Raw genomic sequence first — 56,441 nt, 5'->3', positions numbered from 1 at the left:
GAATCACCGTCGACGTGGCCTGTTTGAAAAGCAAATCTGCTAATAGTTCGAGGTAAAATGACGAATTTGCCGATTTATCTGGTCGGGTGAGCGCCATTTATTCGCGAGCGCGCGATCATTTTTAGGCGTATCTAAAATGTTTTGACGAATTCGATAGCCGCTGAAAGGCAACCGATTCACATCGGACGGACAAGCTTCATCGAGGCGCTACTCCAGTCGCCATGCAGCGTGCCTGACGACGAAGATCGTGTTACATGGCAAGGCTTCTTGCGAACTCGACTCCGCTCAGCGCTTGAATGCCGGCCGCTCGCCCATTGCCTCGCGCCAGCGCTTCAGGTTCGGCAGGTCTTCCGCGGGCTTGAGCCGGATCACGCGCGCGAAGTCCACGGTCACGACCGCCGTGATGTCGGCGATGCTGAACTGGTCGGCGGCAATGAAGTCGCGTCCGGCGAGGCGCTCGTCCAGTGCGGTGAAGAATTGCCGGGCACGGGCCAGTCCGCGCTCGTGCAGTTCGGGAATCTGCGGATAATTCGCCGGGCCGGGCAAGGCGCGGTTCACCATCGCCGGACTGCTGTTGCGGAAAGCGTCCGCCACCGCCATCAAGCCTTCGAACTCGATGCGCCACTGCCAGCTTGCGATGTCCGCCTTGTCCTGGGGCGTGCGGCCCATGAGCGGCGGCTCGGGATAACGGGCTTCGAGGTAGGCGGCGATTGCTGCATTGTCGGTGAGCAGCGCGCCCTCTTCCGTGCGCAGCGCGGGCACGGTGCATTGCGGATTGATCCGGCGGTAGGCTTCCCCCATCTGCTCGCCCGAGCGAAGGTCGATCTCGACGGTCTCGTGGGGCACGCCCTTTTCGGCGAGGAAGAGACGGGCCCGTCGCGGGCTGGGCGCGGTAGCGCAATCGTAGAGCGTGATCATGCCTTGTCTCCGGAGGACGGGTCCAGCTTGTCATGTGTCCGCAGCGCGAAGTCGCTCGCGTCGTGGCGCTCGTGAAGCTGGCTGGACGGCTCGCCCCATGCCCGGTTGACCTTGCGTCCGCGCTGCACCGCGGGACGCTGCGCGATCTCGTTGGTCCAGCGCAGCACATGCTTGTACTCATGCACGCCGAGGAACTCGCCGGCTTCGTAGAGCTGGCCCTTGACCAGCGTGCCGTACCAGGGCCACACCGCCATGTCGGCGATGGTGTACTCGTCGCCGGCCAGGAACTGGTGCGTCGACAACTGGCGGTCCAGGACGTCGAGCTGCCGCTTGACTTCCATGGCGTAGCGATTGATCGGGTACTCGAACTTCTCGGGCGCGTAGGCATAGAAGTGGCCGAAGCCGCCGCCGAGGAAAGGCGCGCTGCCCATCTGCCAGAACAGCCAGGACAGGCATTCCGCGCGCGCCGCCACGCTGTGCGGCAGGAAGGCATCGAACTTCTCGGCCAGGTACATCAGGATGGCGCCCGACTCGAACACCCGCACCGGGGTATCGCCGCTGCGATCCATCAGGGCCGGAATCTTCGAGTTCGGATTGACTTCGACGAAGCCGCTGCCGAACTGGTCGCCCTCGTTGATGCGGATCAGCCAGGCATCGTACTCGGCGCCGGCATGTCCCAGGGCCAGCAGTTCCTCGAGCATGACCGTGACCTTGACGCCGTTGGGCGTGGCGAGCGAATACAACTGCAGCGGGTGGCGTCCGACGGGTAGTTGCTTGTCATGCGTGGCGCCGGCCACCGGCCGGTTGATGCTGGCGAACTTGCCGCCGCTTTCCTTATCCCAGGTCCAGACCTTGGGCGGGGTGTAGGTATTGTTGCTGCTCATCTGTTTGTCTCCGTCAAGTCGCAGGGTTGTCGATTGAAAGATGATCATTCAGGCAGGGAGGCAAACCGGGACCACATGATTTCGATTGCATCATTGCCGCCATCTCCGCGCAGGCGGAAACCACCTACTCAACCAAGTATTGCGAAACAAGTATTTGCTTCCGCTTGCGCGATCCGAGCCGCAAGCAGCCTTTCTCCAGCTTCGCAGGAATTGCCAAGTATACGTTTTCGGCATGAATTGCATCTGCAAGCCCTTTCATACGATCCAGGTCTGAAATGATATGCCGCGCCCAACGCCGACGCGCGTCCCCGAAACTTCAAATTTACCGCTCTTTGTAATTCTGAGGCGGATGCAGAGCGAATCATGGGCCAGACGTGCCAATGCAGGGTATCAGCACGGTGGTACATGTCTTGCGTTACGTGCCAGTCCTGAATGAACGCCAAGGCGTCATTGTTTCGTCACGAAAGGACGGCCATGTTTTCTCATAACAAGCGACTGCAGTACACCGTGCGGGTCAGCGAATGCAACCCTGCCCTTGCCAACCTCATGCTCGAGCAATTCGGAGGACCGCAAGGCGAGTTGGCGGCGGCATGCCGATATTTCACCCAAGCCCTTGCCGAGGATGATCCGGGACGCAAGGATCTCCTCATGGACATCGCCACCGAAGAGCTAAGCCACCTGGAAGTCATCGGCACGATCGTCGCCATGCTGAACAAGGGCGCGAAGGGCCGCCTCGCGGAAGGCGTGGATGCGGAAGCCGATGCTTTCCGTTCCATCACCGGCGCCGGCAACGACAGCCATGTCACACAAGTGTTGTATGGCGGCGGCGCGCCGCTGGTCAACTCCGCAGGCGTCCCCTGGACCGCAGCGTACATCGACACCATCGGCGAACCGACCGCCGACTTGCGATCGAACATCGCCGCGGAAGCACGCGCGAAGATCATCTACGAGCGGCTGATCAATTGCACCGACGACCCCGGCGTCAAGGAAGCATTGGGCTTCCTGATGACGCGCGAGATCGCACACCAGAAGTCATTCGAGAAAGCCTTGTATTCGATCACTCCCAATTTCCCTCCGGGCAAACTCGAAGGCGATGCGCGATTTACCAATGTCTACTTCAACATGTCGCAAGGCGACGGCGACATGCGCGGCTCGTGGAACCAGGGGCAGCAATGGCAATTCGTGTCCGACCGCAACGAGCAGTCCGCGGTGGATGGCGGCGACGGCATGCCGAGCGTGAACCTCACCACCGAGGAAGAAGCCGCCTTGAATGCGATGGCGCTGCGCACCCAATCTGAGCCTTCCGAGGATCCTGTCACCGGCGCCGAGCTTAAGGCCGGGACCCAGGGCGGCGATCCGATGAACCGCACTCCCATCAAGCCGATGTAATTCAACCGCCGCCCGCGCGGGCGGCGCACGGACCATACTTATGCCACCGCCAGCCTTCATCGATACGGCGCTCGCCCGGCCGAACCTGCCGCCAGGAGATTTCCCCGATTCTGTTCCTGTTCGCGAGCATGGTTCCTGGCTGCGCCGCCTTCTCGGCTTCATGGGTCCGGGATACCTGGTCGCAGTGGGATACATGGACCCCGGAAACTGGGCAACCGACATCGCAGGCGGCTCGCGGTTCGGATATGGACTGCTGTGGGTGATAATGCTGTCCAACCTGATGGCCATCCTGCTGCAGATCCTGGCATCGCGCCTGGGCATCGTGACCGGCATGGACCTCGCGCAGGCCTGCCGCGCGCACTACTCGCGCCGTTCGGTCTGGATGCAATGGCTGCTGTGCGAAATCGCCATCTGCGCGACCGACCTCGCCGAAGTGATCGGCACCGCGATCGCCCTTAACCTGCTGTTCGGCTTGCCGCTGGCGTGGGGAGTGGTATTGACCGCATTCGACGTGCTGGTGGTGCTCTGGCTGCAGCAACATGGCTTCCGGTATTTCGAAGCCACGATCATGACCCTGCTGAGCGTGATATTCGTCTGCATCGGCACCAACCTGTTGATGTCGCGGCCTGACTGGTCCGGCATCGCAACGGGCTTCCTGCCAACCCGCGAGTCGGTCGTCAATCCGGAAAGCCTGTATCTCGCCATCGGAATCATCGGCGCTACCGTCATGCCGCACAATCTCTACCTGCATTCCTCCACAGTGCAGACCCGGCGCTTCAGCGCCACCGACGCCGGGAGGCGCAATGCCCTGCGCTTTACCGCCATCGACGTGTTGATTGCCCTGATTTTTGCGTTCATCGTCAATGCCGCGATCCTGGCGACTGCGGCGGCGGCTTTCCATGCGAACGGACACCAGGAAATCGCGGAGATCAAGGACGCCTATCACTTGCTCGGCCCCGCACTCGGCACGACGGCGGCAAGCATGCTGTTCGCATTCGCGCTGCTGGCTTCCGGGCAAAGCTCGACGCTGACGGCCACGCTCGCGGGACAGGTCGTGATGGAGGGCTACCTGCAACTGCGCATGCCGCCCTGGCTGCGGCGGCTGTCGACGCGGCTGATGGCCATCGTGCCTGCACTGGCCACCACGCTCTGGGCAGGCGAACGGGGAACGACGCAATTGCTGGTGCTGAGCCAGGTGATCCTCAGTCTTCAGCTGCCGTTTGCGGTCATTCCGTTGATCCGGTTCACCAGCGATGCACGCCTCATGGGAAAGTTCGTCAATCCGCTGTGGCTGAAAATCGCCGCCTGGCTCATCGCCGTCCTCATCCTTGCCTTGAATGCCGCGATGCTGGCGAGCGCGATGACGTGACTCAGGCGAAAGGCCTTGACCCGACCGACAGGCGCTATCGGAAACGATTATCGAGCTTGGCCGGCCGCGTCGCCCAAAGGATGATTGCCAGCAGTACGACCTGGAAGACGAGCCGCCATCCCAGGAGCGCCTGCGGTATCGCCGGAAACAGCTCATGGTGCTTCCACATGTAGACGTTGGCGGGAGTCACGGCAAGCGTCAATGCCGCAAGGCCGTAGCCCGCCCAGCGCCGCAGTCGTACCGACCATAACGCGCTGGCGCCGAGCAGTTCGAAGACACCGCTGATATAGACCGCTTCCAGGCGCAGCGGCAGCGAGGGTGGAACGATCTTCAGAAAATATTCCGGCGCCACGAAATGGGCGATCCCGCCAACGGAGAACCAGAGAAACACAAATGCCAGAGCGGCGGTCTTTCCCCGCACAAGTGCTGCGGCGAAGAACGATGTCTTCGAGGCTTTCATTTTCGCCTCGCCTCAACGTGGAACGCCGAGCGCCTCGCGCGGCCCATGAACGAAGGCATCGATCACATCGAGCGTGGGCGCGAGAAACTGCAGGGGCGCGGAAAGAGATGCCACCAGCGTCTCGTGGCTCACCCGGTCGAAGCTCTTTTCCGTGACGCTGGCGCCCTGCTCCCGCAGGCGTGCGGCCAGGGCGCCGGTATTGGTCGACGGATTCACCAGTTCGTCGCGGCTGGCCGCTACCAGGAGCGCGGGCGGCGCGGCATGGCTGGCATGCCGGATCGGCTGCGAATCCTGCGGGGTATCGGGATAGAGGAAGACCGGACGGGTGTAGGGATTTTCGATCGGCAGGAAATTGTATGGGCCTGCCAGTCCGATCCAGCCGCGCAGCATGGCAGGCGTCATGCCGAAACGCCCAAGCCATCTGCCATCGAGCGCCACCATCGCCGCGTTGTACGCGCCGGCGCTGTGGCCCATCACGAAGATGCGATCCGGGTCGCCGCCATATGGCGCAATGTTGCGCCGGGTCCAGGCCACCGATTGCGCCGCGTCCAGCAGGAAGTCGGGATAGCGCACCTCCGGGTAAAGCCGGTAATCCGCCACGACCACGACCATGCCGCGCCGGGCAAGCATCCGGCCGACGAAGGCATAATCCGTCCGGCTTCCGCTCTGCCAGTTGCCGCCGTAAAAGAAAACCACGACCGGCAGCGGGCCGGACGCGTTAGGCGGCGCATACACATCCAGTCGTTGCCGCGGCAGGCTGCCGTAGGCCAGGTCCGTGAAGGCGCGCGCGCCGCCGGGCGTGAGGCCGTTGATGATGCCAAGCGGAGAGCAGGCGCCGAGCAAGGCAATGACGCTTCCCGCCAGCGTCAGCCGGGCCAGCCATGTTCTCCAGGTCCTTCGGGTCTTGTGTTCGGGCAGACTCATCATCACTCGCCGGGAAAAGTTCATGCTGGATATACGCCGGGCCGGTCCGTTCGGATTCGCCATGGATCCGGTCGTTGCCATGGAGTATGACACCAAAGCAGGCCGGCCCGCGCGCCGGCCGGGCGCTTGAGCGCGCGTCAACCAAGCCGCCGCCGATATGCAATACTGGCCCTTCGGTATTTCACGGGGAATGACAGCATGAGCGAGTCCTATGACCTGATCGCCATCGGCGGCGGCTCCGGCGGCGTTGCGGCCGCGCGCCGCGCCGCTGCGCACGGCGCCCGCGTCGCCATCATCGAGCAGGCCAACCTGGGAGGCACCTGCGTGCACCGCGGCTGCATTCCAAAGAAGCTGCTGATGTACGCAAGCCAGTTCCGCGCCTCCTTCGATCTGGCGGCCGCCTATGGCTGGTCCGCGGGCCAACCCGAGTTCAGCATGGCGCACTGGCAGGATGCAAAGACGCGCGAGCTCGAGCGCCTCGAAACCGTCTACGAGAACATGCTGCGGCAAGCCGATGTCACGGTCATCCGGGGCACGGCGACGATCATGGGCGCGGGTGAAGTCCGCGTCGGCGACCGGACAATGGCTTGCAAGAACCTGCTGATCGCGACCGGCGGCCGGCCGTCGACGGCGCCGATACCCGGGCTCGACACCGCGCTCACCTCCGACGACATCCTCCAGTTGCGGACAGTGCCCGAACGGCTCGCAGTGGTCGGCGGCGGCTACATCGGGATGGAATTCGCCAGCATGTTCGCGCGGCTGGGAAGCAAGGTCAGCGTCTTCTTCCGGGCGAACGCGCCCTTGAGCGGATTCGACGAGGAATTGCGGGAACGCTTGCGGCAGGCGATGGAGCACGCCGGCATCGCCGTCTTTCCGCAGACGCTGCCACGCTCGCTCGCCCGCGATGGCAGCGGCTATCGCATGGTCTTGCAGGACGGCCAGGAAATGCGCTTCGACGCGGTTCTCAACGCGACCGGCCGCGTGCCGAATACCGCCGGCCTGGGACTGGACGCCATCGGACTCGAACTGACGGCCGCCGGCGCGATCCCGGTCGACAGCTACAGCAAGACCAGGATTCCCGGCGTCCATGCGATCGGCGACGTCACCAACCGCGTCAACCTGACGCCGGTGGCGATCGCCGAAGGACGCGCCTTCGCCGACACGGTGTTCGGCGGCCAGGATACGCCCTTCTTCCACGACCAGGTGGCGACCGCCGTGTTCACCGATCCGCCGATCGGCACCATCGGCCTCGGCGAAACGCAGGCCAACGCGCGCGGGCCGACCACCGTCTATGAAACCCAGTTCAAGCCGATGCAGACCGCGTTCGCGGGGCGCGACAACCGCAGCTACATGAAGCTGGTCACCGATAGCGAGACCGCCAAGGTGATCGGCATTCACATGATCGGGCCGGATGCGCCGGAAATCATCCAGAGCCTGGCCGTGGCCATGCGCGCCGGGGCGACCAAGCGCGAATTCGACCGGACGATCGCGGTGCATCCGACTGCCGCCGAGGAATTCATGCTGATGCGCGAACCGGTCAGGACCTACGCCGCGGCGACATGACAAGGAGCCGCCAAGGTCCGCAAAGCTTCCCGGAACAGGCGTTTTAGGATTAACTCGCAATCGGGTATCTCGGTTGTGACCGGACTGCCGATAGTGCGCCAAGCGTACCCCGGTAAATGATTGATTTCTCCCGAAGTGATGAACCATTGTTCGACCGCGGCGGATATACCGCTTAAACGGACCCGGTTCAGGGAGCTTCTCAATCGACGATGGGGTGTCAAGATGGAACTTGAAAGGATGAAGCGCCTGCTCAACGCTGTCGCTGTATTCGCCATCCTGAGCGGATGCGGTGGCGGTGGCGGCGGCGATGGCGCACCGGCAGCAAGCGGTACAAGTGGCACGAGCGGAACAAGCGATACAAGCGGCACCAGCGCGGCCGCGGCGCCGTCTGCCCCGGCGAGTACGGCCACCCCGGTTTCAGCGCCGGCGCCGGCCTCAACGCCAACGCCAAGCCCGGCAGCGCCTGTATCGATCAACATGAGTTTATCGGGTGCGCAGGAAGTTCCGCCGAATCAAAGCGGCGCTGGCGGAACGGGGACCCTGACCCTGGATACCGCAACGCGCCAGTACAGCGCGACCGTGACGACCACCGGCATTGCCGGTACGGCAGCCCATATTCACAACGGAGCACCAGGCGTCGCCGGCCCCATACTTTTCCCGATGACGCAGAGTCCCGCGGGCAGCGGCACGTGGGTGGTATCCGGCCAGTTGACGGCGGACCAGATGAACGCGCTGCTTGCCGGCCAATACTATGTGAACGTGCATAGCGCCGCCTTGCCCAATGGTGAAATTCGCGCGCAAATCGTCCCGGCGCAGGCAACGACGACCGCTACGGCAGATCCAAACAGCGCCCCGCGCGATGTCACTTACTGAATCGGGCCGGGCAACCGGCTTCCGCGCCGAACTCAGAACGAGCGGGTGACGCTGAGCACGAAGCGGCGCGCCTCGGTGCCATAAAACGCCTGGCTTCTGCCATAGGAGTAGGGAGTGTAGTCGGCGCGGATAGCCCCGGCCCGGTTGGCGGCGAGTTCAAGGCTCCAGTCGCCGGCGGCCAGGGTCAAGCCGATGCGCGCATCCCATGCGGGCGCGGCCTGCAAGGCGGACGATTGGCGTTGTCGCCCAAGATGCGCGAAAACCTGCACGCGGTCGGCGAGCGCATGGGCGGCATTTGCTTCCGCATACAAGCTGGATGCGCCCTGACCGAAATAGTCGGGCGAATAATGCAACCGCATGCTGACGTCATTGGATGCCAGGCCTGCATGGACGCCCGCGTAGACGCTTGCATAGTTGTAGCGTACCTGGCCGGGAAAGGCCGCGAACATCAGGCCGGCGTCCCAGCTTGCCTGCACGCCCCGCGGCATCCTCGTCGTCCAGGGCAGCGACAGGCCGGTATAGGCGGCAAACTGCATTCCGGCCGCGTCCGGGTCGAGCGCCACGCGGGACGCGAACGCCCCGGCATACCAGCCGTTGCGGCCCTCGTACTGCAAGCTCGCCTGGGGAGCGGACTTCCCGTCGCTCAGGCTGACGCCCCGCAGGATGTAATCCGACACGAGGGCGATCCTGCCGCTCCATTGCGCCTGCGCTGCGCCGCAGGCGCAAAGCGGCAGCAGCAGCATCGCTGCCTTGAAGACATTGGCGCCATTGACGATCCTGGCACGCATTGCCGTGGCGCACCGCTGCAAGGCGTCACCAGGCTGCATGCGTGATGCCTGCCTGTGCCGGTTCGCAAGAGCAGGTACAGGTGCCGCCGGCCCAGCTGATGACCGCGCAGGCATCCATGCGGCTGCTGTTTGCGGCATCGGCGACCGGGGTGGCGGCGGCGCCCCGCAGCCTTGCCCAAAGTTCCTGCTGCGGCACCGCCGGCCGCAGTTGCCGGACCAGGGCCACCATGCCGGACAAATGCGCCGCGGCGAAGGACGATCCCGACACCAGCTTCCATTGCGCGCCTGGTGCCGTTGCCGGCACGTCCCGGCCCGGCGCATGGAAGGGAGCGGCGGGCGCATCGCGTTCTGCCGCGGTAGCGAAGACGAACGGGTTGGACGCCGGAAAGCCTCCAGCATCGCGGCGTTCGTCGAAGGCGGCCACCACCGTGATGCCGCGCGACGCCGCCAGATCGACGTACATGCCAAGCAAGCGGTCGGACGGCCCGCTCAGGCTCATGTTGATGATCTCCGCCCGGTGCTGGATGGCAAAGTCCAGCGCCTTGGCCAGGCTGAGGCTGTCGCACAGTGTTGCCCTGTCGGCGGTTTCGCGGCAGGCGCGCAATGCCAGGAGGCGGGCCTGCGGCGCGATGCCGGCGATGCCGATGCCGTTGTCGGCCACGGCGGCGATGATGCCTGCCACCGCGGTGCCGTGCTGCTCGGCGGGATACGTCGTGTTCTCGATGAAGTTTCGGCTGTGCGCGATCTGGCCGCGCAGGTCGGGATGCTCGGTATCCACGCCGCTGTCGATCACCGCCACCGTCACCTGCCGGCCGGTTGTCACCAGGTGCAGCCGGTCGAGCTGCCAGGCGTGCGCCGCCGGCTGCGCCGGAAACATGGGATCGTTGTGCCCCAGTCCATCGAAGTAATGCATGACCTGCGCCCATTCGACGCGGGGATCGCTGGACAATTGCCGCGCCATGGCCTCGGGATCATGGTCGCCCGGCACGCGCATCACGTAGCAGTCCAGGCCAAGCGCGGGCATGGGCCAGTCGCGAGTCAGTTCGAGGCCATTCTTCTCGGCGAGTTGCTGCGCTATCTGGCGCCGCGCAGCATGGGAGGCGTTGTCATACCCTCCCGCGTAGCTTGCGTCCGGCCGGAAATGCGGCGCGGGCAGGTGCAGCATGACCAGGACCTCGGCAGGCCTCTCCGCGTCAGGGGGTGCAGCCGGTACTGCGGCCGGTGCCGCATCAACCGCTCCAACGGCCAGGAGCATGCAGGCCAGAAGGGGAATGATCCGGTGCATCAAGGCCCCGCCCATCAAGGCTCCTCTTTCGCCAAGGGCTCGGCCAGCATGACCACGCCGCTTGCGCGCAGCTCGGCCGCGACTTCGGCGGCGCGCCGGCCCGGGGCCTCCAGCGTGTAGGCGCCGGACGCCGTCGGTCCATCGGCGATTCGCGCACCGCTATCCTGCAAGGCCTTGCGCAATTCCGGCTCCGTCGCCTGCGGCGAGAACATGACGAGGATGTTTCCCTGCCGCTCGACGCCGGAACCGAGCGCGCGAAATTCATGGCTGGAGTTTGGTTGTGCGGCAAGCAGCGTTCCCAGCACCAGAATGACCGCGGCTTGTCCGGCCAGCGCCCATGCTGTCCAGTTCATGCGCGTTGGGGCTGGCAGGCCCAGGGGTAGACGTTCGACAATGCGCCGCCACCACGGCTTGCTGCGGGATTCGAGCTGCTGCTGCATCTGACGCCAGGCTGCATCGACGTCCGGCACGGGTGTTTCCATCGGCTCGATGGCACGCAACTGCGCTTGCCAGGCCACATCGGCTCGGCACTGGGTGCAGGTCTGGAGGTGCTCATGCACAAGGGAAAGTTCGCTGCCGGCGAGCTGGCCGTTGACATACCAGGGCAACAGTTCCTGCACCGTGCGGTGCGTCGAGAGATTCAAGTTGACGATCTGGCTCTTCATGACAATTCGCTTTCAAGTCCGGCCAGCAAGCGCTTGAGCCGGCGGCGCGCGTGGAACATCCGCGTTTTCACCGTATTGGCGGGACAGTCCATGATCCTGGCGATCTCGTCGTAGCCCATGTCGTGGAAGTACGCCAGGTGGACGACGGTGCGCTGCTCCATCGGCAGGGCATCGATCGCCTGCCCGACGATACGGCGCTGTTCGCTCCTGGTCAGGGCGGCGTCCGGAGTGAGCGCGTTGTCGTCCGCCTCGTCGTCGGCCTCCTGTTCCACCGGCAGGTCAAGTCTGGCCAGAGCCTTGAGCGCGCGCCGGTATGCAATGCCGAAGATCCAGGTGGAGACTTTGGAACTGCCGTCGAAACTGCCTGCCTTGTTCCACACCAGGAGCATGGTTTCGTTGATCACTTCCTCGACCGAGGCTGCGTGGTGTAGCTTCGGGTCCAGGAAACGCGCCAGGCGGCCGAAATACAGCCGGTACAGGCTTTCGAACGCGCGCCTGTCCCTGCCGGCGACTTCCGCCACCAGCCTGGCCTCGTTCGGGTCCGACTCCGCGGTTCGGACCGCACGCATGTCCATACTGCTGCCCAATGGGATCCCCAAGGTCAGATTACCTGCGTATATCCCCTTCACCCTGCGATCGGTTCAATCCGGGTCGCCGCGGCAAGCGATGATGCCGGCCTTCAATCCCATTGCACCGCCATTGCCACTCATTCATCTTTGGCCGCGGGCGGCAGATCGTGTTTGCTTTTCATCAAACCAACGTTGCGCGATTATTTGAGGCAAGCCGTAACCGGCGGCATGCACCCGGCAAACCTCTGGCGGAAAACCGCGATGTATCGGAGACGTGGACGAGGTTTGAACCTCGCACCGCTGGCACAGGATATACGCAGCATGCATGCGCGCCTGAGAAGTCAGCCTTTCCCAGGCGCGCCTCCGCAGAACCCGACGAGACACCTGCCCAAGGAGGACTGCCATGCGCATTTTCCGGATCGAAGCCACGCTGGGAGTATCGGCCATCGTGATATCCGCAATGCTTGGAGGATGCGGCGGCGGCGGCGATTCGGCGCCGGTCGCGGCAGCGACGGTACCCGATTCGGTTCCTGCGCCTGCTCCGGTACCAGCACCTGAACCAGCGGCGCCCGCTCCCGCACCGGCGCCAGCTGCACCCTCACCTGTGCCCACGCCAGCGCCAGCGGTCCGTTTCGCGGAGGTCAACACCATCATCCAGGCGCGCTGCCTGCTTTGCCACTCCGCCGTCAGCGGCAACCGGACGGGCTTCAACGCGAGCGGCCTCGCATTTGACACGCCGGCGCAAATCAGCAGCTTTGCCGTATTGATGAATTCGGCGATCCAGTCGCGAACGATGCCGCTTGATAACGCCACCGGCATGACCGATGCGGAACGCGCCGCCTTCGCCCAGTGGTTCGCGCAGGGAGCCAATGTCAATGAATAAGCCGGGAGACACATGCCTCAGCCTCCGGCGATGCCTCCGAACCGCGCTGCTGGCGGGGTTGGCCGGAGGGGTCTTCGCGCCGGCTTCAGCCGCTGAGCCAGGATCCATGGCCGCGCCCTTCGACGTGCCGGGATCTGGCGGACAGGTCAGGCTGGCGGACTTTCGCGGCAAGCTGGTCTATCTCGATTTCTGGGCTTCGTGGTGCGGGCCGTGCCGCCGTTCCTTCCCATGGATGAGCCAGATGCAGGCGCGCTATGGCGCGAGAGGCTTGCGGATCCTTGCGCTCAACGTCGATGCCAGGCGGGACGCCGCGCTTGCCTTCATGTCGGACGTGCCCGCGCAGTTCACGATCGGCTTCGACCCCGCGGGGAAGGTGGCGGCAGCCTACGGCATCAAGGGCATGCCCACCAGCGTGCTGATCAGCCCGGACGGCAAGGTCATGGCGATGCATGCCGGATTCAGCGACGCGGATAAAACCGAGATGGAAGAACTGTTTCGACGCCACCTGCCGGACACGGACGGGAGCAAATGATGCTCCCGCCGCCGCAGACGATCTTGGTGCTGGCTGGCCTGGGCTTACTGGTGTCCTGCCGTCCGATCGAACCCGTCCAGCCGTGGCAGAAAGGAACATTGGCCAGGGAGGAAATGACGATGGAAGGCGGCGATGTCCTTGGTGCACGATCCCTCGATCATGTGTATGACAGCCGCGAGGCGGCTTCTGGCGGCGGCAGGGTCGGTGGTGGGGGCTGCGGATGCAACTGACGCAATTGACCCCAACAAGCGCCGCGTGGCCGTTGCGGGAACAAGCCCCGGACAAAACGGAAGATGCATGTGCGCCGGCGGCGGGCTTCTCGGGCAGCGCCCTGCTCATGGCCGCGCTGGCATTGCCAGGCATGATAGGCGCGGCGCATGCGGAGTCCGCTCCCGAGCGCGGCCAGGTCGAGCTCAATTACCTCGACTACCGCGACCGCCAGCCAGGCCTCGACCGCGTGAACGTCCATACGCCCTCGATCCGCGTGCTGGCGCCGATCGCCGGCATGTGGGCGATCGAAGGGTCGCTTACTTCCGACAGCATCTCCGGCGCCACGCCGCGCTACCACTCCGCGATCTCCGGCGCATCCACGATGAGCGACCGGCGCACTGCCCAGGCATTTTCGGTGACCCGCTATTTTCCGGACTCCACCGTCAGCGCCGGGTTCGCGCATTCCGGCGAAAACGATTACCAGTCGCGCGCCTATTCGCTCGACCTTACCCGTTCCACCGAAGACAAGAACACCGTCTTCAATGCCGGCATCGGCGTGGCCAATGATGTCATCAATCCCGTCAACGGACTCGTGACCGATGCCAAGAAGCATGTGCTTGAACTCAAGGCAGGAATCACCCGGGTGCTGACCCAGCGCGACCTCATCCAGGCCGATATCTCGCACGTCGTCCAGCACGGCTACCTGAACGATCCCTACAAGGTTTTCGACAAGCGGCCCGACTCGCGAAGCGCGAACATCTTGCTGCTGCGCTGGAACCACCATCTCGACGCGGACGATGGCACGAGCCGGCTCGGCTACCGCTACTATTCGGACAGTTTCGGCATCCGCGCCCATACCCTGAGCGCGGAGTACGTGCAGCCACTGCCCAGTGACTGGACGCTCACGCCTTCGCTGCGCCTGTATTCGCAGACTGCCGCCTCGTTCTATGTCGGCCCCGTTTATTCGCCGGTCCTCGGTGAACCCGTTCCCGCCGGCTACGACCCTTCAGGCGGCGCGAACGTCTCCGAGGATTACCGCCTGTCCGCTTTCGGCGCGGCCACCCTGGCGATGAAGGTGGAGAAGCGGATCGGCCGCGATGCCAGCGTAAGGATGCAGCTGGGATTCTACGAGCAGCGCAGCGGCTGGGCCTTGTCGGGAAACGGCGGACCTGGCCTCGCGACATTGCGCGCGCAGATGATCAGCGTCGGCATCACCAGGCAGTTCTGACCGCGACGGAATACCTTCCATATGCCAGGCGCCCCACCGGTATTCAGCATCCGCTTCACAGCGATGGCAAGTCCGTGCGAGATCTGCCTTGCCGCCGGCGACAAGGCCCGCGCGCGGCTGATGGCTCGGCAAGCGATCGATGAAGTGACCCGCATCGAGTGCAAGTATTCGCGTTACCGCCAAGACAGCGTGGTGGGGCGCATCAATGCCGCAGCCGGGAAGGAATGGGTCGATCTCGATGAAGAAAGCCTCGCGCTGTTCACCTATGCCGATGAACTGTTTCGCGCCAGCGACGGTTTGTTCGACATCACCTCGGGTGTTCTGCGCCGGGCATGGAATTTTCGTGTCCCCGAATTGCCCGCGCCGGAGGTCTTGCAGTCGATATTGCCACTCATCGGCTGGCAAATGCTGGATTGGCGCGCCAGCGCGCCGTTGCGGCGCATTCGGCTGCCCCGTGCCGGGATGGAAATCGACCTTGGCGGATTCGGCAAGGAATACGCCGTCGACCGGGCCGCCGCCATTCTCGCGATGCAAGGGGTCAGGCACGGCTATGTCAATCTCGGCGGCGACATGCGTGCCGTCGGCCCTCGTCCGGACGGCAGCGCGTGGTCCATCGGCATCCAGTCCCCTCGCAACGCGGGTGAGACCATTGCCTCCATTTCGCTCGAAAGCGGTGCGCTCGCCACCAGCGGCGACTACGAGCGGTTCTTCGAATGCAACGGCCGGCGCTATTGCCACATCCTGGATCCGCGCACCGGGCAACCGGTGGAAGGATTGAGATCGGTGAGCGTGCTGGCTCCCCTCGTCACCGTCGCCGGCAGCCACAGTACGATTGCAATGCTCAAGGGGGATGCCGGTCTTTCCTTCCTGCACGAATCCGGCCTGGCTTTTCTCGCGATCGACCAATCAGGGAACGTTCATCTGCGGCATCAGCCGCGGGGCGGCAAAGTAATCCCGACGCACGACATGCGTCATTTCGACTGAGCTGCCTTGCGCCACGGTTCGCACAACTTGGGCACTGGTACTAAACATGCTGGCAATTCCGCTAGAATGCACACTTTTGACCCTCCCAACACCACGAAACGAGAACTGATGCTCCTGGAAGCAATCAACGGCTTCCGGCGGCTGATGGACGCGGGACATGATTACCGCGAGGGAATCCCGAAACGCGGCAATTCCTCGGAGCCGCTTAGGTAAAATTTTATGGCAATGACCTACGAAGCATACCTCGATGAAGTAACCACGCTCATTACCGAGATGTACGACGTGAGCGAGGAAGCGGCCATCAAGCAGGTGATGCGCGCGCAGGCAGCGGACTTCTTTACCTTGCACGATGACATTCCGGCGATGCGTACGCAGGAGCGTGCGGTACAGGACGCGAAGACGATGTACCAGCAAATCCAGCAGGCGCGGACCGCAGCGGCATTGAAGCAGAAGAAGCCGTCTCAACAACCGCGGCAGCCGAAACAATCACGGGCCAACACGCGCAAAAAGTAAGCGCAATCCAATAGGCAGCAGAAAACCCCATGGACGATAGTTTGACGAAGGATGGATACGAAGCGCTTGCGCAGATCAGAAAGGCGCGCAAGGGAGAACGGCCAAGCGCTTGCGTTGCCCGAAATGCGAAGGCATTGATCGGCCTGAAATACGTCACGCGCGGGAAGGATGGCGCATTCATGCTGACCGAGAAGGGACAGCAGGCACTGTTCGTCAAGCGTTGCATCGACGGCTTGCGCACGGTAGCGGCCAGTGCCGTTGCTACCGTCGTCCCCGCGAAACTGGAGGGCGACGTCGCGGCCTTCCTCAGCAGGAAGGGATTGATCGCGCCGCATGCAGAGGGGGAAGGTTTCGAATTGACGGAACGCGGACGCGAATCGCTGGCGGGTATCGACTCGCAAGACAGCAAGCCATGAGCAAAGGGCCGGCAAGGCCCGCTTCCTGATCCGGCTCATTCTTGCCTTGTTCCTGCTGCCTTGCCGAGCCGGAAAACCCTACTCCATGCTATTGGCCCAGCCAATTCCGCAGCGCCGTTTCACCCTCGATGCTAAAGGCAAGCACACGCGAATCCGGCACGCGATGTGCCCACCCCAGCTCCTGAAATCGTTCCAGCAAGGCCGTGCCGAGCCTGCCAGCAAGATGATCGCGGCGCTCGCTCCAGTCGAGGCAGGTGCGGCACAATGGCCGACGCGTTGAGGTAGATTTTTCCAGAACGACGCCAAGGGCATCTATGCGCTCACGGCCAGCCATCGTGAGTGTGATGCCCGTGGCGTCTACGGCGAAGGCGTGGTGACGTGCGAGGCTCGCATACAGCAGCACGCCAAGCTCCCCGGCCAGATGGTCGTAGCACACCCGCGCCTTTCGCAGCGCCGGCTCGCGCGGGCTCGAGCGCACGCGCACGGCCCCGGTCCCGAAAGCCACGCCCATCAGCGATTCCAGCAGTTGGGCAACCTCGGCGCCAGCGATACGGAAATACCGGTGCCGCCCCTGGGCCACGACAGAAAGCAGGCCAGCGTCTAACAGTTTGGCCAGGTGGCCACTGATGGTTTGGCGCGTGACGCCAGCGCCGTCGGCCAGCTCGGTTGCGGTGAGCGCCATGCCGCCCATGAGCAGGCCAAGCACTTCGGCGCGTGCATGGTCGCCGATCAGCGCGGCGATATTCGTAATGTTTGGACCGTCCCTCATGCTTCGATCTTAGCCGAAGCATCGGCGTTGAGCAAAAGCTTACATTGGCCTCTCCCACACAAGGAGTACCCATGACCGCCATCACCTGCTTTATCCGTTACGAACTGGACCCGTCTCAGCGCGAGCAGTTTCGCCAGTATGCCGCGAACTGGGGCCGCATCATCCCGCGCCTGGGCGGCCGCCTCCTCGGATATTTCCTGCCGCACGAGGGCACGAACTACGAGGCCTGGGGCTTGGTTGGCTTCGACAGCCTTGCCGCGTATGAAACCTACCGCGCTCGCCTGAAAGAGGACGCGGAAGCGCGTGCCAACTTCGATTTCGCCCGCGAACGGCGTTTCATCCTGCGCGAAGAGCGCACCTTTACCGAGCTGGTGGAGGGCACTTTCCAGATGGAAGCGTTGTGACGAATACGGTGATCTTCGAGGTCGACCCATTTCGGTCACTCATCCTGCCCAAAAGCGGACGGCGCGACATTGCGGTAGTGGGCGCACTCATGCGTCCATGGGTGCGCATGTCGACTAGTCGACAATAAATAGCGTTGCCCCCGACTCAGTGTACGAACGGTGTGCTTCAGCATTATCCGCAACCTGATAACTCATGCCGGGCTTGAGGACATACTTCCTGCCATCCTCAAGCTCTGTATTCAGTTCGCCCTGCAAGCAAAATAATATGTGTCCCTTGGAGCACCAGTGATCAGCCAGGTAGCCGGGGGTGTATTCAACCATACGGACACGGATCTGGCCAAACGTACGCGTACGCCAGTATGCTGTCCCGGTCTTCCCGTGGTGCTCCGTACGTTCAACGGTTGACCAATCCGTCGTGCCAAAAGGAATTTCGCTCATCTGCATCTGCCCGCTCCCTATTCATTAATCTGGTTTTCCATCAGCCATGCATTTCGATGGCCGCATCGGACCATCGCATAAACATTCTAACCGCCTGCTCCTTGCCGGCAGGTCCGGGTGTGCATCAGCGATGAAACGGCCGGTCTGTTCGCCACATCCATGGGATGGCCGTACCGCTACGCGCAAGTTATGATCGATGACTCCGTCTGGCCCACCGCCGGCGGATCATTCAACAGGATCGGTCATGCGTGCATTTTCGCCGTCTTTGAAGCTTGTTCTTGTGTGCTCATGCCTCATTTTGCTGACCGCCTGTGCGGGAACGCCTGGCGTGACCAGGGAACACACAGGCAATGAAAACGCCGCCGTGGCAATCCGCAGTGCGGCAGACCCGTGCACACTCCCGACGGCTGATAGTTCCTGGGAAGTGGCGCCGCCGGCGTCACTGGGTTTTTCGCCGGATAAGCTCTGCAACACCTTGCGGGACGTTGCCGGCGGCTCCGACAATGTGCATGGCTTGTTGGTGGAACGCCATGGCAAACTGCTGGCCGAAATTTATCGCAACGGTACGGACACGCCGATCAATTCTTCCCTGATCGCTCAGCTTCTACCTGGCACGGCTGCCTCATTTTCCGCTGATACATTACATGACGTGCGGTCGGTAAGCAAAAGCGTGATAGGCCTGCTGACCGGCATCACGATCGGGCGCGGACAGCTGCATGCAAGCGACAAGGTGCTCGACCATTACCCTGAGTTGGGGAGTCTCCGTACTGAGGGACGCGAAGAGATCACGGTGCAACATCTGCTGACCATGAGCGCAGGGCTGGAGTGGCAAGAGATGTCACATGGTTGGTTGACCAGCAGCGAAACGCCGTTGCTTTGGCGACGACAAGCGGTGTCGTATTACCTCAATCGCACCTTGGTAACCAGGCCGGGCGAGGTGTTCAATTATGCCGGTGGGGCGACCATGGTACTAGCGGACCTGCTAGTGCGTGTCAACGGCAGGCCGCTCGAACAGCTCGTGCAGGAAGACCTGTTCGGTCCGCTCGGGATTACGCGCTGGGAATGGGTACCCAACCTGCGAGGCGTCCCGATGGCCTATGCCGGCCTGCGCCTTCTGCCACGCGACATGCTCAAATTAGGCCGGTTGGCGAACGCCCAGGGTCGCTGGCAGGGTCGGCAGGTCGTGCCGCAGACCTGGATTGCCGACATGCAACGACAGCATGTACCGGCCAGACTTGCTTTCATGGGCATGAAAGGCGGCGACGTCGGCTACGGCTACCAATGGTGGAACGGCACCGTGGATTGGCACGGCAAGACACTGCGCTGGAGCGCGGCAATCGGCAACGGCGGGCAGCGCATAGCCGTTGTGCCCGCGCTGGACTTGACCGTCGTCGTCACCGCCGGCGAGTATGGCTCGCCGGCGATACAGAAAGCGGTTGGCCGCATTGTCGCCGCAGTGCTGGATGATATGGAATCTTGACGTTGGCTGCATGCCTTGTCGGTAGTGGCCGTGAACTGGCGTCCGTTCCTGAATGCCGCAGCCAGGGCATGCAGGGATCTCAGTGTCAGATGCCAAGTCGACGATAGCCACGGGTATTGCCCAGACCTGCTGGTGGATTGCTTCGTGACCATGCCGGCGTTTTAGTTTTCACCACGGTCAATGGCGATGCCCGCCGTGGCAACCGGCTTACATGGCGCATAGCAGCGCAATCGCGCTTGTCCACAAGATGGCACCCGTTGCCAATAGGGTTAGCGCAACGCTGTAGCCTGCACCGCCGAACAGTATGTATAGCGCTGCCACCAATACCAGCCCTGTCCCAGTAACGTTATAGCCTCGATAGCGCAAGAGCTTCGCAAGCGGAAAAAAATGAAACCCCGTGATCAGGATTACAGAGGGCATGATCCAGGCCGCATGATCGGTCAACGCCAGAACCAGGACCACGATACCGATACACGACCACTGCACTATGTTCACAACTGCGAATCCTCGTCGGACGCGAGCGCCTGCTGTCCTGTCAGTGACGCCGGAAAACAAGCGGCGGCGCGACCGGAAGGTAAGGATCGCCCACATGGTCATCAACAGGCAAAGAATCGCGACGGTGGCAAACATCGGCAAATTGGCTCCAGCATATGCAAAGCAGGCTGCAGCCAACCACGCGGCACCAAAAAGGGACAGGAAAACGCCGCCCAGCGCAAGACTGGGATGGTATGAACTTGCTGTTGCCATGGATAAGTCTGTATTCATGAAGTCGAGCGGAAAGTCGTTGGTACTCTGCGAGCTGAAACCATGCCAAATGCCTGGGCTGGGGTGCGATCGGTTCACATGCCAAGCATTTTGCAGGATGCTTTCACAAATAGATTGCCGAATCAATAGCAGTTGAACAAAGAGCCGAATGAATGCAGATGGCGACGGGTCGCCCAATGACGACGCTGGGTCAGGTTATCAATGGGACCATGACGATTTTTCGGAATGCCGGGCGTTCGGCCAAGCGCTGAAACCATCGCTCCAAGTTGGCCAGCGGTGCGCGCGCAATTGGCAGTGCAAACCATCGCCAGGCTGCGCAACCAACGGCGATATCACCCATGCTAAACACAGAACCACCGACGTACGGTTGGCCAGCCAGGTGACCGTCAAGGATAGACATTGTGCTTTGCGCTTGGATTACATGCTGTTCGATTCGCCCGTAATCGCGCTGGTCATGAGGCGTACGCATGTACGCACGAAAGAGCGGCAGCAGACTCGGCCATAAGGTGGAATTCGCCCAGTCCATCCAGCGGTCAGCATCGGCCCGCTGCCGGGCTTCATGCGGCCACAGTTGGCCGCTTGAGTATTTCGCAGCGAGATACCTGACAATGGCGTTCGACTCCCACACGACATAGCCGGCATCTTCGATCGTGGGTACGAGTCCATTCGGATTCAAGCGGCGGAATTCCGCTGTGTCGACGACGCCAAAATGACGGCCGGCGTCGATCCGTCGATACGCGATCTCAGCTTCTTCACAACACCAAAGCACCTTTTGTACGTTGACTGAATCGGCGTTGCCGTAGATCGTGATCATCGTTTGATTTGCCGGTGAACGTTATTGCACGGTATGCGGTGACGTCAGAACGTTGCCTGAATCCGCATGCTGAAGGTCTTGGCCGGCGAGGCGCGCACCTTGCCGATGAAATAGGCAAACTCGTATTTCCAAGCATGCTTCCCTGCCGGCGCCTCTCCCGCGAATACCGGGCCGATACGATGCGACTGCAAGCGTTGTGGATCCCAATCATTCCATTTGCCCAGTTCGCCGAATCCTTGCAAACCGAATTGCGCGGCCTGGCTGAACCGGTATCGTGCCTGCCACTGGTATTGCATCTCCAACGGCTCGGGTTGCGGCACGGAGTAGGAACGCGAAAACAGCACGTTCGCGTTGATCTGCGTGCGTCCGTATTCCGTCTGGAGCACCGGCCCGAATTCGATTTCATTCCCGTTCGCGCCGTCTCTGAAATGGGTAAGGTCGGTATGGATGGCGAGGTCGAAGGGATACTGCCCATGGGTCAGCAGAAAATCGTTTTGCAGTCCGATCCCCAGGAACTGGTTGCCCGAGAACGAGGTGTGCAAGCCGATGGCCCGCACGTTGGCGTACCACTCCCGGGTGGGACTCCAGGAAACGCCCAGTTCCGGCGACGAGATTGTGGCCCCGCTAGCCGTATGCACCGACCAGAAACGAAAGTCGACCGCGCGCTCGCCTTCCTGTTCATAGACCGTGACGAGATAATAGCCGGTACCAGCCTGCGCCGCGCCCGCGGCACATAGCAGGGCCAGCGCGAAAGAGGCCAGGAAAGTACGCATGTTCAGGCAGGGATGTGTTGCGGATGACGATTGCAGCTTACTGGACTTGTTCCATTCAGGCAACTATATGGAGCGTTCCATTCAGTCCGTGCAAGATCGGCTTGTCTGCACCCGCTGATTTACCTGCACGCCTCTGGCGCCAGCCACAATTCCCTTTGCGCCCGACGGAGAGCCTAGCGAGACACGTCGACGCCCCGCCAGAATGCGATGTGCCCGGCGATCTCCCCGGCTTCGGGCAACGGGTTCCGGTAGACCCACGCCGCATCCCGGTTGATTTTCCCATCGACGCTCACGTGGTAGTAGCTTGCCGTTCCTTTCCAGTGGCAGCGGGTCTGCGTATCGCTGAGAACCAGGTGCGACTGGTCGACGGCGTCGGGTGGAAAGTAGACGTTGTTTTCGACGATCTTGACGGCGTCCTGCGGCGCCTCGGCGATCACGGTGTCGTTCCACACGGCAGTTGGCATGGCGGTTCCTTTCTTGCTCGGTCAAAGACGGTTTCGGGAGATGCCTGAAGGCTTATTCTAAGCGAGGCCTTGCGGTCCCTGCTGGGGCCGTGGACGATTACCCGATGGCAATGACGCGGGTCAGGATGGCACCCGGTCGGGCGCGGGCTTCCGTCCTCCAAGATACGCTGCCCTGACCTCCTCATTGCTCAACAGCTCGCTCGCCCTGCCGCTGACCGTCAGGGTGCCGGTTTCCAGCACATAGCCGCGATCCGCCACGGCAAGCGCCATGTTGGCGTTCTGCTCGACGAGAAGAATGGTGGTGCCGCGCGAGCGGATGTCGCGGATCACGGAGAAGAGCTGCTGCACGATGATCGGCGCCAGGCCGAGGGAGGGCTCATCCAGCATCAGCAAGGCCGGCCGCGCCATCAGGCCGCGGGCAACGGCGAGCATCTGCTGCTGACCGCCGGACAGGCTCCAGCCCAGCGCCTTCGACAGGCGCTGCAGGTCGGGGAAGATCGCGAACATCTCGTCAACCCCCGCGCGCAGCTCGGCCTTAGAGACATGCTTGCGGTTCGAGGCGCCGAGCATGATGTTTTCGGTGACGGTCAATCCGGGAAAGATCCGCCTGCCTTCTGGCACATGGGCGATTCCGAGGCGCACGATGTCCTCTGCAGGCAGGTTGTGGATCGGCCGTCCCTCGAACAGGATCTCGCCGCCGCTGCCGGGCACGAGGCCGGAAATCGTGCGCAGGGTCGTGCTCTTGCCCGCGCCGTTGGAGCCGAGCAGCGTGATGATTTCTCCCTTCTCGACCGTCAGGGAAATCCCCTTCAGGGCCTGGACGTTGCCGTAGTGGCTCGTCACGTTGCGCAGTTCAAGCAGCGGCATTGGCAGCCTCCCCGAGATAGGCCTTGATGACTTCCGGATGCCGCAGGACCTCTTCCGGCGTTCCGTCCGCGATCTTCTTGCCGAAGTTCAGGACCGTGATATGGTCCGCGACCTGCTGGATGAGGCCCATGTCATGTTCGATCAGAAAGATCGTCAGGCCGTGGCCGCGCAGGCGCTTGAGCAAGCCGACCAGCTCCTGCTTTTCCGTCTGGTTCAGGCCGGCCGCCGGTTCGTCGAGCAGGATCAGCTTGGGATGTCCCGCCAGGGCGCGGGCGATTTCCACCAGGCGCTGGTGTCCGTAAGGCAGGTTGCGGACGATGGCGTTGGCCTGGTGGGCCAGTCCGACGAAGCCGAGCGCCGCAAGCGCGCGTGCGCGCAGGCTGGCGGTGCCCGGCGCTATCGGGTTGTTCGCGCGCTGGGCGCCGACCATCACGTTCTCCAGCACGGACAGCGCGGGGAAGAGGCGGATGTTCTGGAAGGTCCGGCTGACGCCATGCGACGCCCTCACGTGCGGGGCCGCGTGGGTCACGTCCCGTCCGTCGACGAACACCGTTCCGCCGGTCGGCATGTAGATGCCGTTCAGGACGTTCAGGGTGGTGGTCTTTCCCGAGCCATTGGGCCCGATGAGCGCATGCACCGTCCCGCGCCGGACCTTGATGTCGAGGTCGTCGACCGCCTTGACGCCGCCGAAGTGCTTCTTCAGGTTTTGCAGGTGGAGGATGGGCGAGGCATCGGTGACGGCAACGTCGAGCTGCAGGGCATCGACCCGTTCCGGCACCGCTTCCTCGGGCCGCCGGACCCGCCGCGACACGTTCTGCCAAAGCGCCTTGCCGATCCCCCAGATGCCCTCCGGCATGAAAACCATGATGAGGATCACCGCAAGTCCGTAGGCCGCGAGGTAGATCTCCTTCAGGAAGCGCAGCCATTCGGGCAGGAGAATGAGCAGCATCGTGCCCAGCGCCGATCCGAACGGCGATTGCGCGCCGCCGAGCAGCGCCATGGTCAGGAAGTCGACGGAGACCCGGAAATTGAAATTGTCCGGGCTGACATAGGCGAACCCGGCTGCGTACAAGGCGCCGCCGATGCCTGCCAGCGCGGCGCAGAGGGTGAAGGCGATGACCTTGATCATCAGCGTCGGCACGCCGGACACTTCCGCCGCCATCTCGTTCTCGCGCACAGCGCGCATGGCCCGGCCGAGGCGGGTGCGGGGCAGCCACCACACGAAGAACAGCATCAGGTAGAGTACCGCGGCGCAAAAGACCAGGTAGGCGCGGTCATCGGTGAGCTGGTAGCCGAACAGGGAGGGCCGGCCGATGCCGGCCACGCCGTCCGGCCCGCGCGTCACGTCGGCCCAGTTCACCATCACCAGGTCGAAGATCTGCTGGAAGCTGATGGTGATCATGGCGAGGTAATGGCCGCCGAGGCGCAGGGTGGTCAGGCCGAGCACGAAGCCGGCCAGCGCGGCGAGCGCGATCCCGATCGGCAGCGCCACCCAGAAGCTGAGGTTGTAGGCCACTGTGCCGAGCGCGACCGCATACGCGCCCAGGCCGAAGAACGCGGCCTGGGCCAGGTTGATTTGGCCGGTGTAACCGAGCACCACCGTCATGCCGAGCACCGCGACGCCGTAGGTGGCCGCCTGCATGAAGATGTTCAGCACGTAATGGTTCACGCTGAAGACGTAGGGAATCAGCGGCAGGCACAGCGCCAGCAGCGCCAGCGGGTAGAACATGACCGGCAGGCGGGGCGGCTGGCGCGCGGCTGCCGGGTCGAGAACGGCTGTCGGCTGTCTCATGCTTTCTCCGAAATCTTTTCGCCGAAAATTCCCTGCGGACGTACCAGCAGGAAGATGAACAGCAGCAGGAAGGCAAAGGCGTCCTTGTAGGGCACCGAGATGTAGGCGCCGGCGAAACTCTCGACCACGCCGAGCAGCAGGCCGCCGATGATCGCCCCCGTGACGTCGCCGAAACCGCCGATCACGGTGGCCGAGAACGCCTTCAGCGCGATGGTCGATCCCATGCCGATCGACACGAACAGGATCGGGCCGACCAGCACGCCCGCCAGTCCGCCCAGGGTTGCGCTGTAGATGAACGTCAGGGCGATCATCCATGCCACCGGGATGCCGAGCAGGCGCGCCATGTCCTTGTCCTGCGAGGTGGCCTGCAGCTTCTTTCCGATCAGGGTGTGCTCGAAGAAGAAATACTGGAAGGCCACGGCGATGACCGTCACCGCGATGATGACGAGGTATTGCGTGTCGAGGAACACGCCGCCGACCGACAAGCCCGGCGTTTCGAAGACCTTTTCCAGCGGCTTCGGCTGCGGCCCGAAGACGGCCAGCACGGTGTTCTGCAGGAAGACCGATGCGCCCAGCGTGCTGATGATGACCGGCAGGTAGGAACGGTTGCGCAAGGGGTAATACACGCCGTAGTTGAACAGCACGCCGAACACCGCCATCACCGCCAGCGTGAGCAGGAGGCTCAGCCAGTACGGAAGGTTCAGGCCGGTAAGCATGGTCATCATGGCAAACGCCCCGAGCATCGCGAAATCGCCCTGGGCGAAGTTGACGACGTTGGTGGCGCGGATGATGAGCACGAAGCCAAGCGCGACGAGCGCGTACACCGCGCCGATCGCAAGCCCGGAAAACAGTATCTGCAGGTTGATCGCGAGGGAATCCATGTCCCGCTTCTCCTTGAATGTTCAGGAAGCGCGGCACGGCGCCGTTGCATGGCAGCCGTGCCGCGGGCAGGCGCGGGGATTACTCCTTCGGCGTGAAGTCGATGTGCTTCACGAAGACGATCTTGCCGTTTTCGTTCTTGACGATGTTGTAGCCGTGCAGGCCGTCGCCGTTCTTGTCGAAGTTGTAGGTGCCTTCCGCCCCCTTGTAGCCCTTGATGGCGTGCAGCGCCTTCTTGATGTCGTCGGGCTTGGTGCTGTTGGCGTTCTTGATCGCCAGCGCCAGCACCTGCACCGCGTCATAGGCCCAGGCGGAATACAGGTCGGGTTCGAGCTTGTACTTTTCCTTGTACCTCTTGGCGTATTCCTGCGCCTCGGGGCTGGAATCGACCGCGAAGTCGGCGATCGAGTACGTGCCGTACAAGGCATTGCCCGCAAGCTTCATCGCGGTATCGGTCGAGACCGAGGGCGATCCGACATACGGCACGTTGACGCCAAGCTGGCGCAGCTGCTTGGCAAAGATCCCGACGTCGGTCGAATTGGCGATGTAGCTGGTCAGGACGTCCGCCCCGCCCTGCTTGATGGCGAGCACGATGGGCGTGAAGTCCTGCGAGTTGCTGGTGAAGCCCTGCACCGTGACCGGCGTGATGCCCATGCCTTTCAAGGCTTCGGTGAGCAGGGTCTTGCCGCCGTTGCCGAAGGCATCGGTCGAATGCACGATCGCCCATTTCTTGAGCTTGAGGGTATTGACGCCATAGTCGGCGATGACCTTGGCCGAATAGCTGTCATTCGGCCGGGCGCGGAAGATCCACGGGTTGTTGGAATGGGTCAGGCCATAGTCGGTGCCGCCCACGACCATGGGCAGGCCGGCCTTCATCACGGTGGGCGCGACCGCCTGGATCTGGGTGCTGCGCACGGAACCGATGAGAGCGGTGATGTCGCCGCCGCTGGTGAGCTTGGAGATGGCGAGCACCGAGCCGGGGTTGGAGCTCTGGTTGTCCTCTATCCTGAGCTCGAGCTGCCGCCCAAGCACGCCGCCCGCCTTGTTGATCTCTTCCAGCGCCATCTTCGCGCCGTTGATCTGGTAGACGCCGGCCTCCGCGTTCGCGCCGGTGCTCTCCGCCATCAGGCCGATCTTGATCGGATCGGCGGCCTGGGCCTGGAATGACAAGGCCGTCAAGGCGGCGGCCCACAAGGAAGCGATTTTCGTATTCATGCCTGTCTCCAATGGTTATCGGGCGTGCCACGACGATGCTTGCGGGCCGCTCCTGGTTTATTCCAACTTCACGCGAACTACCCTTTCTCCTGCTTCGACGCGTCACGCTTGTGCGCCACCAGATTCATCAAGCGCTGGTCGCGCCAGGCCTGTCTTTCCTGCCGCCTGTCAGGCGGCAGTTCCTGCTGCCGCTCGCGCTCCAGCCTGCCGAGCAGCTCATCGTTCCAGGCGCGCGGCTCCGCCTGCTTCGCAATGTCGTGATAGAGCGGACCGTACCTGCCGCAATAGTCCCGGATGCCGCCGGGAGCGTTCAGGTCGATGGTTTCGAACGGCCCCATGAAAGACCAGCGCAGGCCCAGTCCGTCCTTGATGGCCTTGTCCACGTCGGCGCTGCTGACATAGCCATCCTCCACCAGCCGGAAAGCTTCGCTCAGCAAGGCGCCCTGCAGGCGGTTGACGATGAAACCCTGCACTTCCCGCCTGACCACGATGGGTACCTGCCCCGCCCGCTCGTACAATGCCCGCGCGCGTTCGACCGCCGCCGGGTCGGTCCAGGGCGCCGGCACCACTTCCACCAGCGGCACGATGGAAGGCGGGTTGATCGGATGGCCGACCAGGCAGCGCGCCCGGCCCGGCAGGTCCGCGGTAAAGCTGGATGCCGGGATGCCCGAGGTAGAACTGGCAAGGATCGCCCCGGGATCGGCGATGGCATCCATGGCGGCAAAGATCGCCTTCTTGGCATCCACGGTTTCCCGGACGTTTTCCTGGACGAAGCTTCCGCCTTGCAAGGCTTCCTCCAGCGACGTCGCGGTGGCGATGCGCGCCTGGATGTCCGCCGGGGCTTCGCCGATCAGCCCGGCGCCGTGCAGCTTGGCGAGATTGGCCTCGATCGCCGACCGTGCCGCGGCCAGGGCTTGCGGCTCGACGTCATAGAGGGTGACCGGCAATCCGGCCCGCGCGAAGACGGTCGACCAGGCGCTGCCGATCAGGCCGGCGCCGATGATTGCGATTTTTTCCATGTGCTCATGTCCTTGATGGATGGCGCTCGATGAGGCTTTTGAATCAGCCGCGGCCGACGAATGGCATCTTGGTCGCCATGACGGTCATGAATTGCACGTTGGCGTCCAGCGGCAGGCTGGCCATGTACACGATGGCGCGCGCCACGTGCGCGACGTCCATGGTGGGTTCCGGCTCGACGCTGCCGTTCGCCTGCAGCATGCCGGTCTGCATGCCGTGGGTCATGTCGGTGGCGGCATTGCCGATGTCGATCTGGCCGCAGGCGATGTCGTATTTGCGGCCATCGAGCGAGGCCGCTTTGGTCAGCCCGGTGATCGCATGCTTGGTGGCCGTGTACGACACCGCATGCGGGCGCGGCGCATGCGCGGAGATCGAGCCGTTGTTGATGATGCGGCCGCCGCGCGGATGCTGGTCCTTCATCAGCAGGAAGGCTTCCCTGGTGCACAGGAAGACGCCGGTAAGGTTGATGTCTACCGCGCTCTGCCATTGCTCGTAGCTCATCTCTTCCAGCGACATCGGCCGGGCAAAGATGCCGGCGTTGTTGAAGAGGACGTCGAGCCGTCCGAAGGCCGCGCGGGTCTGGGCGAACAGGTCGCGCACCGACGCGGGGTCGGACACGTCGGCGGGCACGACCAGCGAACTGCCTCCAGCCTGCCGGCCTTCCGATGCGGTCTGTTCCAGCGGTTCCCGCCGCCGTCCGGCAAGTACCACCGCATAGCCTTCGCGCATGAGCGCGAGGGCCGCATGCTTGCCGATGCCGGACCCCGCGCCGGTCACCATCGCTATCCGTTGCGTTGCTGCCATGTCGTTCATCCTTCCTTATTGCTTCCTGGGGTTGCGGAACATCGCCGGCTTAGTCAAGGAGCGCTTCATCGTATTCCCGGACCTGCTGCTCCTGGCTGCCCAGGCCATCGATGCCGAGCGTCATGCGGTCGCCGGCCTTCAGGAAGACCGGCGGCTTCATGCCCATGCCGACGCCCGGCGGAGTGCCGGTCGAGATCAGGTCGCCCGGCATGAGAGTGGTGAACTGGCTGATGTAGTGGACCAGGAACGCGACATCGAAGATCATGGTGCGGGTGTTGCCGGTCTGGCAGCGCTTGCCGTTCACGTCCAGCCACATGTCGAGACTCTGCGGATCGGGCACCTCGTCGGCCGTGACCAGCCAGGGACCGACGGGGCCGAAGGTGTCGAAGCCCTTGCCCTTGTCCCAGGTGCCGCCGCGTTCGAGCTGGTACTCGCGTTCCGAGACGTCGTTCACCACGCAATAGCCGGCCACGTGGTCCAGCGCGCGTTCGATGCTGACGTAGCGCGCCCGGGTGCCGATGACCACCCCCAACTCCACTTCCCAGTCGGTCTTGCGGGAATTCCGCGGCAATACCACCGGGTCGTTGGGGCCGGTGAGGCTGTTCTGCCACTTGGTGAACAGGATGGGCTCGGCGGGAATCGGCATGCCGGCCTCGGCGGCATGGTCGCGGTAGTTGAGGCCGACGCACAGGAACTTGCCCAGGCCGCTGTAGGGCGTGCCGATCCGGCCCGGCGCCGCGACTTCCGGCAACTGGTCCGTCTTCAGCGCGCGCAACTGCGCGAGCTTGTCCGGGGCCAGCCATTCCGGCGTGATGTCGCCGAGCACGGACGAGAGATCGCGGATCCGTCCCTGCGGATCGAGGATGCCGGGTTTTTCCTTGCCCTTGGGGCCATGGCGCAATAGTTTCACGGGTTCTCCTAAGAAGATGGATTCAGATCGACATGCCGCCGTCGATGACGTGCGTCGTGCCGGTGGTAAAGCGGGATTCGTCGGAAGCGAGATACACCGCCAGGGCCGCGACTTCCTGCGGCAGGCCAAGGCGGCCGAGCGGCTGCCGGTCGACGAAGGCTTGCTTCACCTGCTCCTGCGTGCGGCCGCTGCTGCGCGAGAGCGCGGCGATGCGCTGGTGCAGAGACGGGGTTTCTATCGTTCCGGGACAGATGGCGTTGCAGCGGATGCCCTTGGCGACGAAGTCCGCCGCCACCGCCTTGGTCAGGCCGACCACCGCCGCCTTGCTCGCGCCATAGGCGAAGCGCGCGGGCGCGCCCTTGATGCTCGACACCACCGACGCCATGTTGATGATCGACCCGTCGCCCCGTGCCAGCATGCCCGGCAGGAAGGCCCGGATGGTGCGGTACATCGACGTCACGTTGATCGCGAAGGAAGCATCCCAGTCTTCGTCCTCGCACTCCAGCACCGTTCCCTGGTGGACGTAGCCGGCGCAGTTGAGCAAGACGTCGACCGCGCCGGCTGCCGCTGCCATTGCGCCGATCTCTGCCGCATTTGTGACGTCGAGCTTGCGTACATCGCAGCTTGGCAGGTCGGCAAGGCCATGCAGCAAGGCGTCGTTCAGGTCGGTCGCGATGACGCGCGCGCCCTCGGCAAGGAAGGCTTCCACGCATGCGCGCCCGATGCCTTGCGCGGCGGCGGTAACGAGTACGGTCTTGCCAGCGAGACGGTCGGTCATCAAAGCTCCTTGGGAAAAGGCGAGTTGGTCACGATGGGACCCGCGCGGCCAGGCTGCGCATCAGGGCCAGCGTGCCGAAGGTCCATGGAGGAATGCGGTCGCTGTGGTCGACGCGGTTGACCAGCGTGCCGAGCCGCGGCGTGGAAATCGACACGACGTCGCCGACCTCGTGCGTGAAGCCCATGCCGGGGCCATGGCGGTCCTGCGTCGGCGCGAACATGGTGCCGAGGAAAAGCATCATGCCATCGGGATACTGGTGGGTGGGCCCCATGGCATGCGATACCAGGTCGAGCGGATCGCGGCTGATCATCGCCATGGAACTGCGGCCGTTCAGCTGGAAGTCGCCGGCGCCGCGAACCTCCAGCGCGATCTCGCAGCGGCGCACGTCATCGAGGCTGAAGTTATCGTCGAACACGCGGATGAAGGGGCCGATGGCGCAAGATGCGTTGTTGTCCTTCGCCTTGCCCAGCAGCAGCGCGCTGCGTCCCTCGAAGTCGCGCAGATTCACGTCGTTGCCCAGCGCCGCGCCAAGGACGGTGCCGCGGCTGTTCACCGCCAGCACGATTTCCGGCTCGGGATTGTTCCATCCCGACTTCGGATGGATGCCCACCTCCTCGCCGCAGCCGACCGCGGACATGGGCTGGGCCTTGGTGAAGATTTCCGCGTCCGGTCCGATGCCGACCTCGAGATATTGAGACCAGGCGCCCTGCTGCACCAGGACCTCCTTCAGGCGCATAGCTTCAGGCGAGCCGGGAACCACCGACGAAAGGTTGTCGCCAATGACCGACGTGATCATCCGCCGGACTTCCTCAGCGCGGGAGGCGTCGCCGCGCGCCTGTTCCTCGATCACCCGCTCCAGCATGCTGGCAACGAAGGTCACGCCGCTGGCCTTGACCGCCTGCAGGTCGCAGGGCGCGAGCAGCCGTGGAACGTCCGGGTTGCCGGCGGCCGCCCAGGAGGTGTCGAGGACGTCCTGCAACGCGGCCACGCGCCGCAGGCCGCGCGCGCCGCGCAGGCGCGACGGCAGGTCGTCGAGTTCGAACAACTCAGCGGAGGTAAGGGCGAGGGGGCTGAGGTCGAGCAGTTCGCCCGCCTCCGCCTTGACGAGCACGGGACCGGTGCCGGGTTGCCATACCCGTCCCACCAACAGGGCATTTGCGTGATCCTGCGGCAGGCAGGTTCCAGGGTCGAGTGGATTCGTCATGCGAGGTGGCTGATCGATCGTTGAGGTGGAGTGGAATCGGCTTGCGCGGCGATTAGGTAAGCACGCCGGTATTCCAGGGGGCGAACTCGTTCTGTCCATAACCGTGCAGTTCGCTCTTGGTCTTGCGGCCGGACGCCGTGTCGAGGATGAGCTGGAAGATGCGTTCGCCGAGTTCCTCGACGGTGGCGCTGCCGTCCGCGATGCCGCCGCAATTGATGTCCATGTCTTCTTCCTGCCGCTCCCACAAGGCGGTGTTGGTGGCCAGCTTGAGCGATGGCGACGGCGCGCAACCGTAGGCCGAGCCGCGGCCGGTGGTGAAGCAGATCATGTTCGCGCCGCCAGCCACCTGTCCGGTTGCCGAGACCGGGTCATAGCCCGGCGTATCCATGAACACCAGGCCTTTCGCGGCCACCGGCTCGGCGTAGCGATAGACGTCGACCAGGTTGGTGGTGCCGCCCTTGGCGACGGCGCCGAGCGATTTCTCGAGAATCGTGGTCAGGCCGCCCGCCTTGTTGCCGGCCGAAGGATTGTTGTTCAGCTCGGCGTGGTTGCGCGCGCAATAGTCTTCCCACCAGGCGATGCGCTCCAGCAGTTTCTCGCCGACGCCGCGCGAGACGGCGCGCCGCGTCAGCAGGTGTTCCGCGCCATAGATTTCCGGTGTCTCCGACAGGATGGCGGTGCCGCCGTGCTTCACCAGCAGGTCGACCGCCGCGCCGAGGGCGGGATTGGCCGTGATGCCGGAGTAGCCATCCGAGCCGCCGCACTGCAGGCCGAGAACGAGGTGGCTGGCCGGGACAGGTTCGCGGCTGACAGCGTTCGCCTTCGGCAGCATCTTCCGGATTTTCTCGATGCCGAGCCGGACGGTCCTGGCGGTGCCGCCGGTCTCCTGGATGGTGAATGCCTGGAAATCCTCGCTCTCCGTCAAGCCATGGGCGTCGAGGATGCCTTGCACCTGGTTCGTTTCGCAGCCGAGCCCGACGATCAGTACCGCAGCGAAATTGGGATGGACCGCATATCCGGCGAGCGTACGCCGCAGGGTATCGAGCGGGTCGCCCGTCGTGCCGATGGCGCATCCGAGGCTGTGGGTAAGCGCCACCACGCCATCCACGTTGGGGTAGTCTTCCAGCGCCTCGGGATGGATGTCCCGCCGGAAGTGATCGGCGATCGCGCGTGCCGCCGTGGCCGAGCAGTTCACGGAGGTCAGGATGCCGATGTAGTTGCGCGTCGCCACCCTGCCGTCGGCCCGGCGGATGCCCAGGAAGGTCGCGCCAGGCGTGGCCGCACCGCTCGCCTTCACATCGACGCCGAACGCCGGATCGCGCGAGAAGTCGGCCATGGCAAGGTTGTGCACGTGCACGTGCTGTCCGGGCTGGATATCCTCGCTCGCGGTGCCGATGATCTGGCCGTAGCGCCGCACCGGCTGTCCCTTCGCGACGGCGCGGGTTGCCAGCTTGTGACCCGGCGGCACCATGGCAGCCACCTTCACGCCCTCCGCCGCGATGACCGTGCCGGGCAGCAGCTGGCGTCTTGCGATGACGACGTCATCGTCGGCGTGCAGCCGGATGATGGGTGCTGCTGATTCCATGGCAATGTCACTCCAGAAGTTCCGCGCCAGGCAGGTAGGCTCCAGGCAGATAAGCCAAATACCCCTGTCATTCCCGCGCAGGCGGGCATCCCGTTTCAACGCTTGAGCTCTGCACGACAAGGGATTCCCGCCCGGGCGGGATTGACGACATGAATAACGATTTCAAATCTGCCTGGCGCCGCAAATTGGTCAGACCACTATACCAATACTTCCACGCGGATTCTGGCTTGTCAACCCTGCTTGTCAACGATGGTTTCCGTAACGGCGACGAGTTTCCTGCACGGAACGGGGAATGCGCGGGAAAACTCCCGGCTGGCGCTTACCTGCTGCGGGCCGTGGCCTTCCTGGCGGGAGCAGGTTTCGCGGCGGCCTTCCCGGACGCCTGCTTCGCGCCCTTGGTTGCAGGATTTTTCGGCGCCTTGGTCAGGCTGGACGTCAAGCGCTTGTAGGCGATCTCCATGTGCGTCTGCATGGCGGCGCGCGCGGCGGCCGGGTCCTTTGTCCGCAGAGCCTTGAGAACGGCACGGTGCTCGGCGATGGCTTGCGCCCACACGTCGCTGGTTTCGAAATGGCTGTGCAACTGGTCGAACAAGGGTCCGAGCCTGGCGTCGAACAGGCGGCGCACCACGCCGACGAGGGCGCTGTTGCCGGTGGCTTCGGCGATGCGCACGTGGAACAGGCGATCGGCGTCGAGCGGCTTCTTGCCCGCGTTGGCGTCGGCTTCCATCGTGTCGATCGCTTCCTCGATGGCGTCGAAGTCCCGCTTCTTTCCCAGCTTCGCGGCCTGCGCCGCGATCTCGCCTTCGATCAGCGAGCGGGCCATGATGAGTTCCAGCGGCGCTTCTTCCGAGGACAGGTCCGATCCGGCCGCGGCCGGAAGGGGATCGGAGACGTAGATGCCCGACCCCATGCGAACCTCGATGTAGCCTTCCACCTCGAGCGCGATCAGCGCCTCGCGCAGCGAGGGCCGGCTCACGCCAAGCTGCACGGACAGTTCACGCTCCGCCGGCAGGCGCGTCCCGGCCGGAAATTCCCCGGCACGGATCAGGGCACGCAGTTGCTCGCTGATCTGGCGGTAAAGCCGTTGCGTCTCAACGATCTGGATAGGCATGAAAGGTCCGTGGATGATGGCTGGTTCCGTGATGCGCGGCATTATACATGCTGCCTCCTTCGCCCCGGCTGGCTTGCGCCTCAAACGAAATCCTCTACGTTACCGGCTCCGGCAACCGCTCGCCGTAGCGTTCCGCCGAGCGATGCAGCGCCTCGGCAATCCCGGCCCCGAGGGACACGCCATCGCGCAACTGCTCCTGCCGCAGCAGCAGGCCGCGATCGCCAGGCATGCGCACGGCGTCCACGCCGGGACGCGGCGGATTCGCCCTGCAGGCAGCGGCGATCCAGTCCATCTGGCGCGTGAAGGCGTCGCGTCCGCCGAAGGCGTCCGGGTCGAACAAGGCAAGAAATACCGTGGCGCCCCATCCCTCGTGCGGGTCGGCACGCCCCATTCCGGCAAGGCCGCCGGTCAGGGCCTCGATGATCAGCGACAGGCCGAATCCCTTGTGGCCGGAACCCAGGCCGCCCAGAGGCATGATCGTTCCCGGCGGATCGGCGAACAGCACGCCCGGGTCGCGGGTCGGCATGCCGTTCGCATCCAGCATGCATTCCTCCTCGAACAGCGCGCCCGCCTGGTGCAGCCGCGCGCTCATGCCATTGGTCTTGATGGAGGTCGAGATGTCGATGAGAAAAGGCGTCGACGAGGTCGGGATGCCCGCCGCCAGGGGGTTCGGCGTGAAGACCGCGCGCGTTCCGCCGTGCGGCGCGACGCTTGCCACGGCAGGATCGGAACTTGCCAGGAGCACCAGGAATCCCGCCTCGGTGGCGCGCAGGAGATAGGCGGCGAGGCAGGCGATGTGATGGCTGCGCCGGATGGTCAGCGTGGCGCAGCCGGCTTCCCTGGCGCGCGGCACGAGCGCATCGATCCCCCGCAGCACCAGCCAGGGTCCGGGCAGGCGCATGCCGTCCCAGTTCAGCGCGCCGCCCCGGTCGGACAGCACGACCGGTTCGCCGCCCCTTGCCATTCCGCCGCGCTCGACTTCGTCGAGATAGCGCGGCAACAGCGCGAGGCCGTGGGTATCGTGGCCCATCAGGTCGCCTTCCACGAGCACGTCCGCCACCGCATCGGCCTGCGGCGCTGCCATGCCCGCCGCGCGCAGCAAGCGGTTCGCGAAACCGCTCAACGCGGGCGCGGAATATCGTTGGCCGGAATTCATCAGTAGGTCGCCCTTCCCCCCGAGATGTCGAACACCGCCGCCGTGGAAAACGCGCTTTCGCCGGAAGCGAGCCACGCCACCAGCGCCGCGATTTCATGCACGTCGCCAAAGCGGTTCATCGGAATCTTGGATAGCATGTAATCGATGTGCTGCTGGCTCATCTGCGCAAAGATCGCGGTGCGCACCGCCGCCGGCGTGATGCAGTTCGCGGTCACGCCGGTTTGCGCGAGTTCCTTGCCGAGCGACTTGGTCAGGCCGATGACGGCGGCCTTCGACGCGCTGTAGGCGGAGGCATTCGGATTGCCTTCCTTGCCGGCGACGGAAGCAATGTTGACGATGCGGCCATAGCCGCGGTCGCGCATCTGCGGCGCCAGCGCGCGGCAGCACAGGAAGGTGCCGCGCACGTTGACACGCATGACTTCATCCCAGTCCGCCACCGGGTATTCCCACAAGGTGGTGTTTGGGCCTGTGATGCCGGCGCTGTTGACGAGGATGTCAACGCCGCCGTCCCGCAGGGTGGCCGCGCAAGCGTCGCCGACCGCCTGTTCGTCGCCGACGTCCAGGGTCATGCCATGCACCTCGGCATTGCCCAGCGCGGCCCTGGCATGCTCCAGGTTGCGCGCATCGCGGTCCCACAGGGTCAGGCGCGCCCCGCCGGCGGCGAGGCGCTGCGCGATCGCCAGGCCGATGCCGGTGGCCCCGCCCGTGATCACCGCGTGGCGCCCGGAAAAATCATAGTGGTTCTTTTGTTCCACATTGTCTCCTGCTCATCGGAATGCTTCATCGGTCCGCGAAGGGCCACGTTGCCCGGCTTCGCCAGCCGCGGTAAGATTGGTCTGACCAGCTGTCCAAAGGGTTTCACACGGCTCCGGCGTTTGTCAAGCGGGTCTGACATAGATCATGTCATTGGTCATACCACTTTACCTATTTAGCTTTCTGCAATAGACTGCGCAAAATCTGGAACCTGAAGCCGGCGCCTGCGTGCCTGCGAGCCTGATGCGCGAACGCTTTCATGCGCCAACCCTGCATCATCGTCGTGCCACCCTTGTGAAAGGATCTCCGTGAGTGATACCAAGCGCCCGCTGAGGCGCAGCCAGGCCTGGTTTGGCCGGCATGACCGGGACGGCTTCATCTATCGTTCCTGGCTGAAGAACCGCGGCATTCCCCACGACCAGTTCGACGGGCGGCCGGTCATCGGCATCTGCAACACCTATTCCGAACTGACGCCGTGCAACTCCCATTTCCGCACGCTGGCGGAACAGGTGAAGATCGGCGTCTGGGAAGCCGGCGGCTTTCCCCTCGAATTCCCGGTCATGTCGCTCGGCGAGACCCTGCTCCGTCCCACCGCCATGCTGTTCCGCAACCTTGCCAGCATGGACGTCGAGGAATCGATACGCGGCAATCCGCTCGACGGCGTGGTCCTGCTGATGGGCTGCGACAAGACCACCCCGGCCCTGATGATGGGCGCGGCCTCGGTCGACCTGCCGGCGATCGGCGTGTCGGGCGGGCCGATGTTGAGCGGCAAGTTCCGCGGCGGCGAGCTGGGGTCCGGCACCGGCGTCTGGCAGATGTCGGAAGAAGTGCGCGCCGGGCGCATGGCGCAGGAAGATTTCTTCGAGGCGGAAAGCTGCATGCACCGCTCGCACGGCCACTGCATGACGATGGGAACGGCTTCCACCATGGCAAGCATGGTCGAGTCGCTGGGCATGAGCCTGCCGGGCAATGCCGCCATCCCGGCGGTGGACGGGCGTCGCAACGTGCTTGCGCGCGCCTCGGGACGGCGCATCGTCGAGATGGTCAAGGAAGACCTCGTCATGTCGAAGATCCTGACCCGGGCGGCGTTCGAAAACGCCATCCGCGTCAACGCCGCCATCGGCGGCTCGACCAATGCGGTGATCCACCTGCTGGCGATCGCCGGACGCATTGGCATCGACCTGTCGCTGGACGACTGGGACGAGATCGGGCACAAGCTCCCCTGCCTGCTCGACCTGCAACCGTCGGGCAAGCACCTGATGGAAGACTTCTACTATGCGGGCGGCCTCCCGGCCGTCATCCGCGAACTGGAATCGGTCATCGACCGCCAGACCCTGACCGTCAACGGCCGTACCCTCTGGGACAATTGCAAGGACGCGCCGAACTGGAACCGGGAGGTGATCCATTCCTTCGGCGAGCCGTTCAAGCCGGAAGCGGGCATCGCCGTCCTGCGCGGCAATCTTTGCCCGGATGGCGCGGTGATCAAGCCCTCCGCCGCCACGCCGGCCCTTCTCAAGCACCGCGGCCGCGCGGTGGTGTTCGAGAACAGCGACCACATGCACGAACGGCTCGACGACGAGAGCCTGGACGTCGACGAAACCTGCGTGCTCGTCCTGAAGAACTGCGGACCGAAGGGCTATCCCGGCATGGCCGAAGCCGGCAACATGCCGCTGCCGCCCAAGCTCCTGCGCAAGGGCATCACGGACATGGTTCGCGTGTCGGACGCGCGCATGAGCGGCACCGCCTACGGCACGGTGGTGCTGCACGTCACGCCGGAAGCCGCCGCGGGCGGTCCGCTCGCCCTCGTGCAGGACGGCGACATGGTGGAACTGGACGTCGAGGCACGACGCCTGCACCTGGACGTGAGCGACGAAGAACTCGCCCGCCGCCGCGCCGCATGGACGCCGCCCGCCCCGCCGATGGAACGCGGCTGGACGCGGCTGTATTTCGATCACGTCCAGCAGGCCAACCTCGGCGCCGACCTCGATTTCCTGGTTGGCTGCAGCGGCGCGGGGATTCCGAAGGACAACCATTAAGCTAAATCAATATGAAAGTACTGATCACTGACTACGATTTCCCAGATGTTGAGCTCGAGCAAACCCTGTACCGAGAGGCAGGCGTGGAAGTCGTGACGGCGCAGTGCCGCACCGAGGACGAAGTGATCGCGGCCTCGGCCGGATGCCAGGGCTTGCTGGTGCAGTACGCGCCGGTCAACGCCAAGGTCTTTGCCGCGCGTCCCGAAATCCGCATCGTCAGCCGCTATGGCGCGGGATACGACACGATCGATACCGACGCGGCCCGCAAACACGGGGTCTGGGTCGCGAACTCGCCCGACTACGGCGTGGGCGAGGTGGCGACGCATGCCCTGGCGATGACCCTGGCCCTGCTGCGCAACATCGCGTTCTACGACCGCGACGTGAAGAACGGCACCTGGCACTACACCAGCGCCGGCGTCATCCGGCGCGCCTCGGACCTGACGCTCGGCATCCTCGGGCTGGGGCGGATCGGCAAGCGCATGGCGCACGTCGGACGCAACTGCTTCAAGCGGGTGATCGCCTGCGATCCGTACCTGATCGACGGCGATTTTCCGGCGTACGTCGAACGGGTGAGCAAGGAAGAATTGTTCGCGCAGGCCGACGCGGTCTCGCTGCACGTGCTGCTCAACGACGAGACGCGCGGCATCGTGAACCGCTCGCTGCTCGAACGCATGCGTCCGGGCAGCGTGATGGTGAACACCTCGCGCGGCGCGGTGGTCGACATCGAGCACCTGCTGGAGGCGCTGGATGGCGGTAAGCTGGCCGGCGCGGGGCTGGATGTGCTGCCGGTGGAACCGCCGGAGACGGCGGCGCGCATCGTGCAGCATCCGCGCGTGCTGCTGACGCCGCATGCCGCCTTTTATTCCGACGTTGCCGCCGACGAATTGCGCCGCAAGGCGGCCCAAAACCTGGTTGACTGGGACCGGCAGGGACGGCCGGCCTACGTGGTCGTGGCGGGCCGGGAGGGCGGCAACGAACCTTGATGGAATGACGACATGAAAAGGGTGCCGGGTTGTCCGGACACCCGACGAGGCGCAGGCGACAGACCCGCGCCCAAGGAACCAGGAGCGAGACAATGGCATCGGTTCAGATTCGCGGCGTACAGAAGTACTTTGGCGGGACGCATGTCATCCGCGGTGTCGACATCGACATCGAGGATGGCCAGTTCGCGGTGCTGGTCGGGCCGTCAGGTTGCGGCAAATCGACCTTGCTGCGCATGCTGGCGGGACTGGAGGAAATTTCCTCGGGCGACATCGCCATCGGCGGCAGGACGGTCAACGACGTCGAGCCGAAGGAACGCGACATCGCCATGGTGTTCCAGAACTATGCGCTCTATCCGCACATGACGGTGTTCGACAACATGGCGTTTTCGCTGATGCTGGCGAAGACCGATAAAGCCCTGATCAAGGAACGCGTCGACAAGGCGTCTTCCATCCTGGGCCTGGGCAAGCTTCTCGACCGCTACCCACGCCAGCTTTCCGGCGGCCAGCGGCAACGCGTTGCCATGGGGCGCGCCATCGTGCGCAATCCCCAGGTGTTCCTGTTCGATGAACCGCTCTCCAACCTCGATGCCAAGCTGAGGGTGCAGATGCGGGCCGAGATCAAGGAACTCCACCAGCGCCTGCGCACGACCTCTGTCTACGTGACCCACGACCAGATCGAGGCGATGACCATGGGCGACCGCATCGTCGTCATGCGCGACGGCGTGGTGGAACAGCAAGGAAAACCCCTCGAACTCTACGACCATCCGGCGAATCTCTTCGTCGCCGGCTTCATCGGCTCGCCGGCGATGAATTTCCTTTCCGGCACGCTGGCGCAGGATGGCGCCGGCGCGATGGTCGAACTCGCCGACGGCAGCCGCGTTCCGGCGCCGCTGCGGGCGAACCGCCCCGGCACCCTCTCCCCCATGGCCGGCAAGCGGGTGACCTATGGCGTGCGTCCGGAACACCTGCGGCTCGGCAGCGCCGGCGAAGGCATGCGTGCCGTCGTGTCGGTGGTGGAACCCACCGGCGCGCACACCGAAGTCTATGCCAAGGTCGCGGGCGCGGATGTGATCGCGATTTTCCGGGAACGGCACGAATTCAAGGCGGGCGACGTGATCCATCTCGTTCCCGACCATGAACACACGCACGTGTTCGATGCCGAGTCGGGCGCCAGCCTGCTTTCCGAATGAGTGCCAGATGGTCCAGCAGACGAGAACAGATGTAGCCAGCGTTGCATGGCCGGAGCCCCGGCGAATCGCCATTAACTAGGAGGGTTGGAAGACATGAGCATAACGAGACGTGATTTCCTGGCAACGGCCGCCGCTGCCGCCGCCACTTCGGCCATCGGTGTCAATGCCTTCGCGGCGACCGATCTGCGCTTCAAGCCGGAAGCCGGCGCGACGCTGCGCCTGCTGCGCTGGAAGCGCTTCGTGCAGGGCGACGAAGACCTCTGGATGGAAAACACCAAGAAGTTCACCGAGCAGACCGGGGTGCAGGTACGCGTCGACAGCGAAGGCTGGGAAGACGTCCGGCCCAAGGCCGCGGTCGCGGCGAACATCGGCAGCGGACCGGACCTGATCCTCGGCTGGTTCGACGATCCGCACCAGTATCCCGACAAGCTGGTCGACCTGACCGACGTCGCCGACTACCTCGGCCAGAAGTATGGCGGATGGTATGACGTCTGCAAGCGCTACGGCACCCGAAACAACCGCTGGATCGCCCTCCCGATGGGCGTGGTGGGAAATGCGATGGTCTACCGCGAGAGCCACCTCAAGGCCGCCGGCTTCGACACCTTCCCCAAGGACACCGCCGGCTTCCTCAAGCTGTGCCAGGCCCTCAAGGCCAAGGGCACGCCCTCCGGATTCGCGTTGGGCAAGGCCGTCGGGGATGGCAACAACTGGGCGCATTGGCTGCTCTGGTCGCACGGCGGAAAGATGGTCGATGAAAAGGGCAAGGTAGTGATCAACTCCCCGGAAACGATTGCCGCGCTGGAATACGCCAAGCAGCTCTACCCGACCTTCGTGCCCGGCACGCTGTCCTGGCAGGACCCGTCGAACAACAAGGCCTTCATCGACGGCCAGATCAGCCTGACGGCGAACGGCATCTCCGTCTACTACGCGGCCAAGACGTCCAAGGAACCGAAGATCCAGGAGATGGCCAAGGACATCCAGCACGCGCACTTCCCGATCGGGCCGGTTGGCAAGCCGACCGAGCTGATGCAGATCACCCAGATGATGCTGTTCAAGCACACGAAGTATCCGAATGCCGCCAAGGCCTATATCCAGTTCATGATGGAAGCCGACCAGTACAACCCGTGGATGCAGGCAGCCATCGGCTACGTCAGCCAGCCGCTGAAGGCTTACGAGTCGAATCCGGTCTGGACTGCCGATCCGAAGCACACGGTGTACCGCGACGCGGCGGTGCTGATGCTCGACAACGGTTATTCCGGCCCGCTCGGCCAGGCGTCGGCCGCCGCCATGGCGGACTACATCGTGGTCGACATGGTGGCCGAAGCTGCCAGCGGCTCGAAGACGCCGAAGCAGGCGGCGGAACGCGCCCAGCAGCGTGCGGAGCGGCATTACAAGGCTTGATGACTGCTTAGGTCATTCCGGCGCGGGCAGGAATTCCGTATCCTGAGTCACTCTGGGCGAACAAGATGGGATCCCCGCCTTCGCGGGGATGACGGCGATGGAGCAGAGGAAGTTAACCTTGCCCGGATGCAGTAGTTCATCCACTGTCATTCCCGCGAAGGCGGGAATCCCATTACGTCGTTATGGAGTGGCGCAAGTTGGGATTACCGCCTTCGCGGGAATGACACACTTGTTGGAAGCGAGGAACACATGGATGCGACAAAGACCGCCGGCCCGCCACCGGGTCACCAGGTGCCGGATGCCGCGCGGACACCGTCTCACAAGCGAGGGACCGGAATGCATCGCCTGCTGAACCAACGCAACGTACTCGGCCTGCTGTTCATGCTGCCGACCGCCGTGCTGCTGTTGCTGTTCCTGACCTATCCGCTCGGGCTCGGCACCTGGCTGGGATTCACGGATACCAAGATCGGCCGCAGCGGTGAATGGGTGGGGCTGGAAAACTACCGCTTCCTGATCGACGATTCGCTTACCCTGCTGGCGCTGTTCAACACCTTGTTCTACACGGTGCTGGCCAGCGTCTTCAAGTTCATCCTCGGCCTGTGGCTGGCCCTGCTGCTGAATCGCAACCTGCCGTTCAAGTCCTTCTTCCGGACGGTGATCCTGCTTCCCTGGATCGTGCCGACCGCGCTGTCCGCGCTGGCTTTCTGGTGGATCTACGATGCCCAGTTCTCGGTCGTCAGCTGGTTGCTGGTGAAGATGGGCGTGATCGATCATTACATCGATTTCCTCGGCGATCCCTGGCTGGCGCGCATCTCCACCATCATCGCCAACGTGTGGCGCGGCATTCCCTTCGTCGCGATCTCGCTCCTGGCGGGCCTGCAGACGATCTCGCCCTCGCTCTACGAAGCCGCCTCCATCGACGGGGCGACCCGCTGGCAGCAATTCCGCTTCGTGACGCTGCCGATGCTGTCGCCCATCATCGCGGTAACGATGACCTTCTCGGTGCTGTTCACCTTCACCGACTTTCAGCTCATCTACGTGCTGACGCGCGGCGGCCCCCTGAACGCCACCCACTTGATGGCCACCCTGTCGTTCCAGCGCGCCATTCCCGGCGGCGCGCTCGGGGAAGGCGCGGCGCTGGCCACGATGATGGTGCCGTTCCTGCTGGCAGCGATCATGTTTTCGTATTTTGGCCTGCAGCGGCGCGCATGGCAGCAAGGAGGTGACTGATGGACAAGCAAAAAGACGTCGGCATGGACTACCTGGAATCCGTGCCGCGCCGCTGGGTGACGGTGTACATTCCGCTCGGGATCTTCGTGTTCGTGCTGCTGTTTCCGTTCTACTGGATGGCGATCACCGCCTTCAAGCCGGACGCGGAACTGCTGATGCAGACCGGCAATCCGTTCTGGGTGATCGCCCCGACGCTGGCGCACTTCAAGAAGCTGCTTTTCGACACGCCGTATCCGCAATGGTTGTTCAACACCATGCTGGTGTCGGTGCTGTCCACCATCCTGTCGCTGGCCGCGAGCGTCTTCGCCGCGTATGCCATCGAGCGCCTGCGTTTCCAGGGCGCCAAGCCGGTCGGACTGGCGATCTTCCTTGCCTACCTGATACCGCCGTCCATCCTGTTCATTCCGCTGGCGCAGATCGTGTTCAAGCTCGGCCTGTTCGACACCCGCTGGGCGCTGATCCTGACCTATCCCACCTTCCTCGTGCCCTTCTGCACCTGGCTGCTGATGGGGTATTTCCGCTCCATCCCCTACGAGCTCGAGGAGTGCGCGCTGATCGACGGCGCGAGCCGCTGGCAGATCCTGACCAAGGTGATCCTGCCTCTCGCCGTGCCGGGACTGATCTCGGCGGGCATCTTCGCCTTTACCCTGTCATGGAATGAATTCATCTATGCCCTCACCTTCATCTCTTCCTCGGAAGTGAAGACCGTGCCGGTCGGCATCGTCACCGAGCTGGTCGAGGGCGACGTCTACCACTGGGGCGCGCTGATGGCGGGCGCCCTGCTCGGCTCCCTGCCGGTGGCGGTCGTCTATTCCTTCTTCGTCGAATCGTATGTGTCAGGCATGACGGGCGCCGTCAAGGAATAAGCCAGGATGCCCGGTTCGCAGCCTATCCGAGGAGACGCATGATGGAACAACCCCTTTCCCCGCCGGCCGCCGTCGGCGTCATCGGCCTCGGCTCCATGGGGCGCGGCGTGGCGCAATCGCTGGTCAATGCCGGTTTCACGGTGCATGGATACGACGTCAGCGACGCGGCGCTGCGGCAACTGGCCGAAGGCGGCGGCAAGCCCGCGGCTTCGCCCGCGGAAGTCGCCTGCAAGGTCGAGGCGCTCGTGCTCCTGGTGGTGAACGCCGCGCAGATCGAGAGCGTGCTGTTCGGCGAAGACGGCGCCGCGGCCGCGCTTCCCAGGGGCGCGGTGGTCATCAGCAGCGCGACGGTGGCGCCGGAATATGCGGCGGAACTCGGCGCGCGCCTTCATGGCATGGGCCTGCTGGCCATCGATGCGCCCGTCTCCGGCGGCGCGGCAAAGGCGGCGACCGGCGAGCTGACGGTCATGGCGTCCGGCGAGGAAGCCGCTTTCGCGCGCTGCCAGCATCTGCTCGATGCCGTCGCGGCCCGCGTGTACCGCCTCGGCGATGCGCCCGGGCAAGGATCGCGCGTCAAGATGATCAACCAGCTGCTGGCCGGCGTGCACATCGCGGCAGCGGCCGAAGCGATGGCCTGGGGCATGAAGGCCGGCGTCGATCCGCAGCAACTCTACGACGTCATCACCAAGAGCGCCGGGAACTCGTGGATGTTCGAGAACCGGGTGCCGCACATCCTGGACGGCGACTACGCGCCGCGCTCCGCCGTCAACATCTTCGTCAAGGACCTGCGCATCGTGCTCGACGCCGCGCACGGGGCTGCCTTTCCCCTGCCGCTGACCGCAGCCGCGCACCAGATGTTCCTGATGGCGGCGGCTGCGGGCCACGGCATGGAAGACGACGCCGCCGTCGTGAAGATCTTTCCCGGCGTGACGCTGCCCGGCCCTGCCGGGGGCGACGATCCGCCGGATGGCGCGGCCGCGCCGCCATGAGTGCCGACCGCATCCTGATCGTCGCGGACGATCTGTCGGGCGCGGCGGATTGCGCGCTCGGCGGGCTGGACAATGGACTCGAAACCGTCGTTATTTGCGAAGCCCTGCCCGTCAGCCGGCGCGCGGAACCGCCTGCGGCGCAGGTACTGGCCATCGATGCCGACAGCCGGCGGCGCCCGGCGGAGGAAGCCGCGCGGCTGCAGGCGGACATCCTTCGCCGCTATCGCGCCGATGGCCAGCTGCGCTACAAGAAGATCGATTCCACGCTGCGCGGACATCTCGCGCATGAAATCCTGCCCTGGCTAAGGCTTGCCGGCATGGCGATCGTTGCGCCGGCATTTCCCGCGCTCGGACGCACCACCATCGATGGCAGGCAGTTCGTCCGCGGCGTGGCGCTGCAAGACACGCCGATGTGGCGCGGCGCGCCTTCCGTTCCGGACCCGCTGCCGGCCGAACTCGCGGCGCAAGGCATCCGCTGCCGTCAGCTTTCCCTCGACCGTTTGCGCCAGGATCCTTCCTCGCTGGGGGACTGGCTGAGCGGATTGCAGCGCGACGGGGTACAGGCCGTGGTATGCGACGCGGAAACGGACGACGATCTCGAACGGCTGGCATGCGCTTCGGTCAAACTGGGAAGCGAGGTCTGCTGGGTGGGATCGGCGGGCTTGCTGAAGCCGCTTGCGCGCGCCGCTAGGATTATCCCCCGCGCCCGGCAAGCCGCGAGTGAAATTGGTTTCCGGGGCAGCATCGTCACCGTGGTTGGCAGCGTTGCGGAAGCGTCGCGCATCCAGGCTGAGCGCCTGCGCGCCAGCGGCGCGGTCGTGTGCCTTGCGGCATCGCCGGAGATCCTCCCGACCGGCTTCGCGCATTCGCCGCGGACCGAGGCTGGGCAAAAAGTGAACCGTGACGTAGAACGCGCCCTGTCCCGCGCATTGAATGAAGGAAAGGACGTGCTGCTGATCACGAACGGCGACATGGCCGGAGGCGAGGAACTCCCCGATGGCGCGGTTTCCTGCCGCAGCCTCGGCGCACTGCTGGCGCCGCATGCGGCAGCCATCGGCGCCTTGGTCCTGACGGGCGGAGAAACGGCGCGGACCGTCTTGTCGGCCATGGGCATCGATACGCTCCGGCCCTTGCGCGAACTCGGTCCCGGCATCCCGCTGATGCTGGCCGAATGCGGGCGCATGCTGCCCGTCATTACCAAGGCCGGCGCATTCGGCGCGCCGGACGCGCTCATGCGTTGCCATGGCGAACTGGCTCGGACCCATGCCGCGGGCCGCCCCGGCGCCTTGCCGCCGCATCCATGAAAGAGTCCGCATGACCCGACCGATCATTGCCATCACGATGGGAGACCCTGCCGGCGTCGGTCCCGAGATCATCATGAAAAGCCTTGCCCACGCAGACCTCTACGCGCGCTGCCGGCCGCTGGTGATCGGTGATGCGGCGAGGCTGCGCGAAGCGGCTGCGATCGTCGGCAACACCGTCGCGGTGCGGCCGGTCAAGGAGGTCGGGGAAGCCGCCTTCCGGCATGGCGAGGCGGATTGCATCGATCTCGCCCTGCTGGCGCCGGACCATCCGTTCGGGCGGGTGTCCGCGGCCAGCGGCGAGGCCGCCTACCGCTACATCGCCCGGGCGGTCGAACTGGCGGTCGACGGCAAGATCGATGCCATCTGCACCGCGCCGCTGAACAAGGAAGCCCTGCACGCCGCCGGCCATCCGTTTCCCGGCCATACCGAGATGCTGGCGGCGCTGACTGGCACGCCGGAAGTGTCGATGATGCTGGTGGCGCCCAACCTGCGCGTGATCCACGTGACCACGCACATCGGCTTGCTGGACGCCATCCGCAAGATCGAACCCGGACTGGTAGAGAGAACCATCGAGCGCGCCTACGACACCATGGTGCGCGCCGGCATCGCGGACCCGCGCATCGGCGTTTGCGCTATCAATCCGCATGCCGGCGAAAACGGCCTGTTCGGCTACGGCGAGGAAGAAGAAAAGATCGTGCCCGCGGTGCGCAGCCAGCAGGCGCGCGGCAGGCGGGTCGAAGGCCCGCTGCCGGCCGACACCCTGTTCTTCCGGGCCGCGCGCGGTGACTTCGACATCGTCGTGGCGATGTACCATGACCAGGGACATGGGCCGATCAAGGTCATGGGCATCGAGGCCGGGGTCAACATTACCGTCGGCCTGCCGGTGATCCGGACGTCCGTCGACCATGGCACCGCATTCGACATCGCCGGAAAGGGCATCGCCGACGAGCGCAGCATGCTGGAGGCGCTGCGCCAGGCGGCGGACCTGGCCACTGAACGTAACTGAAGAACACGCAAGGGAAGCGAGGAGAACGCATGGCGGCAATCCTGGGATGCATCGCGGACGACTTCACCGGCGGAACCGATCTTGCCGGGATGCTGGTCAAGGCCGGCATGCGCACCGTGCAGATGATCGGCGTGCCTTCGGCGCCCTTGCCCGGGGACGCCGGTGCCATCGACGCCATTGTCGTGGCCCTCAAGTCGAGGACCGCGCCGGCCGCGCAGGCAACGACGGAGTCTCTGGCGGCGCTGCAGTGGCTCAAGGATGCGGGATGCCGGCAGTTCTACTTCAAGTACTGCTCGACCTTCGATTCGACCGATGCCGGCAACATCGGCCCGGTGACCGATGCCCTGATGGACGCCCTCGGCGCCCGCTTCACCATCGCCTGCCCCGCCTTCCCGGAGAACAGGCGCACGATCTACAAGGGTTACCTGTTCGTCGGCGACGAATTGCTCAGCGAGAGCGGCATGCGCCACCATCCCTTGACACCGATGACCGACCCCAGCCTCGTGCGCGTATTGCAGCGTCAGACGTCGCGCCGCGTCGGGCTGGTCAGCCACGACATCGTCGCCCGGGGCGGCATGGCGATACGCGAGCGCATGGCGCGGCTGGAACGCGAGGGCGTGGGCATCGCCATCGTCGATGCCTTGTCGAATGCAGACCTGATGCAGATCGGCGAGGCGCTGGATGGCATGCCGCTGGTGACGGCGGGTTCCGGCATCGCGCTCGGCCTGCCGCAAAACTACCGCAAGGCCGGATGGCTGGGCGACGATGCGGCGGCGGACCGCATCCTTGCCCCGCCGGGACTGCGCGCGGTGATTTCCGGCAGCTGCTCCGAAGCGACCAATGCCCAGGTCGCGCATTTCATTGCCGGCGGCGGACCGGCGCATGCCATCGATCCGCTGCGGCTGGCCGCGGGCGAACCGGTGGTGGAACAGGCGATCGCCTGGGCCGAACCCTTGCTGGCAAGCGGGCCGCCGCTGATCTACGCCACGGCGACGCCGGGCGCGGTGAAAGCGGTGCAGGAGCGGCTAGGCGCGGAACGCGCGGGCGCGCTGGTGGAGGACGCGCTGGCTGCCATCGCGCGCGGCCTCGTCGCGCGGGGCGTGCGGCAGATGCTAGTCGCGGGCGGGGAAACGTCGGGCGCGGTGGTGAAGGCCCTCGGCGTCACCGGCCTGCATATCGGCCCCCAGATCGACCCCGGCGTGCCATGGACCGTGACGCTCGGCGAGACGCCCCTCGCGCTGGCGCTGAAGTCGGGCAATTTCGGCGGAACCGATTTCTTCACCAAGGCATGGAGCACGCTGGCATGAACGAATCCGCATTGCGCGAACACATTTGCGAATGCGGCAGGTCGCTGCATGACCGCGGGCTCGCTACCGGCAGCAGCGGCAACATCAGCGTCCGGCTGGCGGACGGCTGGCTGCTTACCCCGACCAATGCCAGCCTCGGCAGGCTCGACCCGGCGCGGCTGTCGAAGCTGGACCGGGAGGGCAACCTGGTCTCCGGCGACCCGCCATCCAAGGAAGCCTTCCTGCACCGCGCGGTATATGCGGAGCGCACCGCCGCCAATGCCATCATTCACCTGCACTCCACCCATGCGGCCGCCGTCTCCTGCATGGCCGGCCTCGATGCCTGCGACTGTATCCCGCCACTGACCGCCTACTTCGTGATGAAGGTCGGACGCCTGCCGCTGATTCCCTATCATCGCCCCGGCGACCCTGCCCTCGCCGACGCGGTGCGCGGCCTGGCCGCGCGGCACCGGGCGCTGCTGCTGGCCAACCACGGGCCGGTGGTTTCCGGCGCGGACCTCGACAGCACTCTGTATGCCGCGGAGGAACTGGAGGAAACCGCCAAGCTGTTCCTGCTGCTGCGCGGCGCGCCCACCAGGCCGCTCGACGCGGCGCAAATCGCTGAACTCACCGCGGCATTCAAGCTGGAACCCTGATCCTTCCCATCGCCGGAGAAAGACCATCATGCCCATGTTTGCCGCCAACACGGAAAGGAACGCACCATGAAGATCGTCATTACCGGCGGCGCCGGCTTTCTAGGACAACGACTCGCGCGCAGGCTGCTGCAGGCGGGAAGCCTGACCGACAGCAATGGAACGGTCTCCCCCATCACCGAGCTGGTCCTGCTCGACACCGTGGCAGCGGACGGATTCGGCGACCCTCGCGTGCGCAGCGTGGTTGCCGACATTTCGGACGGCAGGCGCATGGCGGACATCATCGACGGCGGCACCGCCTCGGTGGTGCATCTGGCGGCCATCGTGAGCGGCCAGGCGGAAGCCGATTTCGACCTTGGCATGCGCATCAACGTCGATGCCTTGCGCACCATCCTCGACATCTGCCGAAGCAACGGCAACCGCCCGAAGGTCCTGTTCACCAGTTCGGTGGCGGTGTTCGGCGGCGACCTGCCCGACATGGTGCGGGACGATACCGCGCTCAACCCGAGGTCTTCCTACGGCATGCAAAAGGCGGTCGGGGAATTGCTGGTCAACGAGTACAGCCGGCGCGGCTTCATCGACGGACGCGTGCTGCGATTGCCGACCATCAGCGTCCGCCCCGGCAAGCCGAACAAGGCGGCCTCCTCGTTCGCCAGCGGCATCATCCGCGAACCCCTCAACGGCGAGCCCGCTGCCTGCCCCGTGCCGCCCGACACCCGCCTGTGGCTGCTGTCCCCGCGCAAGGCGATCGACTGCCTGCTTCGCGGCCACGAGCTTTCCGCCGGGGCGCTGGAATCCAGCCGGACGATCAACATCCCCGGCGTGTCGGTGACGGCCGGCGCCATGGTCGACGCCCTGCGCCGCGTCGCCGGGCCGGAAGTCGCGGACCGGGTAAGCTGGGAGCCCGATCCCTTCGTGGCGCGCATCGTCGGCAGCTGGCCGGCCGCCTGGGACACGACCCAGGCCCGCATCCTCGGGCTGGAGGGCGACGCCGATTTCGACAGCATCATCCGCGCCTATATCGAAGACGATCGCTAAGCCTGGACGACGGGCGGCGCCTGGCTGTCAGCCACGAAAGAAGGGAGGGTCAGCTTCCTGCCCGCGGGCTGGGCAATGATGCGCAACCCTTACCTTGACGGCCCGTTGCCCATGTGAAATACCACCCGGTACGTCCGATTTTTTCAAATTGCCGAACGTTCGCAGCAGGTTCGTACTCGAACGGTGTTACGCCCCTTCTCAAGGAGAAGGCAGTGACCGAATATGAGGTTATGGCAGTAATGACGCGTCTTGAGATCCGGGATGCAAGTTCTCACACCGTTTCAATGATGTACGCGGAGACGGTTGCCGCTATATCGAAACATCTGAGCGGCGATCAGTTGCGCCGGCTTCTTCTTTGCGGCGCTTACATCGCCCATGGCAGTGACCGGAACGCCGGCGCCCCAAACCGGAAAAACGGTGGAACCAAGATGGAACGGACGAAAATTTCAGCATAGTACGGGACCGGCGGCGCGCATCTCTGTCCCGCTACCGGAATGAAACCATACTGCATCTTCATGCGCACTGCGGCCAAAGCCACTCAAGGCTGCTATGCCGTTGCACCTGACGCTTTGTGTCACATGCAACAAAAAATTCAATCTCGATGATTACACCAGCATTCGTAATCGGGAACTTCAAGCCAGCATCATCGAATGCCCTTATTGCGGCTGCTTGACTGTTGGTGTCCCTGGGAAGGTCTATGTAAGCTGCCCGATCCTAAGCGAGTGTGAGAGCGGCGATCGGGGACGCGGAACACCGACATGAAATAAAGACCTTTCCGGGTTTTTCCGCTTAAGCAGAGATGGCTCCCGCCGGCTGTCAGGGCCGCTTGACCGCTGCAAGCTATCGTCAACCTCGCGAGTGCTGTCCAACGGGTATATTGCTCGTCCGGATCCAGGATGCTTCCCTCCGGAAACACCGCATGCCGCGACCGACTCAGCGGCTCCCCGACACTCCCCCACGTTCACGGCGCGACCAGCTTCGTGCTGCGCCTTCCGTTTCGCCGCATTCTTCCATCGGCAGGTCAATCGCAGCAATCTTGTGTCCAAGCGCATGGCCGTATGGCCAGTCATCAGTACCCTGGCGTGCCGCGCCTGGGCAAAGAGCAATAAATTTGTTCAAATGTTTGTGACAAAAAGACATTCATGCGGTCTACCTTCGTGTCGCCAGCGTTTTCATGGAAGACCTGGTGTAACGGACCAGCCTGAGAATCAGCCTTTCCAATATGTTTCCGACGTGCAGGAAAGGCGGTAACTCAGCCTTTCTTAACATTGAAGCGTGGAAGCGTGAACATGAGCATTCATTCCTCCTTACGGCAGTCTGTCATTGCGAACGCCATCTACGGCGTCCTCAATCCCATTCCCTTCGGGTTTTTCGTCGCAGCACTTGTTTTCGACGTCATTTATTTGCAAACGGCGGTAATGCAGTGGGACAAGGGAGCCGCCTGGCTCATCGCCATCGGCCTGGTGATCGCGATCATCCCGCGCCTGATCAATCTGGCGCAGGTCTGGATCACCTCGCGGCGCAGCGCCCTGCCTGCCGACAGGATGGACTTCTGGCTGAACCTGCTTGCCATCGTCGCGGCGATCTTCAACGCGTTCGTCCACAGTCGCGATGCCTATGCGTCGATGCCCACCGGCGTCTGGCTATCGGCCATTACAGTCATCCTCATGGCCATCGGCCGCATCAACGTGTCCGTGCAGCGGACATCGATGGGAGGACTCGTCCATGAATAAGCTCCTGTATCTCTGCGCATCGGCGCTGGCGTTCGGAACAGTCCTGTCCGGCTGCGGCAGCAAGGCCGAGATCAGCCCGGCCCAGCAGTCCGGCGCCAATCCTCCGCTGCCCGGCGCAAAGGATTTCCTGGTGCCTCCCATGCAGGTTCCCGACGGAACCGGCTGGGCATCGGGGCAGCTTCCCAAAGTGGCCGCCGGGCTGAAGATCGAGAAGGTTGCCGGCGGACTCAAGCATCCGCGCCAGCTGCTTGCGCTTCCAAACGGTGACTTGCTGGTCGTGGAATCCAATGGACCGGGCGAGGAAGCTGTCACGACACCAAAGCAGTTAATCGCCGGCAAAATCAAGAACCGCTCCGGCAAGGGTGGCAAGGGCGGGAACAGGATCACGCTGCTGCGTCCCAAGGCCGGCGGCGGCGAGTGGGAGAAGCACGTCCTGGTCGAGCATCTTCATTCCCCCTTCGGCGTGCAGCTGATTGGCGACACGCTGTACGTGGCGAACACGGGAGCCATCGTCAAGTTTCCATATCATGTCGGGGACACGCAGATCACGGCGCCCGGCGTGGAATTCACGGACCTGCCGAGTACGGTCAACCACCATTGGACGAAGGCGCTGCTGGCGAGTCCTGACGGCAAGAAGCTGTATGTCGGCGTCGGCTCCAACAGCAACATCACCGAGAACGGCCTTGATATCGAATACCGGCGGGCGGATGTGCTGGAGGTGGACGTGGCGACAGGCGCGAGCCGCATCTACGCCTCAGGCCTTCGCAACCCGACCGGATTGCAGTGGGAACCGCGCAGCGGCAAGCTGTGGACCATCGTGAATGAACGCGACGAGATCGGCGCGGACCTGGTGCCGGACTACATGACCTCCGTGCAGGAAGGCGGATTCTACGGCTGGCCCTACAGTTACTACGGCCAGCACGTTGATCATCGCGTCGTTCCGCAGCGCCCTGATCTGGTTGCCAAGGCACTCAAGCCGGACTATGCCCTCGGCTCGCATGTCGCAGCCCTGGGCCTGATGTTCTCCGCGAACAACGCACTGCCGGCCGCGTATCACGAGGGGGCGTTCGTCAGCGAACACGGCAGCTGGGACCGCTCGCCGCTCAGTGGCTACGCCGTCGTGTTCGTTCACTTCGAACAAGGCAAGCCGGTGGGCCAGCCGCAGGTGGTCGTCAGCGGCTTCCACTCCGATGATGAGAAGACCTTGTACGGCGCGCCGGTCGGACTGGCGCAGGACAAGCAAGGCGCGCTGCTGATTGCCGACGACGTTGGCGATTCCGTGTGGCGCGTGACTGCGCAATGAGGGTCGGGATGCTCTTACGTCGTCCGGCAACCCATCAGGAAACCCGGCGCAACGGGGCGCGGCTGTGCGCGTGGATGCGCGTGGCGATGCGTTCCCGCTGACGCAGGCGCGCGGCGTCGAGCAGCATGCGCCCCGCCCAGCGGTAGACGTTGAATTCGCGCACCAGCGCGCGCAGGCTGCGCATGCGCTCGCGCTGCTCGTCGCGCGGCATGGTGAGCGCGCGGTGCAGTGCATCGGCTCCCTGCTCGATATGGTATGGATTGACGATCAGGGCTTCGTGCAGCTCCCGCGCCGCGCCGGTGAACTGGCTGAGCACCAGCACGCCCTGTTCGTCTTCGCGGGCCGCGATGTACTCCTTCGCTACCAGGTTCATGCCATCGTGCAGGCTGGTGACCATGCATACCTGCGAGGCGCGGTAGTAATGCAGCAGGCGGTCATGGTCATGGTGTTCCGCCTTGAGCACGATGGGCTGGTAGGCGCCGTTCGCGCAGCGCGCATTGATGCGCGCGGCAAGCTTGCGCACGCGCGCTGCGAATTGCTGGTATTCCTCCAGCGAGGAACGGGACGGCGCGGCGATCTGCACGAAGCTGAAGCGGCCGACCATGTCGGGATGCCGTTCCAGCATGCGCTCCACCGCCTGGAAGCGTTCCACGATGCCCTTGGTGTAGTCCAGCCGGTCGACGCCGATGCCGATGAGATGATCTTCCGGCAAGCCGAGGTCGCTGCAGACGATGGCCCGGCTTTCTTCCGCGGTGGAGGCAGTGGTGGATTCCGGCCACGCGATCGAAATCGGATAGGCTTCCACCAGGGTCAGCTTGCCGTCATAGGAGATCGTGGAGGCCTCGGCCTCGATGCGCGTCTCGAGATAACGGTCCACCGTCTCGATGAAGTTCCTCCGGTGGAAAGGCGTGTGGAAGCCGAGGATGGTGCTGCCCAGCATGCCTTCGAGGATCTGCTCGCGCCAGGGGCAGATGCCGAACGATTCCGGATTCGGCCAGGGAATGTGCCAGAACGTAATGATGGTGGCGCGCGGGAGCGCTTGCCTCACCATGCGCGGCAGCAGGGCGAAATGGTAGTCCTGCACGAGCACTACCGGGTCGTCGGTCCGCGCTTCCTTGACCACGGCGTCCGCGAAACGCTGGTTCACCGCCACATACTGGTTCCAGTCCTCCGAGCGGAATACCGGCCGCACGTGGGCGATATGGCAAAGCGGCCAGAGTCCTTCGTTGGCGAAGCCGTAGTAATAGCCCTGCTCTTCTTCACTGGACAGCCAGACGCGGCGCAAGGTGTAGCTGGGATTCGCCGGTGGCACGGCCACCCGGTCGCAGCGGTCCACCACCATGCGGTCGGCGGACCCGCTGCCATGGGCGACCCAGGTGCCGGAACAGGCGCGCATGACCGCTTCCACTGCCGTCACCAGGCCGCTCGCGGGCCGCTTGACCTCGATGCGGTTGCCATTCTTTTCGTGGATGTAAGGCTCGCGGTTGGACACCACGATGACTTCGTCGCCGGCAAGTTCGCTGTGCAGCAGCTGGCGCAGGCGCTCCGGATTCCAGCCCTGCGCATTGCCGGATGCCGTGGTGCGTTCCGCCTGCAGGTCGCGGATCATGGAGCGCAGGTCGCCCATCAGCGGCAGGAATTCCGGCGGCGCGGCGCCGGCGTCGCCGGAAGCGAAATCGCGCCGCAGGAAGCCGCGCATGGTATTGGTCCAGCCACGCCAGCTTGCATGCGCCATGAAGACCGACAGCAGGGAAATCGCCACGCCCAGCAGGGCGAAGACGGCAACGATGTACTTCGTGGCGTCGGCGCTGCGCCGCTCGATGAAGCTCATGTCATGTACCAGCACCAGCTTGCCCAGGGTTTGTCCGTCGAGCGTCACGGGCTTGTGCGCGACGTGCACCGCGCCCCTGGGCAGCCGCACCAGCGATTGCGGCTCGCCGGTATCCGTCCGGGCGGCATCGCATCCCAGGCCATCGGGATAGGTCCGGGTCTTGACGAAGGTATTGCCCGCCTGATCGCAGAAGGCCAGCGCGTAGAGGCGTTCGTCCTGCACCGCGCGGTCGAACAGCTGGCCGATCTTTTTCTTCATCCGTTGCGGTACATATTCCTGCAAGGGCGGTTCCAATGTATTGGCCAGCAGCTGCGAGCGGATGTCGAGGTCGCGCACGAACCAGCGCAGGGTCACCCTGTCCATCAGGGGCACCGCCAGCCAGGCCGAGAGGGCCAGGATCAGCATCAGGGGAAGCGCGAAACGCAGGGAAAGGCGAAGGAGGCGGGTGGGCATGCGGTATCAATCTCCCTGGCAAAAAAATACCCCCTCCCCGAAAGGAGGGGGCTTAACAGTGGGGGACTAAACCCGTACTGATCGCTAATCAGTGGTCCTGCAAGCCGACAGCCTTCGTCACAACTTCCATTTTGCTCTGAAGCCCGGTGCCTGCATGCTTATCATGCCCCGGCAGGCTTAGGGGAATCTTAAATTGCGGAAAAACGTCATCGGAACTGATCCAGCGCAAACCTGGCACGACATGATCCCGGACGTCTTGCCTAGAGCGGATTTGTCCTGGCTGGCTCGCGGACGAGGCCGCCCGGCAAGTCCGGCGCCGGCACGGCCGACGCGAAGCGGACCGCCACCCGCAGGCCGCCTAGCGGCGATTGCTCGAGGCGGATTTCCGCGCCGTGGCGGCTGGCGATCGCCCTGACGATCGCCAGGCCCAGGCCGCTGCCGCTCGCTTCATTGCCAGGCAGGCGGTAGAACCTGTCGAACACCCGTTCGCGGCTCTCCTGCGGGATGCCGGGTCCGCTGTCGTCGATCGTCAACAGTGCGCCGCCGGCAAGGTCATCCTTGCTTTCCGCATGCGCGAGCGTGACGTCGACCTGCCCGCCCTCGGGGGTGTAGCGCATGGCGTTGTCGAGCAGGTTCCGCACGAGGATATGCAGGTCGTCCGGCGATGCCGGCACCACGACGTCGTCCAGCTGCCGGCATTCCAGCACG

General features: G+C 64.3%; 57 protein-coding genes (1 of these 57 only partly in view). 28 read left to right on the top strand and 29 right to left on the bottom strand.

What is annotated here, in order from left to right:
- Positions 1-285 precede the first annotated feature (285 nt).
- Entirely contained in the window at positions 286-918 is a 633-nt protein-coding gene (locus G3574_RS27145; RefSeq protein ID WP_163968697.1) for a glutathione S-transferase family protein, read from the bottom strand.
- Entirely contained in the window at positions 915-1,802 is an 888-nt protein-coding gene (gene yghU / locus G3574_RS27140; protein WP_163968696.1) for a glutathione-dependent disulfide-bond oxidoreductase, read from the bottom strand. Before yghU ends, G3574_RS27145 begins: the two co-directional genes overlap by 4 nt.
- Positions 1,803-2,276: 474 nt before the next feature.
- Here yghU and G3574_RS27135 point away from each other — a divergent pair, with 474 nt between their 5' ends.
- Together G3574_RS27135 and G3574_RS27130 are read left to right on the top strand one after the other, a co-directional pair.
- A complete protein-coding gene (locus G3574_RS27135; protein ID WP_163968695.1) occupies positions 2,277-3,191 on the top strand; it encodes a manganese catalase family protein in 915 nt (304 codons plus the stop codon).
- A gap of 40 nt (positions 3,192-3,231) precedes the next feature.
- A complete protein-coding gene (locus G3574_RS27130; RefSeq protein WP_163968694.1) occupies positions 3,232-4,560 on the top strand; it encodes an Nramp family divalent metal transporter in 1,329 nt (442 codons plus the stop codon).
- A gap of 34 nt (positions 4,561-4,594) precedes the next feature.
- On the opposite strand, the gene G3574_RS27125 is transcribed toward G3574_RS27130, so the two are convergent.
- Positions 4,595-5,020, bottom strand: coding sequence for a DoxX family protein (locus G3574_RS27125; RefSeq protein ID WP_163968693.1), 426 nt, complete (start codon positions 5,018-5,020; stop codon positions 4,595-4,597).
- Positions 5,021-5,032: 12 nt separating this feature from the next.
- On the bottom strand, positions 5,033-5,947 hold the full coding sequence (locus G3574_RS27120) for an alpha/beta hydrolase (protein ID WP_235953645.1): 915 nt from the start codon (positions 5,945-5,947) through the stop codon (positions 5,033-5,035).
- 195 nt (positions 5,948-6,142) lie between these two features.
- Between G3574_RS27120 and gorA the strand changes: the two genes are divergently transcribed.
- Together gorA and G3574_RS27110 are read left to right on the top strand one after the other, a co-directional pair.
- Entirely contained in the window at positions 6,143-7,507 is a 1,365-nt protein-coding gene (gorA, locus tag G3574_RS27115) for a glutathione-disulfide reductase (protein ID WP_163968692.1), read from the top strand.
- A gap of 120 nt (positions 7,508-7,627) precedes the next feature.
- Positions 7,628-8,380, top strand: a complete 753-nt coding sequence (locus tag G3574_RS27110; RefSeq protein WP_163968691.1) for a CHRD domain-containing protein — start codon at positions 7,628-7,630, stop codon at positions 8,378-8,380.
- 32 nt (positions 8,381-8,412) lie between these two features.
- On the opposite strand, the gene G3574_RS27105 is transcribed toward G3574_RS27110, so the two are convergent.
- From G3574_RS27105 to G3574_RS27090, 4 genes are all read right to left on the bottom strand, one after another.
- Positions 8,413-9,207, bottom strand: coding sequence for a TorF family putative porin (locus tag G3574_RS27105; RefSeq protein WP_163968690.1), 795 nt, complete (start codon positions 9,205-9,207; stop codon positions 8,413-8,415).
- Positions 9,194-10,333 carry a S8 family peptidase gene (locus tag G3574_RS27100; protein WP_163968689.1) on the bottom strand — a complete coding sequence of 380 codons (1,140 nt, stop codon included), beginning with the start codon at positions 10,331-10,333 and terminating at the stop codon, positions 9,194-9,196. Before G3574_RS27100 ends, G3574_RS27105 begins: the two co-directional genes overlap by 14 nt.
- A gap of 134 nt (positions 10,334-10,467) precedes the next feature.
- The gene (locus tag G3574_RS27095) at positions 10,468-11,118 is read right to left on the bottom strand and encodes an anti-sigma factor family protein (RefSeq protein WP_163968688.1); all 651 of its coding nucleotides are present in this window, start codon (positions 11,116-11,118) and stop codon (positions 10,468-10,470) included.
- Complete coding sequence (locus tag G3574_RS27090; RefSeq protein WP_163968687.1) at positions 11,115-11,687, bottom strand: RNA polymerase sigma factor; 573 nt, start codon at positions 11,685-11,687, stop codon at positions 11,115-11,117. Before G3574_RS27090 ends, G3574_RS27095 begins: the two co-directional genes overlap by 4 nt.
- A 403-nt stretch (positions 11,688-12,090) precedes the next feature.
- Between G3574_RS27090 and G3574_RS27085 the strand changes: the two genes are divergently transcribed.
- The 7 genes from G3574_RS27085 to G3574_RS27055 all read left to right on the top strand — a co-directional run bounded on the left by G3574_RS27085 (position 12,091) and on the right by G3574_RS27055 (position 16,453).
- Positions 12,091-12,570 (top strand): hypothetical protein, encoded by a 480-nt coding sequence (locus G3574_RS27085; protein WP_163968596.1) that lies wholly within the window; start codon positions 12,091-12,093, stop codon positions 12,568-12,570.
- Positions 12,571-12,676: 106 nt separating this feature from the next.
- Positions 12,677-13,102 carry a TlpA family protein disulfide reductase gene (locus G3574_RS27080; RefSeq protein WP_235953644.1) on the top strand — a complete coding sequence of 142 codons (426 nt, stop codon included), beginning with the start codon at positions 12,677-12,679 and terminating at the stop codon, positions 13,100-13,102.
- Entirely contained in the window at positions 13,099-13,332 is a 234-nt protein-coding gene (locus tag G3574_RS28740; RefSeq protein ID WP_163968685.1) for a DUF4266 domain-containing protein, read from the top strand. Before G3574_RS27080 ends, G3574_RS28740 begins: the two co-directional genes overlap by 4 nt.
- Before the next feature lie 5 nt (positions 13,333-13,337).
- Positions 13,338-14,540, top strand: a complete 1,203-nt coding sequence (locus G3574_RS27070) for a DUF3570 domain-containing protein (protein ID WP_235953643.1) — start codon at positions 13,338-13,340, stop codon at positions 14,538-14,540.
- A 21-nt stretch (positions 14,541-14,561) separates the two neighbouring features.
- Positions 14,562-15,524 (top strand): FAD:protein FMN transferase, encoded by a 963-nt coding sequence (locus tag G3574_RS27065; protein WP_163968683.1) that lies wholly within the window; start codon positions 14,562-14,564, stop codon positions 15,522-15,524.
- A gap of 225 nt (positions 15,525-15,749) precedes the next feature.
- Entirely contained in the window at positions 15,750-16,037 is a 288-nt protein-coding gene (locus G3574_RS27060; protein ID WP_163968682.1) for a hypothetical protein, read from the top strand.
- Between the two features lie 29 nt (positions 16,038-16,066).
- Positions 16,067-16,453, top strand: a complete 387-nt coding sequence (locus G3574_RS27055; RefSeq protein WP_163968681.1) for a hypothetical protein — start codon at positions 16,067-16,069, stop codon at positions 16,451-16,453.
- A gap of 88 nt (positions 16,454-16,541) precedes the next feature.
- Here G3574_RS27055 and G3574_RS27050 read toward each other — a convergent pair whose 3' ends face one another.
- A complete protein-coding gene (locus tag G3574_RS27050; protein ID WP_163968680.1) occupies positions 16,542-17,222 on the bottom strand; it encodes an ArsR/SmtB family transcription factor in 681 nt (226 codons plus the stop codon).
- Positions 17,223-17,293: 71 nt separating this feature from the next.
- Here G3574_RS27050 and G3574_RS27045 point away from each other — a divergent pair, with 71 nt between their 5' ends.
- A complete protein-coding gene (locus G3574_RS27045) occupies positions 17,294-17,626 on the top strand; it encodes an NIPSNAP family protein (RefSeq protein ID WP_163968679.1) in 333 nt (110 codons plus the stop codon).
- A gap of 114 nt (positions 17,627-17,740) precedes the next feature.
- On the opposite strand, the gene G3574_RS27040 is transcribed toward G3574_RS27045, so the two are convergent.
- Positions 17,741-18,070 (bottom strand): DHCW motif cupin fold protein, encoded by a 330-nt coding sequence (locus G3574_RS27040; protein WP_163968678.1) that lies wholly within the window; start codon positions 18,068-18,070, stop codon positions 17,741-17,743.
- A 238-nt stretch (positions 18,071-18,308) separates the two neighbouring features.
- On the opposite strand from G3574_RS27040, the gene G3574_RS27035 reads away from it, so the two are divergent.
- The gene (locus G3574_RS27035; RefSeq protein ID WP_163968677.1) at positions 18,309-19,544 is read left to right on the top strand and encodes a serine hydrolase domain-containing protein; all 1,236 of its coding nucleotides are present in this window, start codon (positions 18,309-18,311) and stop codon (positions 19,542-19,544) included.
- A 207-nt stretch (positions 19,545-19,751) separates the two neighbouring features.
- Here G3574_RS27035 and G3574_RS27030 read toward each other — a convergent pair whose 3' ends face one another.
- The 17 genes from G3574_RS27030 to G3574_RS26950 all read right to left on the bottom strand — a co-directional run bounded on the left by G3574_RS27030 (position 19,752) and on the right by G3574_RS26950 (position 36,433).
- Positions 19,752-20,291 carry a hypothetical protein gene (locus tag G3574_RS27030; protein ID WP_205609949.1) on the bottom strand — a complete coding sequence of 180 codons (540 nt, stop codon included), beginning with the start codon at positions 20,289-20,291 and terminating at the stop codon, positions 19,752-19,754.
- A 208-nt stretch (positions 20,292-20,499) separates the two neighbouring features.
- On the bottom strand, positions 20,500-21,123 hold the full coding sequence (locus tag G3574_RS27025) for a glutathione S-transferase family protein (RefSeq protein WP_163968675.1): 624 nt from the start codon (positions 21,121-21,123) through the stop codon (positions 20,500-20,502).
- A 44-nt stretch (positions 21,124-21,167) separates the two neighbouring features.
- Positions 21,168-21,896, bottom strand: a complete 729-nt coding sequence (locus G3574_RS27020; RefSeq protein ID WP_163968674.1) for a hypothetical protein — start codon at positions 21,894-21,896, stop codon at positions 21,168-21,170.
- Positions 21,897-22,069: 173 nt separating this feature from the next.
- On the bottom strand, positions 22,070-22,360 hold the full coding sequence (locus G3574_RS27015; protein WP_163968673.1) for a DUF427 domain-containing protein: 291 nt from the start codon (positions 22,358-22,360) through the stop codon (positions 22,070-22,072).
- 120 nt (positions 22,361-22,480) lie between these two features.
- A complete protein-coding gene (locus G3574_RS27010) occupies positions 22,481-23,221 on the bottom strand; it encodes an ABC transporter ATP-binding protein (protein ID WP_205609960.1) in 741 nt (246 codons plus the stop codon).
- On the bottom strand, positions 23,214-25,019 hold the full coding sequence (locus tag G3574_RS27005; protein ID WP_163968671.1) for a branched-chain amino acid ABC transporter ATP-binding protein/permease: 1,806 nt from the start codon (positions 25,017-25,019) through the stop codon (positions 23,214-23,216). The genes G3574_RS27010 and G3574_RS27005 overlap by 8 nt, the downstream gene beginning before the upstream one ends.
- On the bottom strand, positions 25,016-25,900 hold the full coding sequence (locus G3574_RS27000; protein ID WP_163968670.1) for a branched-chain amino acid ABC transporter permease: 885 nt from the start codon (positions 25,898-25,900) through the stop codon (positions 25,016-25,018). Before G3574_RS27000 ends, G3574_RS27005 begins: the two co-directional genes overlap by 4 nt.
- 79 nt (positions 25,901-25,979) lie before the next feature.
- Positions 25,980-27,113: an ABC transporter substrate-binding protein gene (locus tag G3574_RS26995; protein ID WP_163968669.1), complete on the bottom strand. Its 1,134-nt coding sequence runs from the start codon at positions 27,111-27,113 to the stop codon at positions 25,980-25,982.
- A 77-nt stretch (positions 27,114-27,190) separates the two neighbouring features.
- On the bottom strand, positions 27,191-28,132 hold the full coding sequence (locus tag G3574_RS26990; protein WP_163968668.1) for a 3-hydroxyacyl-CoA dehydrogenase: 942 nt from the start codon (positions 28,130-28,132) through the stop codon (positions 27,191-27,193).
- A 43-nt stretch (positions 28,133-28,175) separates the two neighbouring features.
- On the bottom strand, positions 28,176-28,934 hold the full coding sequence (locus G3574_RS26985) for an SDR family oxidoreductase (RefSeq protein WP_163968667.1): 759 nt from the start codon (positions 28,932-28,934) through the stop codon (positions 28,176-28,178).
- Positions 28,935-28,983: 49 nt separating this feature from the next.
- Positions 28,984-29,844, bottom strand: coding sequence for a fumarylacetoacetate hydrolase family protein (locus G3574_RS26980; RefSeq protein WP_163968666.1), 861 nt, complete (start codon positions 29,842-29,844; stop codon positions 28,984-28,986).
- A 22-nt stretch (positions 29,845-29,866) separates the two neighbouring features.
- On the bottom strand, positions 29,867-30,622 hold the full coding sequence (locus tag G3574_RS26975) for an SDR family oxidoreductase (protein ID WP_163968665.1): 756 nt from the start codon (positions 30,620-30,622) through the stop codon (positions 29,867-29,869).
- Positions 30,623-30,650: 28 nt separating this feature from the next.
- On the bottom strand, positions 30,651-31,826 hold the full coding sequence (locus G3574_RS26970; RefSeq protein ID WP_163968664.1) for a fumarylacetoacetate hydrolase family protein: 1,176 nt from the start codon (positions 31,824-31,826) through the stop codon (positions 30,651-30,653).
- A 52-nt stretch (positions 31,827-31,878) separates the two neighbouring features.
- Entirely contained in the window at positions 31,879-33,411 is a 1,533-nt protein-coding gene (locus tag G3574_RS26965; protein ID WP_163968663.1) for a UxaA family hydrolase, read from the bottom strand.
- A 319-nt stretch (positions 33,412-33,730) separates the two neighbouring features.
- Positions 33,731-34,522, bottom strand: a complete 792-nt coding sequence (locus G3574_RS26960) for a FadR/GntR family transcriptional regulator (RefSeq protein ID WP_163968662.1) — start codon at positions 34,520-34,522, stop codon at positions 33,731-33,733.
- 94 nt (positions 34,523-34,616) lie between these two features.
- Positions 34,617-35,678, bottom strand: a complete 1,062-nt coding sequence (locus tag G3574_RS26955; protein ID WP_163968661.1) for an Ldh family oxidoreductase — start codon at positions 35,676-35,678, stop codon at positions 34,617-34,619.
- Positions 35,678-36,433: an SDR family NAD(P)-dependent oxidoreductase gene (locus G3574_RS26950; protein ID WP_163968660.1), complete on the bottom strand. Its 756-nt coding sequence runs from the start codon at positions 36,431-36,433 to the stop codon at positions 35,678-35,680. The genes G3574_RS26955 and G3574_RS26950 overlap by 1 nt, the downstream gene beginning before the upstream one ends.
- 300 nt (positions 36,434-36,733) lie before the next feature.
- Here G3574_RS26950 and G3574_RS26945 point away from each other — a divergent pair, with 300 nt between their 5' ends.
- From G3574_RS26945 to G3574_RS26875, 15 genes are all read left to right on the top strand, one after another.
- Positions 36,734-38,467 (top strand): IlvD/Edd family dehydratase, encoded by a 1,734-nt coding sequence (locus G3574_RS26945; protein WP_328804870.1) that lies wholly within the window; start codon positions 36,734-36,736, stop codon positions 38,465-38,467.
- A gap of 11 nt (positions 38,468-38,478) precedes the next feature.
- Entirely contained in the window at positions 38,479-39,450 is a 972-nt protein-coding gene (locus G3574_RS26940) for a C-terminal binding protein (protein ID WP_163968658.1), read from the top strand.
- Positions 39,451-39,542: 92 nt separating this feature from the next.
- Positions 39,543-40,640 (top strand): ABC transporter ATP-binding protein, encoded by a 1,098-nt coding sequence (locus tag G3574_RS26935; RefSeq protein ID WP_163968657.1) that lies wholly within the window; start codon positions 39,543-39,545, stop codon positions 40,638-40,640.
- A gap of 93 nt (positions 40,641-40,733) precedes the next feature.
- The gene (locus tag G3574_RS26930) at positions 40,734-42,041 is read left to right on the top strand and encodes an ABC transporter substrate-binding protein (protein WP_163968656.1); all 1,308 of its coding nucleotides are present in this window, start codon (positions 40,734-40,736) and stop codon (positions 42,039-42,041) included.
- Between the two features lie 336 nt (positions 42,042-42,377).
- Complete coding sequence (locus tag G3574_RS26925) at positions 42,378-43,271, top strand: carbohydrate ABC transporter permease (RefSeq protein WP_163968655.1); 894 nt, start codon at positions 42,378-42,380, stop codon at positions 43,269-43,271.
- Positions 43,271-44,137, top strand: coding sequence for a carbohydrate ABC transporter permease (locus G3574_RS26920; RefSeq protein ID WP_163968654.1), 867 nt, complete (start codon positions 43,271-43,273; stop codon positions 44,135-44,137). Before G3574_RS26925 ends, G3574_RS26920 begins: the two co-directional genes overlap by 1 nt.
- Before the next feature lie 41 nt (positions 44,138-44,178).
- Entirely contained in the window at positions 44,179-45,126 is a 948-nt protein-coding gene (gene ltnD, locus G3574_RS26915; protein ID WP_163968828.1) for an L-threonate dehydrogenase, read from the top strand.
- Positions 45,123-46,430, top strand: a complete 1,308-nt coding sequence (locus tag G3574_RS26910) for a four-carbon acid sugar kinase family protein (protein ID WP_163968653.1) — start codon at positions 45,123-45,125, stop codon at positions 46,428-46,430. The genes ltnD and G3574_RS26910 overlap by 4 nt, the downstream gene beginning before the upstream one ends.
- Positions 46,431-46,440: 10 nt before the next feature.
- Complete coding sequence (gene pdxA / locus G3574_RS26905) at positions 46,441-47,436, top strand: 4-hydroxythreonine-4-phosphate dehydrogenase PdxA (RefSeq protein WP_163968652.1); 996 nt, start codon at positions 46,441-46,443, stop codon at positions 47,434-47,436.
- A 29-nt stretch (positions 47,437-47,465) separates the two neighbouring features.
- Positions 47,466-48,743, top strand: coding sequence for a 3-oxo-tetronate kinase (otnK, locus tag G3574_RS26900; RefSeq protein WP_163968651.1), 1,278 nt, complete (start codon positions 47,466-47,468; stop codon positions 48,741-48,743).
- Complete coding sequence (gene otnC, locus G3574_RS26895) at positions 48,740-49,378, top strand: 3-oxo-tetronate 4-phosphate decarboxylase (RefSeq protein WP_163968650.1); 639 nt, start codon at positions 48,740-48,742, stop codon at positions 49,376-49,378. The genes otnK and otnC overlap by 4 nt, the downstream gene beginning before the upstream one ends.
- A 66-nt stretch (positions 49,379-49,444) precedes the next feature.
- On the top strand, positions 49,445-50,413 hold the full coding sequence (denD, locus tag G3574_RS26890) for a D-erythronate dehydrogenase (protein WP_163968649.1): 969 nt from the start codon (positions 49,445-49,447) through the stop codon (positions 50,411-50,413).
- Between the two features lie 212 nt (positions 50,414-50,625).
- Positions 50,626-50,868, top strand: coding sequence for a hypothetical protein (locus tag G3574_RS26885; RefSeq protein ID WP_163968648.1), 243 nt, complete (start codon positions 50,626-50,628; stop codon positions 50,866-50,868).
- A gap of 834 nt (positions 50,869-51,702) precedes the next feature.
- Positions 51,703-52,146, top strand: a complete 444-nt coding sequence (locus G3574_RS26880; RefSeq protein ID WP_163968647.1) for a DUF2231 domain-containing protein — start codon at positions 51,703-51,705, stop codon at positions 52,144-52,146.
- A complete protein-coding gene (locus G3574_RS26875) occupies positions 52,139-53,449 on the top strand; it encodes a PQQ-dependent sugar dehydrogenase (protein WP_163968646.1) in 1,311 nt (436 codons plus the stop codon). The genes G3574_RS26880 and G3574_RS26875 overlap by 8 nt, the downstream gene beginning before the upstream one ends.
- Before the next feature lie 34 nt (positions 53,450-53,483).
- On the opposite strand, the gene G3574_RS26870 is transcribed toward G3574_RS26875, so the two are convergent.
- Together G3574_RS26870 and G3574_RS26865 are read right to left on the bottom strand one after the other, a co-directional pair.
- Positions 53,484-55,733, bottom strand: coding sequence for an alpha,alpha-trehalose-phosphate synthase (UDP-forming) (locus G3574_RS26870; RefSeq protein ID WP_163968645.1), 2,250 nt, complete (start codon positions 55,731-55,733; stop codon positions 53,484-53,486).
- A gap of 260 nt (positions 55,734-55,993) precedes the next feature.
- Positions 55,994-56,441, bottom strand: the final stretch of a protein-coding gene (locus tag G3574_RS26865; RefSeq protein ID WP_163968644.1) for an ATP-binding protein. Its footprint extends 938 nt past the window's final position; the window shows 448 of its 1,386 coding nt (coding positions 939-1,386); its start codon lies beyond the right edge, outside the window — the gene reads right to left on this strand; the stop codon is at positions 55,994-55,996.

This window comes from Noviherbaspirillum galbum (assembly GCF_010974945.1).
Taxonomy (GTDB): Bacteria; Pseudomonadota; Gammaproteobacteria; order Burkholderiales; family Burkholderiaceae_D; genus Noviherbaspirillum; species Noviherbaspirillum galbum.
Note: the sequence above shows the minus strand (reverse complement) of the source record. Positions and strands in the feature narration are given on the sequence as shown.

Coding starts and splice junctions, on each gene's coding strand:
- ltnD (WP_163968828.1), top strand. CDS start 44,179: ATGGAACAACCCCTTTCCCCGCCGGCCGCCGTCGGCGTCATCGGCCTC.
- G3574_RS27095 (WP_163968688.1), bottom strand. CDS start 11,118: ATGAAGAGCCAGATCGTCAACTTGAATCTCTCGACGCACCGCACGGTG.
- G3574_RS27080 (WP_235953644.1), top strand. CDS start 12,677: ATGGCCGCGCCCTTCGACGTGCCGGGATCTGGCGGACAGGTCAGGCTG.
- denD (WP_163968649.1), top strand. CDS start 49,445: ATGAAGATCGTCATTACCGGCGGCGCCGGCTTTCTAGGACAACGACTC.
- G3574_RS27025 (WP_163968675.1), bottom strand. CDS start 21,123: ATGATCACGATCTACGGCAACGCCGATTCAGTCAACGTACAAAAGGTG.
- G3574_RS27000 (WP_163968670.1), bottom strand. CDS start 25,900: ATGGATTCCCTCGCGATCAACCTGCAGATACTGTTTTCCGGGCTTGCG.
- G3574_RS26940 (WP_163968658.1), top strand. CDS start 38,479: ATGAAAGTACTGATCACTGACTACGATTTCCCAGATGTTGAGCTCGAG.
- G3574_RS27085 (WP_163968596.1), top strand. CDS start 12,091: ATGCGCATTTTCCGGATCGAAGCCACGCTGGGAGTATCGGCCATCGTG.
- G3574_RS26870 (WP_163968645.1), bottom strand. CDS start 55,733: ATGCCCACCCGCCTCCTTCGCCTTTCCCTGCGTTTCGCGCTTCCCCTG.
- G3574_RS26995 (WP_163968669.1), bottom strand. CDS start 27,113: ATGAATACGAAAATCGCTTCCTTGTGGGCCGCCGCCTTGACGGCCTTG.
- G3574_RS27100 (WP_163968689.1), bottom strand. CDS start 10,333: ATGCTGCACCTGCCCGCGCCGCATTTCCGGCCGGACGCAAGCTACGCG.
- G3574_RS26985 (WP_163968667.1), bottom strand. CDS start 28,934: ATGGCAGCAACGCAACGGATAGCGATGGTGACCGGCGCGGGGTCCGGC.
- G3574_RS26970 (WP_163968664.1), bottom strand. CDS start 31,826: ATGACGAATCCACTCGACCCTGGAACCTGCCTGCCGCAGGATCACGCA.
- G3574_RS26875 (WP_163968646.1), top strand. CDS start 52,139: ATGAATAAGCTCCTGTATCTCTGCGCATCGGCGCTGGCGTTCGGAACA.
- otnK (WP_163968651.1), top strand. CDS start 47,466: ATGGCGGCAATCCTGGGATGCATCGCGGACGACTTCACCGGCGGAACC.
- G3574_RS27065 (WP_163968683.1), top strand. CDS start 14,562: ATGCCAGGCGCCCCACCGGTATTCAGCATCCGCTTCACAGCGATGGCA.
- G3574_RS26990 (WP_163968668.1), bottom strand. CDS start 28,132: ATGGAAAAAATCGCAATCATCGGCGCCGGCCTGATCGGCAGCGCCTGG.
- G3574_RS27035 (WP_163968677.1), top strand. CDS start 18,309: ATGCGTGCATTTTCGCCGTCTTTGAAGCTTGTTCTTGTGTGCTCATGC.
- G3574_RS27130 (WP_163968694.1), top strand. CDS start 3,232: ATGCCACCGCCAGCCTTCATCGATACGGCGCTCGCCCGGCCGAACCTG.
- G3574_RS26965 (WP_163968663.1), bottom strand. CDS start 33,411: ATGGAATCAGCAGCACCCATCATCCGGCTGCACGCCGACGATGACGTC.
- G3574_RS26925 (WP_163968655.1), top strand. CDS start 42,378: ATGCATCGCCTGCTGAACCAACGCAACGTACTCGGCCTGCTGTTCATG.
- G3574_RS26955 (WP_163968661.1), bottom strand. CDS start 35,678: ATGAATTCCGGCCAACGATATTCCGCGCCCGCGTTGAGCGGTTTCGCG.
- G3574_RS27105 (WP_163968690.1), bottom strand. CDS start 9,207: ATGCAGCCTGGTGACGCCTTGCAGCGGTGCGCCACGGCAATGCGTGCC.
- pdxA (WP_163968652.1), top strand. CDS start 46,441: ATGACCCGACCGATCATTGCCATCACGATGGGAGACCCTGCCGGCGTC.
- G3574_RS26920 (WP_163968654.1), top strand. CDS start 43,271: ATGGACAAGCAAAAAGACGTCGGCATGGACTACCTGGAATCCGTGCCG.
- gorA (WP_163968692.1), top strand. CDS start 6,143: ATGAGCGAGTCCTATGACCTGATCGCCATCGGCGGCGGCTCCGGCGGC.
- G3574_RS27005 (WP_163968671.1), bottom strand. CDS start 25,019: ATGAGACAGCCGACAGCCGTTCTCGACCCGGCAGCCGCGCGCCAGCCG.
- G3574_RS27060 (WP_163968682.1), top strand. CDS start 15,750: ATGACCTACGAAGCATACCTCGATGAAGTAACCACGCTCATTACCGAG.
- G3574_RS28740 (WP_163968685.1), top strand. CDS start 13,099: ATGATGCTCCCGCCGCCGCAGACGATCTTGGTGCTGGCTGGCCTGGGC.
- G3574_RS27145 (WP_163968697.1), bottom strand. CDS start 918: ATGATCACGCTCTACGATTGCGCTACCGCGCCCAGCCCGCGACGGGCC.
- G3574_RS26910 (WP_163968653.1), top strand. CDS start 45,123: ATGAGTGCCGACCGCATCCTGATCGTCGCGGACGATCTGTCGGGCGCG.
- G3574_RS27135 (WP_163968695.1), top strand. CDS start 2,277: ATGTTTTCTCATAACAAGCGACTGCAGTACACCGTGCGGGTCAGCGAA.
- G3574_RS27055 (WP_163968681.1), top strand. CDS start 16,067: ATGGACGATAGTTTGACGAAGGATGGATACGAAGCGCTTGCGCAGATC.
- G3574_RS27020 (WP_163968674.1), bottom strand. CDS start 21,896: ATGCGTACTTTCCTGGCCTCTTTCGCGCTGGCCCTGCTATGTGCCGCG.
- G3574_RS26930 (WP_163968656.1), top strand. CDS start 40,734: ATGAGCATAACGAGACGTGATTTCCTGGCAACGGCCGCCGCTGCCGCC.
- G3574_RS27050 (WP_163968680.1), bottom strand. CDS start 17,222: ATGAGGGACGGTCCAAACATTACGAATATCGCCGCGCTGATCGGCGAC.
- G3574_RS27040 (WP_163968678.1), bottom strand. CDS start 18,070: ATGCAGATGAGCGAAATTCCTTTTGGCACGACGGATTGGTCAACCGTT.
- G3574_RS26960 (WP_163968662.1), bottom strand. CDS start 34,522: ATGCCTATCCAGATCGTTGAGACGCAACGGCTTTACCGCCAGATCAGC.
- G3574_RS26975 (WP_163968665.1), bottom strand. CDS start 30,622: ATGACCGACCGTCTCGCTGGCAAGACCGTACTCGTTACCGCCGCCGCG.
- otnC (WP_163968650.1), top strand. CDS start 48,740: ATGAACGAATCCGCATTGCGCGAACACATTTGCGAATGCGGCAGGTCG.
- G3574_RS27015 (WP_163968673.1), bottom strand. CDS start 22,360: ATGCCAACTGCCGTGTGGAACGACACCGTGATCGCCGAGGCGCCGCAG.
- yghU (WP_163968696.1), bottom strand. CDS start 1,802: ATGAGCAGCAACAATACCTACACCCCGCCCAAGGTCTGGACCTGGGAT.
- G3574_RS27030 (WP_205609949.1), bottom strand. CDS start 20,291: ATGGCAACAGCAAGTTCATACCATCCCAGTCTTGCGCTGGGCGGCGTT.
- G3574_RS27090 (WP_163968687.1), bottom strand. CDS start 11,687: ATGCGTGCGGTCCGAACCGCGGAGTCGGACCCGAACGAGGCCAGGCTG.
- G3574_RS27125 (WP_163968693.1), bottom strand. CDS start 5,020: ATGAAAGCCTCGAAGACATCGTTCTTCGCCGCAGCACTTGTGCGGGGA.
- G3574_RS27045 (WP_163968679.1), top strand. CDS start 17,294: ATGACCGCCATCACCTGCTTTATCCGTTACGAACTGGACCCGTCTCAG.
- G3574_RS27120 (WP_235953645.1), bottom strand. CDS start 5,947: ATGATGAGTCTGCCCGAACACAAGACCCGAAGGACCTGGAGAACATGG.
- G3574_RS26935 (WP_163968657.1), top strand. CDS start 39,543: ATGGCATCGGTTCAGATTCGCGGCGTACAGAAGTACTTTGGCGGGACG.
- G3574_RS26880 (WP_163968647.1), top strand. CDS start 51,703: ATGAGCATTCATTCCTCCTTACGGCAGTCTGTCATTGCGAACGCCATC.